Here is a 57671-nt window from a genome sequence, read left to right as displayed (position 1 = left end):
TCGTGCCTTCCTTCGGAATCACGAACTCGACGTTCGCGTGATCCTTGTACTTCGCGCGGTACGCATCGAAGTCGTAATCGAGCAGGATAGGAATCTCACCCGACAGCACGCGCGCGTAGGCCGTCTGCTTCGGCACGATCGGCTGGTTGGCCTTCAGTTTCGCAAACCAGTCGAGTCCCGGCTTGAAGTTGTCGAAGCTGCCGCCGAGCGCCTGATTCACGGCGACGGCGCCTGCATAGCCGACGAATGCGCTCGACGGATCGAGATAGCCGATCATCCCCTTGTACTCGGGCTTCAGCAAGTCGGCCCACGAACGCGGCACGGGCTTGCCTTCGAGCGCGTCCTTGTTGACGAAAAAGCCCAGCGTGCCCGAGTGGATCGCGAACCAGTAGCCTTGCGGGTCCTTCAGGTTCGCGGGAATGTCGTTCCAGTGCGCGGGCTTGTACGGCGCGATCACGCCCTTGTCCTTCGCCTGGAATGCCGACGACACACCCAGATACACGACATCCGCCACGGGGCTTTTCTGCTCGGCCATCAACTGCGCGATCGACTGGCCGGAATTCTTGTTGTCGAACGGTACGTGGACGCCTGTCTTTTGCTGGATGGCGTTGATCTGGCTTGCCCAGTCGGCCCATTCGGGCGGGCAGTTGTAGCAGATCGCGGTTTCTTCGGCGTGCGCGAGTTGCGGCGCAGCCAGCGTCAACACGAACGACGATGCAACCAGCGCGGCGCGCGCGACGCGCAACGCTGCAATACCGATGGAGGAACGGCGGTTCACGACAGGTCTCCCGGAGGTGGAAAAGGGGTGTTTTTAAAGGGGATTACGCAGGCGAGCGGACGATGCGGTTCAACGTTGCGCCCGACGTGTCGGAGATCGCCGCGACCGTCGCGCCTTCGCGCAGCGTGTGCGGCAAGGTCAGCGACAGCGCCGGCGCGTGCAGCGCGTCGTCGAAGCCGGAAGGCTGCGAGCCGTCGACCCGCGCGATCAGCCGCCGCCACGCCGCGCAGCCGATCTCCCGGTTCGGCGCGCAGACGCTCGCGAGCGGCGGCGACAGCAGTTCGCCCATCGCGAGGCCGTCGAAGCCGAGAATCGACATGTCGTCGGGCATTTGCAGGCGGGCGCGGCGTAGGCCGCGCATCACGACCATCGCGAGCAGATCGTTCGAGCAGAAGAGGGCCGTCGGGCGATTCAGGCCCGTCGTCAGATGGTTCAGCACGGCGGGCGCGAGTTCGTCCGCGTTGAAATCGATTTCGAGCGCGGGTGCGGGCGCGAGGCCGGCGTGCTGCATCGCTTGCGTGTAGCCGAGATGGCGCAGCCGCGCGCGGTCCGACGCGGCGAGCGTGCCCGCCAGCATCAGGATGCGGCGATGGCCGTGCGCGATCAGCATGCGCACGCCGTCGTAGGCGGCTTGCCGGTTGTCGACGGACACGGACGGGCGGCGCACGGTGTCGTTGTGCATCAGCACGTACAGCATGCCGTCGCGGTCGAGTTCGTCGAGCAGCGGGTGTGTGTCGGCATCGGCTACCGTCAGGATCAGGCCTTCGACGCGCTGTTCGCGCAGCGTTTCGATCGCGTGGCGTTCGCGGTCGGCGTCGTATTGCGTGGTCATCAGCATCAGCCGGTAGCCTTGCGCGGACGCCAGTTCGTCGATGCCTTGCAGGCATTCGGCGAACACGGGGTTGGCGAGCGTCGGCAGCACCACGCCGATCAGGCGCGAGCGCTCGCCGCGCAACTGGCGGCCGAGCGGGCTCGGGCGGAAGTTGAGGGCGTCGATCGACTGACGCACTTTTTCGAGGGTCACGGGGTTGACCGTGTGCGGCGCGTTGATCGCGCGCGAGACGGTCGCGATCGAAAAGCCCGCGTGCGCGGCGACATCCTTGATCGTGGGCGTCATCGTTGGGTTCCCGTCAGCGTGTGCCGCGCGCCGCGTCGAGGGGCGTGCGTCGTTGTAAACGTTTTCGTGGGGCGGATTATCGGGAACGTTTGTGACGGGTCGATGAATGCGCGCCGGGTCGCGGACGGGCGAAACTGGGGTTCGCGCCGGTTTGGTCAGGCTGCGGCGCGATGGTAGAATCGCGTCCGCCCTGCCGGGGTGATGAAATTGGTAAACATAGCGGACTTAAAGCATTGAGTGCCCAGCCGGAAACGGCCGGTGCAGAACCCTTCAAATTCGGCGAAACCCCTGAACGCGCGCGATTCACACCGTGCAACGAGGCAACGCCGAGCCAAGCCCGTTTTCTTTTCTGCTGATGCGGGACGGAAGGCGCGGAAGGTGTAGAGACTAGACGGAGGGCGCCTAATGCGATGCGGCGTGCAATACGCGCATCGCGATGGCGAAGGCATAGTCCAGCGCACGAACGTTTGCTTTTCAGGTTGAAGCAGACGGCGTCGAAAGACGTAGTGTGACGAAAATCCGCCGCTTAACAGCTTGCCGGTTCGAGTCCGGTCCCCGGCACCAAGGATTCTCACAACGATTCGGGAGCTACTCTTGTCTTTGTTGTGCTTGACTTCAGTTCGAATCCGCCTGCATATCGCGGCAACTTCAAGGTCGCAAATCACTCGACAGGTTAGACGATTACGCTTTCCTACGTGGGTGGAAATAAATGGAGCAACGGTTCGCCGCCAGCCGGATTCATCGTCGGCAACAATACCTACAACTTCACGATCTTGCCTTCCAGTTGATCGGGTTCCGCTCCAACCTGCAGTGAAGCGCGCTGCCTGATAACAGACCGAAACAGGCGGCGCGGTATGGCTGGGAACAGCGAAGAAACAGCGTATGGGCATTTGCGGGCCGCCGCGACCAACCCCGCCGACGAAGGCTGGGAGGACATTCCGACTCAGAAGGATGCGGAACGGCTACTGCGCAGCGTTGATGGGTGCGGCCGCGAGCGTCCAGATGCGGTAGGGGGCATTTCGGGGCCATGACACCAGCAAGCGCGCGAGACGGCGTTGATCCGACCAGCCGCCGCCCCTGAATCACGAAGCAAAGCGTTTGCACATTCATTGGAATGTCCTAAAACCCTTTGATAGGAGTTCAGTCTGAGGCCCGGAGGGCACATGAAAGTCGATCGCCTTGTCGTTCTGTACGAGGAACGGCGCGACCCAACTGGCGAGGCACCGAGTTCTGCGAAGGTGCTGGATGAGCGCCAGAGACTTGCCGGCTCCGTGGCTGTCTCCGAGCAGGCTAAGGCCAAAAGCAAGGCCCCTATACGCTCGTTCGTACTGGGTTTTTCAGGGCTGGGCGAGAAAAACGCGAAGGGTATAGGAAACTCTGTGAGCAAGCAGTTGACGGCAGGCCAGAAAGACTTGGCAAAGCTCCTGCACCCTGACGAAGGGGCGAGTGGGGCCAAGCTCACGTGGGGCGCTTACGTAATCCTGCACGGCTCCGGTGGCGTTTCAACGCAAAATACGTCGCCCGAGGATGTGGCCAACCTCTTGAAGGGAGTTCAGGAGAAGATTGGCAAAAAGGGTTGGCAACTGAAGAAAGTATGCGTAGTGGGTTGCACACTGGGAGCCAAACCAATCGATCCATTGACGTCGCAGCCAGAGAGTTGGGTCCGAATGTGCTGTGACGCGCTGAAAGTTCCGGGCGCGATGGTAGGGGGCTATACGGTTCCTGTGTACATCGCTTATGAGAATCACCCCGCAAGCGAAGACACATTCGGTTCCGCCAGCCTGCCAAGTTTGAAGGAAAAAGCGAACTGGGGTCACAAGCTTATCCAGGAGAAAAAACCGAAAGCCATTAATACTTTTGACGTTCAGGATGTGGCCGTACGACTCACGGACACCTCACGGGTTGCTTACAAGGTCGCGTGGCGGTGGAATGATGAAAAACATAGCTCGGAGCAGGTCGACGTGATGAAGGAGTGGTATCACCAGTAGTTTGTCGCGGCGGCGCTTTGTCCGGAGCCGCTGTGTTCGGCTAAAGCGGGCTTGAGGTGCTCATTCGGTCTTAATCCAATCTGGCAATCGAAATGCCGGTAATCCATCTTGGTAGCGCTCGTACGCCTGCTGGGCCGTTTTCTCAACCCGGCTCCCGCCTATCAGACCTTCATGCTGCGAGTGTTCGATGATTGTCGATATTTGACGCGCGGCGCTACGGATAACCGCATTGCTCTCATTGTCGCTGTCGATATAGCTCAGGTAGTATTTGAGGCTGTCTGCGGGGTTTTCTCGAGGTGGCATGCGATTCTCGCGCATCAGCTTCAAGAATGTTTCGACCGCGCGTTTGCGGCCATAGAAGCGCCATGCGGTGGCTGCGGTCACGTTATCTATCAGCCCATACACTAGTCGGCCGCCAAGCAACACGATAAGTGCGGTATTCAAATCGTGGTCGCTGCCTCTGGTTATCCAGTTGAACCCATACGCCAGGATTGCGTATGGAATGAACGCAACCCCAGAAAACCACAACTTCGACTGCGTTTCGTTCATGACGTTGCCCCGGTGCCGTCTGGCTTTACGCGGATGAGAAAAGTGGGGATTTTAGGCCCGTACACGCGCGTTCGCGCAGGCAGGCTTAGGTTCGCTTTCTCCTGCGGAACCCACGCCAAATCCATCCGACGGCGACCAATAGGGCGCCGACAGATCCACTTACCCAACCCACCGTCGCGACCGCTCTATTGGCGGAGTCCCTCTTTACTGTCGCGATTGCATCGTCGCGGTGCTGTGCCTGGCGCTGGGCAAACTGGTCTCGAGGCTGCTTGGCATCGTCGCACCCAGCACGGAGGAATTCACTAAAAAGGTCCGACGCTCCCGCAGGTGCTGATGGCTGATTCCGGCAGATGTCGTACCCCTCGAGCGCGTTCTTGTAAGCGTCATTGGCCTTCTGTTCGGCATAGCGGACATTGTCCACATAGACCCAACCCGCCAACGCGCTAGCCGCTACAGTCAGTACCACCCATATTCGAGTCCATCCTCCCATCGCGCCCCCCCGTGGCGAATGTGGCTCTTTGTTCGCTTAGTCTGCTTGCGCCATACCGTCGTGTCTAACGCTCTGGCTGGGCGGGCCAGCGTGCGAATGCGAACATCCAAAGCAGAACGAGCCCAACGATGGGCACCATGGAGAGCACGACCCACCAGCCCGAAAATCCAGCCTTGCGAACTGCCGGAATGTAAATCAGGTTGAGCAGAAGCAAGAGGCTAACGATGGACCAATGCCAAATCGATAATCCGCCCATGCTCATGCTCCTTGACGCGGCGCTCGCCACGTACCGAAAGACAGGATGGCTCCGACGATAAATGGGCCGAGTAGGGGGATTATTCCCAGTAGCGAAATTGCGCCGTGAAACCCCGCGCGCGAGCATATTCGCCACAACGGGATGACGACAAGTATCAGGGAAACCAAGGGGGCGAGACCTCTCATCGGAAACCTCTTTGAGTTTGTTGTGCTGGTTCTTCCGTAGCGCTAACAGAAAATAGCACAACCTTCCGACAGTACATAGCTAGCGACATCTAGCCATGACTACCTATGTCCAAAAGCGTTCGATTACGTACAGGGATGCCAAGCCATGTACGAAAAATAGCTTGCAAACATTTCGGACACGGCATCAGCTCAGTACGTGGGTTTCGTACACATCTGAGTCCAAGATGTCACGCGTCTTCGCATACTGCCGGGTGTCCGCCGCCGACCAGTCGACGGAAGATCAGAGAATGGGAATAGGGTGCATAACCCATTTGCCGGCGCGTGGGATCGCGTAAGCCGGGAAGCTTTCCAGATCAGCACGCGTTTAACAGTTCATCGATGCGTTTGACCGAGAAGCGCCAGCTATCTGGAGTCTTTTCGGTTTGCCCCGCTGCGTGCGCGCACGGTCCCCAAGTGTGGTTCTCATGGAGGATTGTGTCACCACGTCCATTAGCGGTGAGCCGAAGCCGAGATCCGACTTCCTGCGGCGTTGCGAGATAGACGCGGGGCATCTCGTTTAGTGGCACGTCCTTGTATTGGACAAAACAAAGTATCGTGCGCGGCGTGTGGCGCGCGCACCAAGCGTTCGCCGCTGCGTGGTAGTCGGCGTCCTTTACCGCTCCGGATATCGTGCTGTGTGTGGGTTACTGGGTGGGTGCATTAATCGTCTCACTGGCGCTGTGGTCGCTTATTGAAACGCCGGCGCGCGATAGGATCAGAAAGTTCGCGTCGAGGCCTTCTTCAGCGGGTGCTGCGATCAATTGATATCACCGGGATAAGAGCGCCCGGTGGCCGGTCGCATCGCGATGACTTCATTGTGGATCTTGCGCAGGGGATTACACGCGAGTGGTCCCGGATTTTCCGAAGTGCTGACCCCGTCTATAGAGTTCGAGCTTTGCGAAGTTCCCAGGACCGCGTGGGTGGTCGCGTGATCGACATAGGCGGTGTGTCGCGGCCAGTGTAAGAGCCCGATAGGCCGCCCGCAGCGCACGGCCATCGCCAGTGCGGGCCCATTCGTCTACAGTATCCCGTTGACATCCAACCCAACGGGAGAAAGCAGCATGCAACTGATCGGCATGATGGATTCGCCGTACGTCCGGCGCGTCGCCATTTCACTCGCGGTGCTCGGCCTGCCGTTCGAGCACGAGAGCGTGTCGGTATTCCGGCACTTCGACACGTTCGCGAAGATCAATCCCGTGGTCAAGGCGCCGACCTTCATCGCCGACGACGGCACGCTGCTGATCGATTCGTCGCTGATCCTCGATTATCTGGACCATCTGAGCCCGCCCGACAGGCGCCTGATACCCGCCGCCCCAGGTGAGCGCCTGAAGGCGCTGAGCCTGATCGGCTTCGCGCTCGCCGCCTGCGAAAAAACGATGCAAAACGTCTACGAGCTGAACCTGCGTCCCGCCGAGCGCCAGCATCAACCGTGGATCGACCGTGTCCAGACGCAACTGTTCGCCGCATACGACCGCCTGGAGACAGCCATCACGGGCCGCGAAGGAAACGGCTGGCTGCTGGGCAACCGTCTGATGCAGCCGGACATCACGCTGGCCGTCACGTGGCGATTCCAGCAGTTCATGCTGCCCGATCTCGTCGATCCCGCACGTTACCCGGCGCTTGCCGAATTCTCGAAGCGTGCCGAAGCATTGCCGGAATTCGTCGCCACGCCGCTCGAATGACCGTTCTTTTACGGCTCGGCAAAGGCCCACACAACCGGCTGCGCCGAGCCCAAAACCATATGGCGCAAGGCGTTGCGGGATTGTTCTGCTCCGTCGACAACTATCTTCGCGATTAGCTCATTTATCCCTAACACTTCGCTCTCTACAATCCACCCATCGAAACTTGTATGCAGATCGACACCGTGCCCGATACGCGGCGTCATTGATGGGAGTAGCCATGAGAGCGATCATCGAACGACAGCTTTATCACCCGGCAGTGGTGCTGCCGATGGTGTCGCTCATCCAGATCATGGTGCAGGTCGACTTCAATCTGAGCCAGGCGGGTTTCGTCGTCGCGACCAACGGTGCGCGCGCCGCGCTGCAGCGTTCGCGCGAACTGATCTGCTCGCTGCATCATTGCGATGCATGATTCGCGCGGCATGATGCGCTGAACGACGTCCGAACGACCCACGCTCCACCACCGGGACTCACCACTTCGAGAAACACACGGCAGGCGTAAGATGACCGACTCGCACACGCGATTCGGGAGATCTGCCATGCCACAGCATTTCGACGCCATCGTGATCGGCACGGGACAGGGCGGCTCGCCGCTCGCCGTGCGTCTTGCGGAAAACGGCCGCAAGACGGCCGTCATCGAACGCGACAAGTTCGGCGGGACCTGTGTGAACGTCGGCTGCACGCCGACCAAGGCGTATGTGGCGAGCGCGCGCACCGCGCATGTCGCGCGCCGCGCGGCCGACTACGGCGTGCATATCGCGGGCGATGTCAGCGTCGATCTGGCGCAGGTAAAGGCGCGCAAGGACAAGATCATTGGCCAGTCGCGCGACGGCGTTGAAAAATGGCTGCGCAATACCGGGAATGTCACCGTCTTCAAAGGCCATGCGCGTTTCACCGGCGCGCATGCGCTCACCGTCACCGATCCCGAAAGCGGCAACGTGCTGGCCGAATTGCAGGCCGACGAAATCTTCATCAACACAGGCACGCGCGCCGTCATTCCGAAGCTCGAAGGACTCGAGCGCATCCGCTATCACACCAACTCGACGCTGCTCGATCTGACTGAATTGCCTGAACATCTGGCCGTCGTCGGCGGCAGTTATATCGCGCTCGAATTCGCGCAGGTGTTCCGCCGCTTCGGCAGCCGCGTGACGGTGATCGTGCGTGGCGAGCGCGTGCTTGCGCGCGAGGACGAAGACTTCGCGCGCAACGTGCAGAAAGTACTCACACGTGAGGGCATCGAATTCCGCTTCGGCGCCGAGCCCTCACTTGTCGAGCCGTTGCACGAAAGCGGCGACGGCGTGCGTGTGTTCTTCGGCGCCGACGCCGCGCCGCTCGAAGCATCGCATCTGCTGTTCGCAACAGGCCGCCGCCCGAATACCGACGATCTCGGTCTCGACGCGGCCGGCGTCAATGTCGATAAGCACGGCACGATTCCCGTCGACGGCCAGTTGCGCACGAACGTGCCCGGCGTGTGGGCGATCGGCGACGCGAACGGGCGCGGCGCGTTCACGCATACGTCTTACGACGACTATCAGATCGTGTCGGCAAATCTGTTCGATGGTGGCAAGCGCAGTGTCGACGACCGGATCATGGCGTACGCCGTGTTCGTCGATCCGCCGCTCGCGCGCGTCGGCATGTCCGAGCACGAGGTGCGCGCGAGCGGCCGCGATGCGCTGATCGCGACGATGCCGATGACGCGCGTCGGCCGCGCGCGCGAGAAGGGCGAGACAGACGGTTTCATGAAAGTGCTCGTCGACAACGCTTCGAAGCAGATACTCGGCGCGACGATCTACGGCGTCGACGGCGACGAAGCGATTCACACGTTCATCGACATCATGACGGCGCGCGCGCCCTACACGACGCTGCAGTTCGCGATGCATATCCACCCGACGATCAGCGAGCTGGTCCCAACGCTGCTCGACGGCCTCGCGCCGCTGAAGTGAGGTAGCCGCACATGCAACTGCAAACCGGCAATCTGTTCAGCGGCGAAGCGAAGCGCGACGGCGAAGAGCGGATCGACATGCTCGTCACGGGACAACGCCTGAACGTGGAGCGCATCGTGTCGATGGGGCATACGAGTCCCGATGGCTTCTGGTACGACGACTCGCGCGCCGAATGGGTCGTGCTGCTGTCGGGCGCGGCCGTGCTCGAGTTCGAGGAAGACGCGACGCTGCAAGATATGCGCCCCGGCGACTATGTGCTGATCGAGCCGCATTGCCGGCATCGGGTTGCGTGGACACATGAAGTCGAACAGACCGTCTGGCTCGCGATCTATCACGAGCCTTGAACGTTGCGTTGAAGCGCGGCGCATTTGACCATCATCGACAGCCCGGCCTGTGATCGCGGATAATCGGCAGCGGCGATAAGCGGTGGCGTAGGGCCTCGCCTGCGTCGATGACAAACCAAATCCGCAACAGGAACCGGGCAGATGGGTAAAGGACGAATCGAAGCCTTCAGCGATGGCGTGATCGCGATCATCATCACGATCATGGTCCTCGAACTCAAAGTGCCGGAGGGCTTCGATCTCGAATCGCTGCGCCCCGTGATCCCCGTCTTTCTTGCCTACGTGCTGAGCTTTCTCTACGTCGGCATCTACTGGAACAACCATCATCACATGTTCCATGCCGTGGAGAAGGTGACGGGCGGCGTGTTGTGGGCGAACCTGCATCTGCTGTTCTGGCTGTCGCTGATGCCCGCCATTACGCACTGGATCGGCGAGAGTCATCTGGCCGCGTGGCCGACCGCGCTATACGGCCTCGATCTCTTCATGTGCGCGATGGCGTACTTCATTCTCGCGCATGTGCTGGTCCGGCATCACGGTCCGGAATCGACGCTGGCGCGCGCGCTCGGCCACGACCGCAAGGGCAAGCTGTCCGTCGTGATCTATCTGTCGGGTGTGGTGTTCGCGTTCATCGCGCCGTGGGTCTCGGTGGCACTCTACACGTTCTGCGCATTCATGTGGCTCGTGCCCGACAGCCGTATCGAACAGCTCGTCAAGGAATAGCCCGATGCTCGCCCTCAAGCTCGCGCTCGTCCCCGGCTTTCTCGCCGCGCTGACGATGGCGGGGCGCGTGTGGGGACCATCGGTAGCGGGATGGCTAGCTGGACTGCCCGTCGTCGCGGGGCCGATCGTGCTACTGCTCGCGCTGGAGCGCGGCACGGCGTTCGCGGCGCAGGCGTCGGCGGCATCGATTGCGGCCATTGCCGCGTCGGAGGCGTTCAACTTCGCGTATGCGTGGACGTGCCGTTTTGCTCGCTGGCCTGTGGCGCTGGTGGCAGGTCTCGTCGCGTGGGCTTTGGTCGCTGCGCTGCTCACGCACTTGCCGGTGAGCCTGGCGTGGTCGCTGGCGGCGGCGTGTGTGACCGTGGCCGTCTCGCAAGCCGGGTTGCCGCGCGTCGAAGGCACGGTGCGGGCGGCGCGCGTCGGTGTCATCGATCTCGCGTTGCGCATGCTCGCGGGTGCATTGCTGACGCTCGCGGTAACGACGCTCTCCGCGTCGATGGGCGCGGCGTGGAGCGGCATGCTGTCTGTCTTTCCACTACTCGGCATCGTGCTCGCGGTGTCAGCGCAACGCGCGCATGGCGCGGGATTCGTCGCGTTGCTGATGCGCGGAATGGTGATCGGGCGCGCGTCGTTCGCGGCGTTCTTCTCGGTTGTCGCGCTGACGTTGCCGACGCTCGGCGTGCTGCCCGCGTTCGCATGCGGCGCGGTCGTGTCGGTGCTCGTGCAGGGCGCGACGAAGCGGCTGGTCGCGATGTCGCGCAAGCCGCGCGCACCGCTGGCCGCGCTCGATTGAGGTTCTTCAGGAACGCATGATGACGAAGCGCCGCCCGCAACCTTCACGCATCGGTCTGATTTCGGACACGCACAATCGCGTGCGTCCCGAGGCGCTGGCGTGGCTCGCGGGATGCGACGCGATCGTTCATGCGGGCGACATCTGCAATCAGGCGGTGCTCGATGCGCTCGCGGCCATCGCGCCGTTGACGGTCGTGCGCGGCAACAACGACACGGGCGCATGGGCCGCGTCGATTCCGGCGCACGCGACGCTCGACGTGCAACAGGTCAAGATCTTCGTCGTTCACGATATCGCCGACGTACCGCGCAATCTGCATGACGAGGGCGTGGGCGTCGTCGTGACAGGGCATTCGCATAAACCGCTGATCGTCGAGCGCGACGGCGTGCTGTTCGTCAATCCGGGCAGCGCAGGACCGCGCCGTTTCAAACTGCCGATCTCAGCGGGCATGCTGACGATCGATGGCGCGTATGTCGATGCCACGCTGCAGACGCTGACGCCATAAAAAAACGGGTCAGCCGAAGCTGACCCGTTCCAGTTCAATACGTTGACGTTGCTTATGCACGCGCCGTCATGGCGGCTGCATATGCTTCATCGAGTTCCTCGGCTTCACGCTCGCCGCGCAGCACGGCATGCGCTTCCGCGCGCGTCGCGACGCACGGACCCGAGCCGAGCAGCGGCTTGCGAGCCGTCTCGCGCAGCGCGAGTACGGAGACGATACCGATGATCGATGCACCCATCAGGTAGTACGCGGGCATCATCAGATTGCCGGTGCGATCGACCAGCCATGCCGCGACCAGCGGCGTCGTGCCACCGAACAGCGACACCGACACGTTGAATCCGATCGCCAGCGCGCCGTAACGGATCTTCGTCGGGAAGAGTGCAGGCAGCGACGATGGCATCACACCCGTGAACGTCGACAGTAGCGCGCCGAGAATCAGCAGGCCGCTAAACACGGGCAGCACCGTGCCCATGCGGATCAGCAGCAGCGCCGGAATCGACAGCACGAACAGACCCACGCAACCGAACAGCATGACGGGCTTACGGCCGATCTTGTCCGACAGGTGTCCTGCGTAGAGCGTCATTGGCATCATCAGCACCATCACGAGCAGCACGAGAAACAGACCGTGCGATTCGTTGAAGTGCAGTGTCGCCGACAGGTAGCTCGGCAGATACGAGAGCGCCATGTAGTCGGTCACATTGAAGATCAGCACGAGGCCAACGCACAGCAGCAACGGCTTCCATTGCTGCGCGAGCAGTTCGACGAATGTCTGCTGCGGACGCGACTTCTCATCCGCTTCACGCGCTTCCGCTTCCTTCTTGAAGGCGGGCGTTTCTTCGAGCTTCATCCGGATATACAGGCCGACAAGACCCAGCGGACCGGCGATGAAGAACGGCACACGCCAACCCCACGACAGCAGCGCTTCCTGCGAGAGCGTCGCAGTCAGCACGGCAACCGTGCCTGCGCCGAGGATATAGCCGACCAGCGTGCCGAATTCGAGGAAGCTACCCGCGAAGCCACGACGGCGATCCGTCGCAAACTCGGCGATGAAAGTGGCCGCGCCACCATACTCGCCGCCCGTCGAGAAGCCCTGCACGAGACGTGCGACGAGCAGCAGCGCGGGCGCGAATATGCCGATCGAACCATAGCTCGGAATCAGGCCGATCGCGAAGGTGCCGACGGCCATCATGATCATCGTCATCGCGAGCACGCGCTGGCGGCCGATGCGGTCGCCGAGCGGCCCGAACACCATGCCGCCGATCGGCCGCACAAGGAACGCGGCGGCGAACGTGCCGAACGTCGCGATCAACTGCGCCGACGGACTGCTCGACGGGAAGAACACTTTGCCGAGCGTGACAGCGATATAGCTGTACACGCCGAAATCGAACCATTCCATTGCGTTACCGAGCGCCATGGCGCCGACGGCACGTTTGAGAAGGGAATTGTCGACGACGGTGATGTCGTCGAGAGTCAGGCTATTGTCTTTGTTCTTATGTCGCCAGAAACCGTTGCTGGAAGCGGTCAAGGTACAAGCTCCTATGACTGCGGCCGAACGCAAAAAGCGCTCCGCCACGGATTGCTGGAAAGTGCAGTTTCGCGAGCGGTCGATGCGAACAGGCGTAACGCCTCGCACGGACCACGCAAAGGCGTACTGCGCAGACGTGCATAAGCACTTTGCGCAGAAAAAGTAACGCCCGTGCATCGCGAAGGTCGTCGCGAAATTGCACTTTGTTAGTTGCTGCTAAACGTTGGTACCCACGTGGCCTTGCAGGGGGGCAGATACCGGAGGACATTCACGCACGCGGTGCGCTCATGCCGCTTGAAAAGGCTTGAAACGAAAAAGGCCGGCGAGGCGTCGCTCTGGATCGCGCCGATCGGACCGACGCGACTTGCAACGAAACAACCGACAAGCCTTCTTGTATAAAAAACAATTCAATCCGAACCTGGCACGCACGGCGGCCAAGGTGCAAACTGAACGCGAATGAAGGGTTAATGCTGTTAGAACGAAGCACATGATAGCACGATAAGCGAGGATCGTGCAAACCGCCTGTCCGGCGCGGGGCGGGTGAGGCCGCGCAATCCGTTGCCTGGCGGGGGATTGCGGGAATTCGGCGGGTGCAGAAAAAGCGGCTCGGGATTAACGGTTTCGTTCAATTTACCGGCCGCAGCGGAGCGACCCGGCGGCCGGAAACAGGCGAAAAAAATCCGCGCACCGGGCGCGGATTCTTCACTACCTGTCGCGAACTGCCGCGACGAAAGCTCAGCTTTCCGAGGGCGGCACGTAGCCCGTTGCCTGATCGGCGCCTTCGCCGAAGAAAAACTTCTCCGTCTGCTTCATCAGATACTGGCGAGCGCGCGGATCGGCCATGTTCAGGCGGTTTTCATTGATCAGCATGGTCTGCTGCTTGAGCCATTGCTGCCATGCTTCCTTCGAAATGCTCTCGTAGATCCGCTTGCCGAGTTCGCCCGGCAGCGGCGGGAAATCGAGACCTTCGGCTTCCTTGCCGAGCTTCGTGCATTGAACCATGCGAGTCATGCTGTGCTTCTCCTGTAATCGATGTGGAACGGCGGCGCGTCGTTATTGTGAGCGCTCAGAGCTGTTTCATCAGCACGAGCGACTTACGCTGCCAGTTGTAGAGGCGGCGGCGGTCTTCGGGCAGGTCGTCGACCGTGACCTTCACGAAGCCGCGCTTGAGGAACCAGTGTTCGGTGCGTGTCGTCAGCACGAAGATACGCGTCAGCCCGCGAGCCCGCGCGCGCTGCTCGATGCGCTTGAGCAGGCGCTCGCCGTCGCCCGAACCTTGCGCTTCCGGCGAGACCGTCAGGCACGCCATCTCGCCGATGCGCTCCGCCGGATACGCATACAGCGCCGCGCAGCCGAACAGCACGCCATCGTGCTCGATCACCGAGAAATGGTCGATGTCGCGCTCGATCTGGTGACGCCCGCGCCGCACCAGCGTGCCGTCGCTTTCGAGCGGCTCGATCAGCGTCAGAATGCCGCCGACGTCGTCTGGTGTCGCTTCGCGCAGGCTTTCGAGGTTCTCGTACGAGATCATCGTGCCCACGCCATCGTGCAGGAACAGTTCGAGCAGCAGGCTGCCGTCGAGCGCGTATGGAATGATGTGCGAACGCGCGACGCCGCCGCGGCACGCGCGAATGGAGTGCTTCAGATAGAAACCGGCATCGCCCGTCACGGCGCCGCCTTCGTGCAGGCGGTACGCGTCGTCCAGCGACAACTCGCGGATCAGCGCGCCTTCTTCGTCGATCAGGCCTTCCGTTTCGGTGAGAAACACGATCTTGTCGGCGCGTAGCGCAATCGCGGCGGCCGACGCGACGTCTTCCATCGACAGATTGAATGCTTCGCCTGTCGGCGAGAAGCCGAGCGGCGAGAGCAGCACGATCTTGCCGCTCGAAAGCGTCTGGCGGATCGACTCGGCATCGATCTTGCGCACCACGCCCGTATGCTGGAAATCGACCCCGTCGAGAATGCCGACGGGCCGCGCCGTCACGAAGTTGCCCGACACCACGCTGATGTGCGCGTGCGCCATCGGCGTGTTCGGCAAGCCCTGACTGATCGCGGCCTCGATGTCGAGACGCACTTCGCCCGCCGCTTCTTTCGCGGATTCGAGCGCGCGCGCATTGGTGATGCGCATGCCGTGCGAAAACTCGGATTCGACGCCGTGCAGGCTCATCTGCTCTTCCACTTGCGGACGCGAGCCGTGTACGAGCACGATCTGGATACCCATCGCCTGCAACAGCGCGATATCGGACACGAGCGCGTTGAGCAGCCCCTGATGCACGACCTCGCCGCCGAACCCGACGACAAAAGTCTTGTTTCGGAACGCGTGGATATACGGCGCAACCGATCGCATCCAGTCGACGAATTGCGCGTGCTGCAGCAGGGCTTCCGAGTCGCTGGACGAAGCCGGCGAGCTGGCGGGCGTGGGGACGAGGTCGGTTTGGGAATTCATGCCCCGGATTATAATGCGCCCCCATGTCGAATGTACCCAAAAGCTCCGCTGGAGCCGATACGAAAAACGCGGCTGACGCTGCCGCGAAAGACGCTGCGAGCCCCGCGCCGCGCGGCCATCAGGACGCGACGCGTGACGCGCGCGGCGACGCCTCGCGTCGTGACGTTTCCGTGAATGTTGCGAATGCGCCGCGTTCGGGCGCTTCGGCGCACGGCGACGCGAACAAACAGCAAGGCGCAAACGCGGCGAAAAGCGGTGCGCGCGAGCAGCGGAACGGCGCGCCGAACCGGCAGCGGGACCAGCAGGGCAAGCGGGGACCGGATCAGGCAGGCGGGGCCGGCCAACAACAAGCGCCGCGTGCTCAAGGCAACCCGCCGCGCGACTCGCAAGGCAAACCGCAACGCAACCCACGCGCCGGCAGCGAGCCGGGCGCCGAGAAGCAGCGCAATGCGCCGCGCGAGCCGGGCGGAGAAAATCAGCGCAACACGCCGCGTGAGCCGCGCAAGCCCGCGCGAGTCGTCGAGCCGAATCCCATTCCGCCCATCACGTTCCCCGAGGCGCTGCCGGTTTCGGGCCGACGCGAGGAAATCGCGCGCGCGATCGCGGGCCACCAGGTCGTGATCGTCAGCGGCGAGACGGGCTCGGGCAAGACGACCCAGTTGCCGAAAATCTGTCTCGCGCTCGGACGCGGGCTCGGCGCGGGCGGCAGCGGCCTGATCGGTCACACGCAGCCGCGCCGGATCGCGGCATCGGCGACGGGCCGGCGCATCGCCGAGGAACTCGGCACGCCGTTCGGCGAAGTGGTCGGCTACAAGGTGCGTTTCACCGACAACCTCGCGCCGGGCGCGTCCGTCAAGTTGATGACGGACGGCATCCTGCTCGCGGAAACGCAGACCGACCCGCTGCTGAAGGCGTACGACACGCTGATCATCGACGAAGCGCACGAGCGCAGCCTGAACATCGATTTTCTGCTCGGCTATCTGAAGGAGATTTTGCCGAAGCGCCCCGATCTGAAGCTGATCGTGACGTCGGCCACCATCGATGCCGATCGCTTCGCGCGTCATTTCGGCTCCGACGAAAAACCCGCGCCCGTGATCGAGGTGAGCGGGCGTCTGTATCCCGTCGAGGTCCGCTATCGTCCCGTCGCGGAAGATTCGCCGGCGGTGAAATCTGCGGAAGGCAATGCGGGCCGGGAGCGTGGCGATCGCCCGAAAACACAACGGGAAACCGACCGCGATCTGATGGACGCGATCGTCGAAGCCGCCGACGAGCTATGCCGCGAAGGCCCCGGCGACGTGCTGGTGTTCCTGCCCGGCGAGCGCGAAATTCGCGACGCGGCCGAAGCGCTTCGCAAACACCATCCGCCGCACACGGAGATTTTGCCGCTGTTCGCGCGGCTGTCGGCGGCTGAACAGGAACGCGTGTTCCGTCCATCGAACGCGCGGCGCATCGTGCTCGCGACCAACGTCGCCGAAACCTCGCTGACGGTGCCGGGCATCCGCTATGTGGTCGACACGGGCCTCGCGCGCGTGAAGCGCTACTCGTACCGCAACAAGGTCGAGCAGTTGCAGGTCGAGTCGATTTCGCAGGCGGCGGCGAACCAGCGAGCAGGGCGTTGCGGGCGTGTCGCCGATGGCATCTGCATTCGTCTTTACGAGGAAACCGATTTTCAGGGGCGCGTGCGCTTCACCGACCCGGAGATTTTGCGGTCGTCGCTCGCTTCCGTCATTCTGCGGATGAAGTCGCTGCATCTGACGGCAATCGAAACCTTCCCGTTCATCGAGCCGCCGCCAGGCCGCGCGATCGCCGACGGCTATCAACTGCTGAACGAACTCGGCGCCGTCGACGACGACAACGCGCTGACGCCGCTCGGCCGCGAACTCGCGCGCCTGCCGCTCGATCCGCGCGTCGGCCGGATGATTCTCGGCGCGCGCGATCAGCAGGCGCTGCGCGAAGTGCTGATCATCGCGAGCGCGCTGTCCGTGCAGGACCCGCGCGACCGCCCCATCGACGCGCAGGAGCAGGCCGACCAGGCGCACCGCAAGTTCGCCGACGAGCGCTCGGAGTTTCTGCAATGGCTGAAAATCTGGGCGTGGTTCGAAGAGGCTGTCGCGCATAAGAAATCGAACCGGCAGCTAACCGACGCGTGCAAGCAGAATTTCCTGTCGCATCTGCGTCTGCGCGAATGGCGCGACGTGCATTCGCAACTGCTGACGGTGGTGCGCGAGCACGGGTGGCGCGTGAACGAAAGCGAAGCGACCTTTGAGCAGATTCACCTCGCGCTCCTGACGGGCCTGCTCGGCAATATCGGTCTGAAGGCCGACGACGAGCCGTACTATCTCGGCGCGCGCAGCATCAAGTTTTATCTGTGGCCCGGCTCGGCGCTCGTGAAGAAGGCGGGCAAATGGGTGATAGCGGCGGAGCTCGTCGAGACGAGCCGGCTGTACGCGCGCTGCATCGCGAAGATCGAGCCGGAGTGGATCGAGCGCGTCGGCGCGCATCTGTTGAAGAAGTCGCTCTCCGAGCCGCACTGGGAAAAGCGAGCGGCGCAGGTGTCGGCGTTCGAGCGCGCGATGCTGTACGGCTTGCCTGTGTATCACCGGCGGCGCGTGAGTTTCGGCAAACAGGACCCGGCGCGCGCGCGCGAACTGTTCATCCGCGGCGCGCTGGTTGAAGGCGAGTTCGACACGAAGCTCGCTTTCTTCGCGCACAACCGCAAGCTGCTCGCCGATATCGAACAGCTTGAGCACAAGTCGCGCCGTCAGGATGTGCTGGTCGATGACGAACTGATCTACGCGTTCTACGATCAGGCCGTGCCGAACGGTATCCATACGGGCGCCGCGTTCGAGCGCTGGTATCGCGATGAAGTGAAGAAGAGCGGGCAGCAGGAAGACAAGCTGCGTCTGCTGTATCTGTCGCGCGACGATCTGATGCGTCACGAAGCGGCCGGCGTCACGACCGACCTGTTCCCGAAGCGGATGACGATGGCGGGTGTCGACATGACGCTGACCTATCACTTCGAGCCGGGCTCGCCGCGCGATGGCGTGACGCTCGCCGTGCCGCTGTACGCGCTGAACCAGGTGGATGCGCGGCGCGTCGAGTGGCTCGTGCCCGGCATGCTGAAAGAAAAGACGCAACTGCTGCTCAAGTCGTTGCCGCAGAAGCTGCGCCGTCACGTCGTGCCATTGCCGGAGTACGCGGCGGGGTTCGTCGAGCGGCATAGTGGGCCTAAATTCGGCGCGGGCGGACTGCTCGAGACGGTGATCGCCGATGTCCGTGAACAGACGCAGGTCGCGACGAAGCAGTCGGACTACAAGCTCGAAACGCTCGCGCCGCACCTGTTCATGAACTTCAAGGTGATCGATGAGCACGGCCGGCAACTCGCGATGGGCCGTAACCTCGCGCAACTGAGGGCGGAGTTGGGCGGTCAGGCGCAGCAGCAGTTTCAGAAAATTGCGTCGAGCGCGGCGGGTGCCGCACTCGCGAATGCAGGCTCGGGCGGTAGCGATGCCGTTGCGCGCGGAGCAATAGGGGGCGCGGCTGGCGGGGTGGCGCGTGGCACGAGTGGTGGTAGTGGCGGTGCGCGTGGCGCCTCAGCCGCGCCACACACGCCCTCTGCAGGTGAAGCGACGGCCGCGCCGGCGACAGCTCTCTACGAAAACCTGACGACGTGGAACTTCGGCAAGCTCCCCGAGCTTCTCGAAATCCGCCGCGGCGGACATACGCTGTTCGGCTATCCGGCACTTGTCGATCGCGGCACGCATTGCGACGTCGAAGTGTTCGATTCGCCGGATGAGGCCGCGCGCATCCATCGCGCGGGCTTGCGGCGGTTGTTCGCGCTGCAGTTGCGCGAGCCGATCAAATACCTCGAAAAGAACCTGCCGGGCCTGCGCGAAATGGCGATGCAGTTCATGCCGCGCGGCACGCAGGAAGAACTGCGCGATCAACTGATCGACACGGCGCTCGACCGCGCGTGCCTCCAAGACCCGCTGCCCGACGACGACGCGAGCTTCCACGCGCGCAAGGACGAAGGCCGCAGCCGGCTGACGTTGCTCGCGCAAGAGATTGCCCGCCTCGGCGGACAGATTCTTGGCGAGTATTCGGCCGTTGTGAAGAAACTCGCGCAGGCGAAACCGTTCGCCGCTGCTTTTGCCGACATGCAGAACCAGTTGGACGCGCTGATCGGCAAACGCTTTATCGTCGATACGCCGTACGCTCAGTTGACGCATTTCCCGCGCTATCTGAAGGGCATCGCGCTGCGCATCGACAAACTGAAAGCGGACTCGGCACGCGACGCGCGCCAGTTCGCCGAGCTTCAGCCGCTCGCGCAGAACTACCAGCGAGCGCTCGCGCAGCGCGGCGGCGTGCCGGATGCCCGGCTTGCCGAGTTCCGCTGGTTGCTGGAGGAACTGCGTGTGTCGCTATTCGCGCAGGAACTGCGCACGCCGATGCCTGTTTCCGTCAAGCGTCTCTACAAGGTGTGGGAGTCGATGCAGCGGTGACCGATTCGGGCGCGCTTCGTCGGGCGCGCCCGGTTTTGCCGCTATCAGCAATACATCGCAATCCGCAGATGCGGCGAGACCCCGCGCGCTCGGCGCGTCGCACGCGGAACTCATACCCTGTGATTCTTTCGCTGCTGTACGCGAGTCACGCAGCGCGTTACCAGTGCATGCCGGCCCCGATGGACCCGCCCAGTTCGCCACGCGTGCTCGCCGTACCCTGCAGCTTGTAGGCCCATTTGCCCGTGTCCGAGAGTTTCGACACACCGAGCGCCATCGCCGACTGGCCGCCATACGTGCCGGCCGCCATCGCGACCATCCCGCGCCCCGGCAGTACGGCTTGCGGCAGGCCCGCCATCGCGATCGCCGCCGCCGCGCCGCCATAGCCGTCTTTACGCGCCGATCGGACCTGGTCGTCGGTATAGGCTTTCGCCTGGCCGACCGCGCCGCTCACACCCTGATTCAGCTGGTTCACGTTGACGGCATCCGTGCTCTGAACGCCTGCCGCGACGTTCGTGATCTGCCGTTCCTGTCCCGCCGCGCCGACGGACACCGTGTTCGCGCGATCTGCGACCGAGCCTTGGCCAAGCGCCACCGAATTGTCCGCGCTTGCGTTCGAGCTGGCGCCCAGCGCGACCGCATTGGTGCCGCTCGCCTGCGCATTCGCGCCCGCTGCGATCGTGTGCGCACCGCTTGCCTGCGCCGGTTCGGTGGCGGGCGAGCCCTCCGCGGTGAACATCGGATTCGACGTGTTGACCGTGACATTGGCGACAGCGTCTCCCAGCAGCGTGGAAAGCTGGCCGAGGTTCACGGCGTCATGGGCATCGACGGCATCCGCGACGTTGTGGATCTGTGTGCCGCCGTTGGCAGGATCACCTTGCAGCGTGATGCTGTCATGGTTGATCGAGCCGTCGGGGTTACGGTCGTACATCACGGCGCCGTCGATTCTGCTCGCCACCGCCTTCAATTGCGCGACGTTCACGGCGTCCTGGTCGACGCGGCCCGCCGCCACGCCGCTGATCGTGCGATTGCCGACGTTGACCTCGCCAACAGAGGTCTGCGGCGCGTCCAGCCCGAACGCGGTATAGCCCGTTTGCGCGCCGTACAGCGTCACAGAGCCGAAACCGAGCGCCACGCTGTTGCTGAATGTCGCCATCGAATTGGCGCCCAGCGCAAGCGACCGGGCGGCGTTTGCCTGCGCGGTGTCGCCCAGCGAGGTGGCCGATGTTGCCATCGCACGCGAATGCGCGCCGATAGCCGTGGCGTTGTTGACGCTCGCCGTCGACGTGTCTCCGACGGCCGTCGCATCCACGCCGGCAAACGACGTGTCGCCAAGCGCCACGCCAGTGGCGTCCACGGTGCTTGCGCCGTTGCCCATCGTGACGGCCGCGTTGGCGTCAACCGTCGCGGACAGCCACAAGAAACTCGCAAACGCGAACAGCGCGATGATCGAAGTGCGTGTCGAACGCGGTGCATTGCGGCCGTTCAACATCGCGCGACGGATTGCAGTTGATTCTTGCGCCATCTTATTCATTATTTTCATGCCTCAAACTCCGGTAAGACTGGACAGCAAATACTCGGAAACGCCGGACAAGACAAAGCATCGAAACTGGCAAAACCCGCTTTCGTCACTGGGAAAGATGTTTGTCGCAGCGCGGACTGATTCAGTCAGCGCTGGCCGGCGCGCTTCCTCATGCTGGCAAACGTCGAAGCGGGTGTTGCGTTCACGAATTCTTGAGGTGCGGAGTTTGATTCGATATGAGGTAATTCTTAATTAATAACGTTCGGAAATTTCGCTCTTAAATAGTGGAATTGTGCGCTGGATAATCGCCGAATAATCTCGATTGATAATGGGGTCATTTAGTGCCGTCTGATTCGCAAATGCCATAATCGTATCGATTCGGTACAAAAAATCGTGCGGTCTGGACAGCGGGCGCAGCCGCTCGCAATGCCTTGCGCACCCTGCGGCACCGCGCCGCAACGCCAGCCTTTTCCCCGATCGAGGTCAACCGAAGAGTCACGCAAACGTTCTACAATGGCGATTACCCCCTGATGTGAGTTTTCATGCGCAAAATTTCCCTTCCCGGCCTGACCAGCACGTTTGCGGCAGGCGCGGCGCTCGTCGCGGCAGCAAGCTTTTTTTCCCCGCCAGTTCTCGCCAACAACGTGATCGTGCTCAATTCCGGCGAAGCCACGCTGAGCCTGATTGACGAGGCGACGCGCCAGGTGATCGACACGGTGCCGACCGGCAAGGAACCGCATCACCTGATGCCGACGCCGGACAATTCGTCGCTGATCGTCGCGAATTCGGTGTCGAACAATCTGATGTTCGTCGATCCGAAAACGGGTAAGCCGCAGCGCTGGGTCGAGAACATCGAAGACCCGTATCAGATCGGTTTCTCGCCGGATCGCAAATGGCTCGTGACGACGGGCCTGCGCCTCGACCGTCTCGACATTTATCACTACGACGGCCACAACATGACGCTCGCGAGCCGCTTGCCGCTCGCCGTGATGCCGAGCCACATGGCGTTCACGAACGACAGCAAGACGGTGTTCGTCACGCTGCAGGTGTCGGGTGAACTCGCCGCCGTGGATCTCGCCACGCAGACGGTCAAGTGGAAGATGAAAGTCGGCAAGGTGCCGGCCGGCCTGTGGATGACGCCGGGCGAGAAATACCTGTTGATCGGCATGACGGGTGCGGACTATGTCGCCGTCGTCGACTGGCGCAACCAGAAGATCGTGAAGACGATCACGACGGGTAAGGGCGCGCACAACTTCCGCTCGCTCGCGGACGGCAAGCATGTGGCTGTGTCGAACCGTGTGGCCAGCACGATCAGCATCCTCGACGAGGACACGCTCACCAACGTCGGCGACATCACGGGACTGATGCCGGGACCGGACGACATGGAACTTTCCGCCGACAAACGCTATCTGTGGGTAACGTTCCGTTTTGCGAAGCATGTCGGCGTCATCGACCTGACCACGCACAAGCTGATCCAGACGATCGCCGTTGGCCGTTCGCCGCACGGCATCTATTTCTTCAACCGCGCGCCCGTCACCGCGCCGAACGGGGCCTGATAACGCAGATGGCGCGCCTCGCCGGCGCGCCGTGAATTGCGCATTGAACCGCGCAGTGAAGCCACATCAGGAAGCCGCGCAGTGAAGCAGAACCGCGACGCATAAAGAGCACCATGTTCCACCTGATCGCCTCCAGTCTCGATAGCTTCGTTTCTTCCGTCCAGACGCTGCTGTACGTCGACGTCGTGCAGCCGCTGCTGTTCCATTTCAACCTGATGGACTACGACGAGGACACGTACGACAGCCTGTACTGGGTGATCGTCGGCGTGCTGGAAGTGCTCGCCATGTATGCGCTGCTGCGTCCGCTCGAAGCGCTGCGGCCCGTCGAGCAGTGGAAGGACCGCAAGGCGGTGCGTGTCGACGTGCTCTACACGTGGATCGCGAAGCTCGGCATTCTCAATCTGTTTTTCTTCTTCGCGCTGCAGCCGTTTTTCGATTCGGTGCAGGGCTGGCTGCGCCTGCAGGGCATCGCAAATATCGAACTCGACAATCTGTGGCCGGGCGTCACGACGCAGCCTTTCGTCACGTTCGTCATGTATCTGCTGGTGCTCGATTTCGCGGGCTACTGGTATCACCGCGGGCAGCACAGGATCGGCGTCTGGTGGGAGTTGCACGCGGTGCATCACAGCCAGCAGCAGATGTCGCTGTGGGCCGACGACCGCAACCATCTGCTCGACGATCTGCTGCAGGCGTGTTTCTTCGCCGTGATCGCGCTGTTCATCGGCGTGCCGCCGTCGCAGTTCGTCGTGCTCGTCGCGATTACGAATCTCGCGCAGAGCGTGCAGCACGCGAACATCCGTCTGCATTTCGGCTGGCTCGGCGAGCGCCTGCTCGTCAGTCCGACCTTCCATCGCCGTCATCACGCAATCGGCTATGGCCACGAAGGTCTCAAGTACGGCTGCAATTTCGGCGTGCTTTTCCCGTGGTGGGACATGCTGTTCGGCAGCGCGTCGTGGAGCCGCGAAATGGAGCCGACGGGCATTCGCGATCAGCTCAGCGGCCGTCATTACGGCGAGGGCTTCTGGGCGCAGCACTGGCTCGCGTTCGTGCGCATTGGGCAGCGCATCGCCGGCAAGAAGCAGCGGGGCGCGGCGTAAGCGCGTTGTCGTTTTCGTTTTCGTTGTTGTTTCACTTTCGACGCATCTTTCGGCCGGGCGCGCGTTTCTGACGATCACCGGCCGCGCAGCAACGCTCGCGCACTCGCTCGCATACCCATTCATCAGTGTCCGCTTTCACTTTCGACGCTGACACCCGACGTGGTTTATCCTGTCCACGTTTCCTTCCTTTTCCTGCATTCCCATCAAGTCATTGACTACGCATGAATGATCTCTTGCGCTCGTTCGGGCGCGCGCTTTCTTCCGTGTTGCATCCGCGCATGCTGTGGCTGACGTTCATGCCGTTTGCGGCAGCCACGATCGTCTGGGGCGTGGCACTGTGGTTTTCCTGGCAGACCCTGATCGGTGCGACGCGTAACTGGCTCGAAAGCTGGCCGCTCACGACGACGCTCTACGGGCTATTCGACTGGCTCGGTTTTTCGTCGCTTCATGCGGCCGTGGCGCCTTTCATCGTGATTGCCGTCGCGATTCCGCTGATCGTCGTCACGGTGCTGCTGCTGATCGCGACGCTGTCGATGCCCGCCGTGATCAAGCATCTGTCGAAGCGGCAGTTCGCCGCGCTGGAAATGCGGCACGGCGGCACGTTCGCCGGCAGCCTCGTGCATTCCATATGGACGACGCTCGTGTGCCTGCTGGTGCTCGTGATCACGCTGCCGCTGTGGCTGATTCCGCCTTTCTTCGCGCTGATCCCGCCGCTGCTGTGGGGCTGGCTCACTTACCGCGTGATGACGTACGACGCGCTGTCGTTGCACGCCAGCAGCGAAGAGCGGCGTGCGCTGGTGCGCCAACATCGCCTGCCGCTGTTGCTGATCGGCGTGGCGAGCGGCCTGCTCGGCTCGCTGCCAACATTGATCTGGGCGTCGTCCGTGTGGCTGATCGTGCTGTTCCCTGTGATGACTGCCGTGACCATCTGGATCTATGCTTTTATCCTCGTATTCACGGCGCTGTGGTTCGGCTACTACTGCCTGCGCGCGCTGCAGCGGATGCGTGCCGGCGAGCATGGCGGGAACGGTCACCACGGTCCCCATGGCGCGCGCGGCACAGCGCCTGTCTTCTACTGATACAAGAGGCTTCAATGGCATTTGGCGTCATCATCATCGGCGATGAAATCCTGTCCGGCAGACGCGTCGACAAGCATCTGCCGAAAGTCATCCAGCTTCTGAGCGCGCGCGGCCTGTCGCTGTCATGGGCCGAATATATCGGCGACGATCCGGAGCGCATCACGGCGACCTTGCGGCGCACGTTCGCGTCGGGCGATATCGTGTTCTCGACGGGCGGCATCGGCGCAACGCCCGACGATCACACGCGCCAATGCGCCGCCGCCGCGCTCTCCGTGCCGCTCGAATTGCATCCCGAGGCAAAGGCGCTGATCCAGGAGCGTATCCGCGACACGCATCCCGCCAGTTCGTCCGCGCCAGTCGATTTCAACTCGCCGGACAACCTGCATCGTCTGAACATGGGCACGTATCCGCGCGGCGCGTCGATCATTCCGAACGGGTACAACAAGATTCCTGGTTTTTCTGTCGGTGATCATCATTTCGTGCCGGGCTTTCCGGTGATGGCCTGGCCGATGATCGAATGGGTGCTGGATACGAAGTACCAGCATCTGCATCATTCGACGCCGCATGCGGAAAAGTCCCTGCTCGTCTTCGAGTTGCCCGAGTCGACGCTGACGCCGCTGATGGAAAAGATCGAGCATGACTTTCCGGGCGTGCGCGTGTTCAGCCTGCCGAGCGTTGGCGATGCGGAGCGCGGCGGCATCTATGCGCGCCGGCATATCGATCTGGGCGTGAAGGGCGAGCCGGAAGCCGTCGCGGCCGCGTTCGTGAAACTGCGCGAAGGCGTACATCTGCTCGGCGGCGATATCGTCGAGCCGGAAGTGGCGGCACACACACAGCCGCGCAACTGAGCGCGGCAGAGAGGGGCGTGCAACGCGTCCCCGTCCTACGAGCATCATCCGCATGTCACATCGTGCGCGGACGATCGCAAAAGAAAACGGCGCACGGTGTTCAACGTGCGCCGTGTGCGCAAGAAGCGACGGTTGCGCTTCTTATGTCTGCGTGAGATCCGTCAAGCGCCAATCCACGGCAGTCCGCGGAAACACCAGCCCGACACCGTCTTCCGATGCCCCTGGCCATCCTTGTCGCCTTCGAAGCCTTCCAGCAGATCCAGCGCCTTCGTGAAGCCGGCCTGCGTCGCGGCGATGGCCGCCAGCTTCGAGCGCGCCGCGCTGCGGCACAGGAGCAGCACGGGCGTGTCGGGCGTCGCGACCTGACGCAGCTGATCGATGAATTCGGCATTCGGCACGCCGCCCGGATAGCGCGTCCATTCGACATGCGCATACTGGCCGTCGCCGACGACGGGGCGGCCGACCCAATCCAGTTCGGCGCGCGTGCGCACATCGACGAGACGGGTGCGCGGGTCGAGTTGCAGAAGCTCGAATGCCTCGGCAGGCGTGACGGCGCCCGCGTAGGGGAGCTGATTGTCGACACGGCGCTTTTCAGCCTGGCTGTACAACTGTTCGAGCGTACTCATGACAGCAAATCTCCTTGGGGCCAAAAAACCATTCTAGCAAGCTGTCGAAGCTGCGCACGCCGCGCCGCCACGCACAGCCCGAAATCCGAAGACAGGCGGGCGCGCCCGCTTATGGTGCAAAATGACCGTCATGCACCAAAACGGAATGTTAAGCGGATGCAGACTAGGAGCATGCACGATAGTGGTGCGGATGCATCGCGTTGCCTCGGACGATTCCCGCAAACGGTGTCTGCAAATTCCCTGCGAAGGCGCGTCGGCATTGGGGCTGCAACGACGTGGCGCACACGGAACACAAACATGGCACAGAAGCTGCTTTATTGGTGCCGATCAGATTGGCCCGATGCCAGCATCATATTTCCCTGTCCGTCGGTATCGAGGGGTGGACGCATCGAGGCTGGTCAGCTAGATTGGGCGGCGGCTGAACCCGCCGAATTCGTTAATCAGGAGATTGGTTATGAGTAAATCCGTGGCCGACGTCATCCAACTCGTCAAGGACGAGGACGTCAAGTTTGTCGACTTCCGTTTCACCGACACGCGCGGCAAGGAGCAACACGTTTCGGTGCCGGTGTCGGCATTCGACGAAGACAAGTTTGAAAGCGGCCATGCGTTTGACGGTTCCTCGATTGCTGGCTGGAAGGGCATCGAAGCGTCGGACATGCTGCTCGTGCCGGACGCCGACACCGCCTTCATCGACCCGTTCTACGAAGAGTCGACCCTCGTGCTGACCTGCGACGTCGTCGAACCGGCGGACGGCAAGGGCTACGAACGCGATCCGCGCTCGCTCGCAAAGCGCGCCGAAGCGTACCTGAAGAGCACGGGTCTGGGCGACACGGCTTTCTTCGGTCCGGAACCCGAATTCTTCATTTTCGACTCGGTCCAGTGGAGCGCCGACCAGTCGGGCTGCTTCGTCAAGATCGGTTCGGAAGAAGCACCGTGGTCGTCGGGCAAGGAATTCGAAGGCGGCAACACGGGTCACCGTCCGGGCACGAAGGGCGGCTACTTCCCGGTCGCTCCTGTCGACACGTTCCAGGACATCCGCTCGGAAATGTGTCTGCTGCTCGAACAGATCGGCATCCCCGTTGAAGTTCACCACCACGAAGTGGCAGGCCAAGGCCAGAACGAAATCGGCACGAAGTTCTCGACGCTGGTTCAACGCGCTGACTGGACGCAACAGCTGAAGTACATCGTTCACAACGTCGCGCACACGTACGGCAAGACGGCGACGTTCATGCCGAAGCCTATCGTCGGCGACAACGGTTCGGGCATGCACGTTCACCAGTCGATCTGGAAGGACGGCCAGAACATGTTCGCGGGCAACGGCTACGCTGGCCTGTCGGAATTCGCGCTGTTCTACATCGGCGGCATCATCAAGCACGCTCGCGCGCTGAACGCGATCACGAACCCGGGTACGAACTCGTACAAGCGTCTCGTGCCGCACTTCGAAGCGCCTGTGAAGCTGGCTTACTCGGCACGCAACCGTTCGGCATCGATCCGTATTCCGCACGTTGCAAACCCGAAGGGCCGCCGTATCGAAACGCGCTTCCCGGATCCGCTCGCGAACCCGTACCTGTGCTTCTCGGCACTGATGATGGCAGGTCTGGACGGCGTGCAGAACAAGATCCACCCGGGCGAAGCTGCCGACAAGAACCTGTACGACTTGCCGCCGGAAGAGGATGCAAAGATCCCGACCGTGTGTGCCGGCCTCGATCAGGCGCTGGAAGCACTCGACGCAGACCGTGAGTTCCTGACGCGCGGTGGCGTGTTCACCGACGGCATGATCGACGCTTACCTGGAACTGAAGGAAAGCGAGCTGCAACGCGTGCGCATGACGACGCACCCGGTCGAGTTCGAACTGTACTACTCGCTGTAATCGCTGTAGGTGGCGCTGCGCTTCGTTCGCGAGATGCGGCGAAGCGTACGCCCCGACGCTGCGATCGGTCACGAAGGGACGGCGGCGCCGTCCCTTTTTCGTTGGATCGAAAGCTGTGACGTTTTTGTTGCGGAACGGCTGCTGCAGCGTGTTGTTGATGTATTGAACCGCGTGCGATGAAGCCCGCCTCACCATCTCCTGTCGACGGAGGTTCGCGCTTTGGCGCTGGCTGCCGTCCCATGCAAGGCTATCGAGACCCGACTGCAAGATGGTATTGAAGAACCTGATCAAGGCCAGAAAAGGGCACACCGACGCATTGTCGGATGATGCGCAACTCGTCGAATCCGGTTTGCTGCCGGGCTTCGAGGCGCTGCCCACCGTTCTGCTCGTGCTCGACAAGCGGACGCTGCGTGTCGCGTTCGCGAATCCGTCGGCCGAGTCGATGCTCGAAATGTCGCGCCGGCAGCTCACGCAAATGGCCTGGCCCGACATCTTCACGAACGGCGAAGAACTGACGGCGACCATCGCCGCGATCGCCGCTCACCGTTTTCACGCCACGCATCTGGATGCCGTGCTCGAACGCGCCGGCCACGAGCCGCTGCACGTGCATGCGATCGTCGGCTTCCTGGAGAGCGCGCAGGACTACGTGCTGCTCGAGCTGTTCGAGAACGAGCGTCATTTGAGGTCGGATCGCGAAGAGCGCATTCACGATCTGACGGCCGTCAACAAGCAGCTGATCCGCAATCTCGCGCATGAGATCAAGAACCCGCTCGGCGGCATTCGCGGCGCGGCACAACTGCTCGAATTCGAACTTGGTGCGCGCGAGCGGGACGAGCTGCGCGAGTACACGCAGGTCGTCATCAAGGAATCGGACCGGCTGCAAACGCTTGTCGACCGCCTGCTCGAACCGCATCGTCATCCGCATATCGTCGGTGACGTGAATATTCATGAAGTATGCGAGCGCGTGCGCGCGGTGATTCTCGCGGAGTTTCCGCGCGGTCTCACGATCGAGCGCGACTACGACGTCAGCGTGCCCGATCTGCGCGGCGACAAGGAGCAACTGATCCAGGCGCTGCTGAACATCGTGCGCAATGCGGCTGAAGCACTGCGCGAACGCATCTCGCAAGGCGATGCGCGGATCGAGTTGCGTACCCGCGTGGCGCGCAAGGTGACGATCGCGAAACGTCTTTGCAAGCTGGCACTGGACTTGCATATCGTCGATAACGGGCCCGGCATTCCCGAAGACATACGCGACCGCATCTTCTATCCGCTCGTATCGGGCAGGGAAGACGGCAGCGGTCTTGGCCTGACGCTCGCGCAGACCTTCGTGCAACAGCATGAAGGGATGATCGAAGTGGAGAGCCGTCCGGGTCACACCGAGTTTCAGATTCTGCTGCCGCTCGACAGCTGATGCTCGACTGGTTACACCACACGCAAGACAAGACTTCTGACGGACCTATATGAAGCCGATCTGGATAGTAGACGACGATCAATCGATCCGTTGGGTGCTCGAAAAAGCACTCGCACGCGAGAACTTCGCGACGCGGAGCTTCGCGAATGTGCGCGAAGCCGCGGGCGCACTGGAACACGACAGCCCGCAGGTGCTCGTCTCCGACATCAGGATGCCTGGCGGCTCCGGGCTCGAACTGCTGCAGACCGTGCGCGACCGCGTGCCCGGCTTGCCCGTCATCATCATGACGGCGTTCTCGGATCTCGATAGCGCCGTGGCCGCGTTTCAGGGCGGCGCGTTCGAATACCTCGCCAAGCCGTTCGACGTCGACAAGGCCGTCGAACTGATTCGCCGCGCCGTCGACGAAAGCATGCGCGGCGAGCAGACATGGGACGACCGTGTTGCCGAAGCGCCCGAGATGCTCGGTCAGGCGCCCGCGATGCAAGACATGTTCCGCGCGATCGGCCGCCTGTCGCATTCGGCCGCGACCGTGCTCATTACGGGCGAATCAGGCACCGGTAAGGAACTTGTAGCCCGCGCCTTGCACCGACATAGCCCACGCGCGAACGGTCCGTTCATCGCACTGAACACGGCGGCGATTCCGAAAGATCTGCTGGAATCCGAACTGTTTGGTCATGAGCGCGGGGCGTTCACGGGCGCGCAGGCGATGCGCCAGGGCCGCTTTGAGCAGGCTGAGAACGGCACGCTGTTTCTCGATGAAATCGGCGATATGCCGTTCGACTTGCAGACGCGACTGTTGCGTGTGCTGTCGGATGGGCAGTTCTATCGCGTGGGCGGACATAATCCGCTGCGCGCAAATGTGCGCGTGATCGCCGCGACGCACCAGAATCTCGAATCGCGTGTGCGGCAAGGGCTGTTCCGCGAGGACTTGTATCACCGGCTCAACGTGATCCGTCTGCGCTTGCCGGCGCTGCGTGAACGTAGTGAGGACATTCCGCTGCTGACGCGCCACTTCCTGCAGAAGAGTGCGCGCGATCTCGGCGTCGAGCCGAAGCGCGTGTCGGAAGAGGCGCTTGCGTATATGACGTCGCTGCCGTTTCCTGGCAACGTGCGTCAGCTAGAAAATCTTGCGAACTGGCTGACCGTGATGGCGCCTGCGCAGACGATCGAGATCAAGGACCTGCCGCCCGATCTCGTATCGACGCAGCAGGCCGGGGCTGAATTCGCGACGTCCGCGGGATCGCTGCCGATCGACGGCGCAGTGGGCAACGGTGGCGTCACAAACGGCGTGGCGCCGAGCACGGGTGTACCCGTTGCGGCCGGCGGCGTGGTGATTCCGTCGCCTGTTGCCGCGTGGGAAAGTGGGCTGCGTACGGAAGTCGCGAAGCTCCTGCGCGAGAATGCCGCTGATGTAATGGACGAGCTGTCGCGCCGTTTCGAAGCGGCCGTGATCCGCGAAGCGCTCGACTTCACGCGCGGGCGCAAGGTCGAAGCGGCCGAGCGGCTCGGTATCGGGCGCAATACGATCACGCGCAAGATTCAGGAGCTGAATCTCGAACCGTAAGCGTTGACGCCTTTGGGTGTGATGCGAGTGGTGCTGCGTTTGCACGCGGCAAAATGAAGCGGCTCGACGGCGCGGTGCGCCATCGAGCCGCTTCTTCTTTTTGCGAGCGCGCTTGTGCTGAGGCGGCGAGTTACTCGGTGAGCGCGACGACGGGCGCGTGATCCGATGGCTGATCCCACTTGCGTGGCGTCTTGTCGACGTCGCAATGCGTGCAGCTTGCGGCAAGCGGCTTCGACAGCAGGATATGGTCGATGCGCAAGCCCGCGTTGCGGCGGAACGCGAGCATCCGGTAATCCCACCACGTGAAGGTCTTCTCGGGCTGATCGAAGAGCCGGAACGAATCGACGAGACCCAGTTCGACGAGGCGGTTGAACTGCGCGCGCTCTTCCGGCGACACGAGGTTCTGTCCTTCCCACGCTTTCGGATCATGCACGTCGCGGTCTTCGGGCGCGATGTTGTAGTCGCCGAGCAGCGCGAGCTTTGGATGCTGCGCGAGTTCGCTCGCGATCCAGTCGTGCAGCGCGTCGAGCCAGCGCAGCTTGTAGGCGAACTTGTCGGTGCCGGGCGCCTGGCCGTTCGGGAAGTAGGCGCAGATCACGCGCACGCCTTCGATGGTGGCCGCGATCACGCGCTGCTGCGGGTCCTCGAAGCCGGGTATGTTGCGCATGACGCTGGCTTCGTCGACGCTCATGCCGTCGCGCACGAGAATGCCGACGCCGTTATACGTCTTCTGACCGGCGAACCAGCTGCGATAACCCTTTTCCTCGAGCTCGGCGCGCGGAAATTTTTCGTCGGGCAGTTTCAGTTCCTGAAGACACAGCACGTCGGTCTGGCTGAGTTCGAGCCAGTCGATCACATGCTGCTGACGAACCTTCAGGGAGTTCACATTCCACGTGGCTAATTTCATCGCTCGTTCTCGTTGTATCAGGTGCTGGATGGAATCTTACCGCGATCGGGCAGCGCCGCTCAGTACGGCAACATGCATAGGCAAAAACGCAAAAACCCGCAACGCTTTGGGCGATGCGGGCTTTGAATGCGTAACACTGCTTGTACTGCTTGAGGCCGTGTGGAGCAGGACACGATGCCTTTGAAACTGGTTGCGGGGACAGGATTTGAACCTGTGACCTTCGGGTTATGAGCCCGACGAGCTGCCAGACTGCTCCACCCCGCGTCAGAGAGGCGAATTGTACGGACACCTTCGTCATGCGTCAAACATTTGATCGAAGTTTTTTCATCTTCTTCTGCTACGTGCTGGTGGCGTAGTGTTTCATCTCGTCTTTCATCTCAACCACGATCGGCTTCGATCGCCCAGTCGACAGCCTTTTGCGCATGCAGCGCAGTCGTATCGAACACAGGCAGAGCGGAGTCTTCTTGCCTGATCAGCAGCGTGATCTCGGTGCAGCCGAGAATGACGGCCTGCGCGCCGCGAGCCTTCAGGTCTTCGATCACGTTTTGATAGATCGCTCGCGATGACGGCTCGATGATCCCGTGACACAACTCGTCGTAGATGATCCGATGGACCTGCGCGCGGCCTTCGTGATCGGGGATCAGCGTATCGAGGCCGAAGCGCTCGCGCAGGCGTCCCGCGTAGAAGGTCTGCTCCATCGTATAGCGCGTGCCCAGCAAGCCGACTCGCTCGATGCCCGCCGCGCGCAGCGCTTCGCCCGTTGGATCGGCGATATGCAGAAAGGGCACCGCGATCGACGCTTCAATGGCTTCATGCACGCGATGCATGGTGTTCGTCGCGAGCAGCACGATGTCGGCGCCACCGCGCTCCAGTTGTCGCGCGGCATCCGCCATCTGCACGCCGAGCGCGTGCCAGTCGCCCGCGCGCTGGTTGGCTTCGACGGGCGCGAAGTCGACGGTCACCATCAGGCTGCGCGCATTGTGATGGCCGCCGAGACGCGCCTTCGCATAGCGGTTCAGCAGCCGGTAATACTCGGCCGAGGATTCCCAACTCATCCCGCCGATCACGCCTATCGTTTTCATTCCGCTTCCGTGTCTGTGATGCCGATGCGGTTGAGTATAGGCTGCGGGTTGTAGCGGCGAGCGGTACGGATCGCGCACGGCCAGCCAGTACGGTACGGTCTTTTGTCCTATGCCATCAGGATGCTCCCCACGCATTCCTTCCGCCGATAGAATCGTAGTCATGCAAAGGAGCCGCCCATGGATCTGATTATCCGCAATGCCGTGTTGCCACGCAGTGCCACGAAACAGAATGGCCCCGTCGATATAGGCATCGAAGGCGGGCGCATCGTCGCCGTCGAGCCGAACCTGGCTGCCAGTACACGTGAAGAGATCGATGCACAAGGCGCGCTCGTCACGCCGCCATTCATCGACGCGCATTTCCACATGGACGCGACGCTGTCGTATGGCTTGCCGCGCGTGAACGCGTCGGGCACCTTGCTCGAAGGCATCGCGCTGTGGGGCGAGCTGAAGCCGCATCTGACGCAGGAAGCGCTCGTCGAGCGCGCGCTGCAGTATTGCGACTGGGCTGTCGCGCGTGGTCTGCTCGCCATCCGCACGCATGTCGATGTGTGCGACGAGCGCCTGCTGGCTGTCGAAGCACTGCTCGAAGTGAAGCGCCGCGTCGCGCCTTATATGGACCTGCAACTGGTCGCGTTTCCGCAAGACGGGCTGCTGCGCAGTGCGGGTGCGTTCGACAACCTCAAGCGCGCGATTGCGATGGGTGTCGATGTGGTCGGCGGCATTCCGCATTTCGAACGGACGATGGCGGACGGCGCAGAGTCCGTGCGTCTGCTATGCGAGTTCGCGGCAGAGAAAGGCTTGCGTGTCGACATGCATTGCGACGAATCGGACGATCCGCTGTCGCGGCACATCGAAACGCTTGCGGCGCAGACGCATCGGCTCGGGCTGCATGGCCGCGTGACGGGCTCGCATCTGACGTCGATGCATTCGATGGACAACTACTATGTCAGCAAGCTGCTGCCGCTGATGCGTGAGTCAGGTGTGGCGGCCATCGCGAATCCGCTGATCAACATCACGCTGCAAGGGCGTTCAGATACCTACCCGAAGCGGCGCGGCATGACACGCGTGCCGGAGATGCTCGCGGCCGGCATCAACGTCGCGTTTGGTCACGATTGCGTGATGGACCCGTGGTATAGCCTCGGCTCCGGCGACATGCTCGAAGTTGCGCACATGGGTCTGCATGTCGCGCAGATGACGGGTGTCGATGCGATGCATGCGTGCTTTGATGCCGTTACGGTGAACGCGGCGCGAATTCTTGGGCTCGAACGTTATGGGATTGAGCCGGGATGCGATGCGAATCTCGTCGTGCTCGACGCGCGTGATGCTGTTGAAGCGATACGGTTGCGCGCGGCGCGGCTGGTGGTTGTGAGCCGAGGGAAAGTGGTGAGCCGCGCTCCGGCGGCACGCGCGGTGTTGTCGCTGGACGGGCGGCCTACGGAAGTGGACTTCAAGCTGCATCGCGGGTGAATGGGGTTCAGGGAGGATTTGGTTTTCTTGCGTTTGCGCTGGCATCCGGGTTACGGTGGTTGTTGCACATGCGGTTTGGTTTGCTGGTGATTGCGCTGGCATCCGCGCTACGGTGTTTGCTGTTCACGCGTCGCCCCTGTGCGGGGCGGCACCTACTTTTCTTTGCCGCCGCAAAGAAAAGTAGGCAAAAGAAAGCGGCTAACACCGCCAGCCCGTGTTCTTACCCACGGGCCCCCAACGTCCCCACGCTTCACATGACAGTGCCCTGGTCGGCGCTCGTTGCCAACGCTTCGAATGAACGCCTCACCCACTTCAAATACCCGCACACGTGCTAGCGGCAGCGAATGGTATGTGCCGCCCAGGTGGCAAACTGTGTGTAGGTTGTCGTGACGTATAGCCTGGCGCTCTTACAGGGTGGCGCGTGCGCTACCGGTCCGAAGTGTGGCGTGTGGAGCACAAGGGCCTACACACAGTTTGCCACCTGGGTGGCGGTGGACTATCTGGCAAGGCATGCTGAAACGCGGGCGCGCGAAGCGGGTGATGCGCACAGCAAGAGCGCTGGCAACGGTCTTGAATCGAGAAGTTGCCGCGAGAAGTAAGGGACCGGTTGGGGTCCCTCAGGCGGGAAGAAATGTTGGCGGTGTGAGCCGCTTTCTTTTGCCTACTTTTCTTTGCGGCGGCAAAGAAAAGTAGGTGCCGCCCCGCACAGGGGCGACGCCTGAAGCACGCTAACGAATCGCGGATGCCACCGCAAAGGCAGCCACACCGAACGGCGACGCCTGAAGCACGCTAACGAATCGCGGATGCCACCGCAAATGCAAACACACCGAACCGCGACGCGTGAAGCGCGCTAACAAATCGCGGATGCCATCGAAAGAGCCACAAAAAAAGCGGGCCCGGCAACCCGAACCCGCCCTTTAAGTTAACTCTGCATACACCGCGGAGCGGCAAACCAAATGCCATACAAACCCGCGCTCCGCCGCATCAAAACCACTCAATGCACCGCACCCGGCACCGCATCCGGCGCCATGCCGTTATGCCGCAACAGCGCGTCAATATTCGGCTCGCGGCCGCGGAACGCCTTGAACGATTCCATCGCGGGACGGCTGCCGCCCACTTCGAGAATCTCCTTGCGGTAGCGCGTACCCGTTGCCGCATCGAGCACGCTGCCTTTGCCCGCTTGCGCGGCTTCTTCGAACGCGGCGTAAGCATCGGCAGACAACACTTCGGCCCACTTGTAGCTGTAGTAGCCCGCCGCGTAGCCGCCCGCGAAAATGTGGCTGAACGTATTCGGCCAGCGCGAGAACGACGCTTGCGGAATCACGTGGAAGCGTTCGTTGATCTCACGCGCCAGGTCATTCGCGCTCTTTGCTCCCGACGTGTCGAAGTCGACGTGCAGCTTCATGTCGAACATCGAGAACACGATCTGCCGCAGCGTGCCCAGACCGCTCTGGAAATTCTTCGCGGCGAGCATCTTGTCGAACAGGTCGCGCGGCAGCGGCTTGGCCGTATCGACGTGCGACGTCATGTCGCTCAGCACGTCCCACTCCCAGCAGAAGTTTTCCATGAACTGCGACGGCAGTTCGACGGCATCCCATTCGACACCGTTGATACCCGACACGCCAAGCTCATCGACGCGCGTCAGCATGTGATGCAGGCCGTGACCGAACTCGTGGAACAGCGTGATCACTTCATCGTGCGTGAAGCACGCGGGCTTGCCGCCGACGGGCGCCGAGAAGTTGCACGTCAGATACGCGACGGGCGTCTGCACCGCGCCGTTGACGGGCTTGCGGCGCGAGCGGGCGTCGTCCATCCACGCGCCGCCGCGCTTGCCCTCGCGTGCGTACAGGTCGAGATAGAACTGCGCAACGAGGCCGCCGTCCTGATTCTCGACGCGGAAGAAGCGCACGTCCGGGTGCCACGTCGCGGCTTCGTCCCGGCGGATCTTCACGCCGAACAGCGTCTCCGTGACCTTGAACAGGCCCTTGAGCACCGTGTCTTCCGGGAAATACTGCTTCACTTCGTTCTCGGAGAACGAATAGCGCTTCTCACGCAGGCGTTCGGCAGCAAACGCGACATCCCACGGCTGGAGTTCGGCGAGACCCAGTTCGCTCGCAGCGAACTCGCGCAGTTCCTTCCAGTCGTGCTCGGCGTGCGGACGCGCGCGCGTCGCGAGGTCTTCGAGGAACGCCATCACCTGTTCCGGCGACTCGGCCATCTTCGGCGCGAGCGACACCTCGGCGAAGTTCTTGAATCCGAGCATGTGCGCTTCTTCTTCGCGCAGCTTCAGCGCGTCAGCGACGATTCCCGTGTTGTCCCAGTCGGTATTGCCCTTGCCGTATTGCGGCCCGAGTTCCGACGCACGCGTGACATAGGCGCGATACATCGTCTCGCGCATCGCGCGGTTCTCCGAATACTGCATGACGGGGAAGTACGACGGGAAATGCAGCGTGAACTTCCAGCCGCTCTTGCCCTCGCGCTCGGCCGCTTCGCGCGCGCCTTCGATCACGTCTTCGGGCAAGCCCGCCAGTTCGTCCTTGCTTTCGGCGATGAACGCATACGCATTCGTTGCGTCGAGCACATGATCCGAGAATGCTTTCGACAGCGCGGCCTGGCGTTCCTGCAATTCCGCGAAACGCGGCTTCTGATCTTCAGGCAGTTCGGCGCCCGACAGTCTGAAGTCACGCAGCGAGTTGTTCAGAATCTTCTTGCGTTCGCCCGTCAGTGATTCGAAATCATCGGCGGCGGCAATGGTCTTGTACTTCTCGTACAGCGCCAGATTCTGTCCAACGCTCGACCAGAACTCGGTGACGCGCGGCAGGTTCTCGCCATACACGGCGCGCAGCTCGGGCGTATCGGCGACGGCGTTCAGGTGGCCGATCACACCCCAGGCGCGCGACAGCGGCTCCGTCGCGCGTTCGACGGGTTCGACGACGTCGGCCCACGAGGCCGGCGTCGACGGCTCGGCCGCGCGGTCGACAGCGGCGCTCGCATTCGCGAGCAGCACATCGAGGGCAGGCGTCACATGTTCGGGGCGGATCTCGCCAAAGCGCGGCAGATCGGAGAAATCGAGGAGCGGATTGTCGGATGTCGATTGAGAAGTGGACATGATGCTTCCTGTCTGACGCGGTAAATGAACGCCCGGATGATGCGCTTCCGGGCCTGAAACGTAAGCGGCGCGCATGACGCGCGCAACACGCGACGCGTGCGCGCGGGTCGCCCGGCGCCTTACAAGAACCATATTGGGGCGCCGTTCGCCGTTTCCAACTGATTTCAGCTGATATCAGCCAATCTCCAGCCGGTTGCAGCACAAATTATCAGAACTGCCGCTCACGCGCAGTGGTAGCGGGCTCAGACGTATTTGTACCAGAACGAGAGGGTGGGCAAGCGCACGGTCGCGGCGCGCGTTCTCGCGCATCGTTGAGACGTCCGCACGCAGACGGCATGCGCGCGGTTTCCGTTTCCTTCGGTGGCCGTTCACGCCCGCGTGCCGGCCCGCCAGCATCAGGTGGTCCTCGCGATGACTCCGCATCCCCAGACACTGTCGGGCGCACTTGCGCGCGACGCGAACAACTTCGATCTCGTGCGGTTGATCGCCGCGTGTGCTGTCGTCTATTGCAATGCGTTCGTCATCCAGCAGACGGATGCCGGCGATGGCATCACGGCGGCGCTCGGTTTCGGCGGCGCGGGCTATCTCGGCGTGTATGCGTTCTTTCTGATGAGCGGGCTGCTGGTGAGCGCGAGCTTCGAGCGGCAGCGCTCGGTGCCGCGCTTCGTCGCGCAGCGGCTCGCGCGTTTGCTGCCCGCCGTGGTCGGCGCGTCGCTGGTGGCGATCTTCGTCGTCGGGCCGATTTTCACGACGCTCGCGCTGCACGACTATTTCACGTCGGGCGCCACATGGCGAAACCTCGACTATTTCTCGACGCTCGTGATGAAGCGCGGCTGGACATTGCCGGGTGTGTTCGAGCACAACCGTTTCGTGCGCGACATCTGCGCGCCGTTGTGGACGCTGCCGCTGCAGGTGTATTGCTATGTGCTCGTGTTGTTCATGGGCATGTTCGGCTTGCTGTCGACGCGCTGGCGCAGCGTGATCGCCGTATTGATCGCGGCGGCCGTGTTTACGGTGCGTGTGCGTCTGCCCGATCTGCAGATCGGCTGGCGCGATTTCTCGGGCAACGCGGGCGGTTATGCGTTCTTCCCCGAGCCGTTTTTCTTTCTCGGCATGCTGCTGTACGGATGGCGCGAGCGCATCAACCTCAGCGGTCTGACCGCGTGCGGTCTGCTGCTGGTGTTTCTCGTGTTTCGCGACACGGCGGGCGCGCAGGCGCTGTTCTATATCGCGTTCGTCTACGGGCTGCTGTGGATGAGCGTGACGCCGATGCTGCGTGGCTGGGTGCCCCGTCACGACTACTCGTACGCGATGTATCTCTACGGCTTTATGGTTCAGCAATGCGTAGCGGCGCTCGCGCCGCGCATGCCGCCGATGCTATCGATCGTCGTCAGCGCGCCGTTCATTTTTGCGCTGGCGGCGTTCTCGTCGCGCTGGGTCGAGCGGCCGGTGATGAGCTGGTGTCGCGGGCGCATCGCGCGCATTGAAGCGCGTCAGCAAGAACGCAGGAACGCGCCCGAAGCAGCACCGATGCGCGCGGCCGACCTCGCGGTCCGCTGGCCGCCGCTTTGATGACTGGATGATCCTTGGTCCGTCCGCGATCTGCGGATGACGCGCGCCCGGTTCGTCGTGACAAGCCGGGCGGCCGTTGATGACGCGCCCTGAAGCGCGTCGAGTCGATTGCTCAGGCGTTGCCTGCGGCGCGCTCTGCCGCTTCGATCGTATTGACGAGCAGCATCGTGATCGTCATCGGGCCGACGCCGCCCGGCACGGGCGTGATATGGCCGGCCACTTCCTTGACGTTCGCGAAGTCGACGTCGCCGCACAGCTTGCCGTTCTCGTCGCGATTCATGCCGACGTCGATCACCGTTGCGCCCGGCTTCACCATGTCGGCCGTCAGCGTGTTGCGCAGGCCTGTCGCGACCACGACAACATCCGCGTCGCGCGTGAACGCGGTGATGTTGCGCGTCTTGCTGTGGCAGATCGTGACCGTCGCGTTCGCTTCGAGCAGCAGCAGCGCCATCGGCTTGCCGACGATATTCGAGCGGCCGATCACGACGGCATTCGCGCCCTTCAGCTCGATGCCGTACGCCTCGAACATCTTCATCACGCCATACGGTGTGCATGGGCGGAACAGCGGCTTGCCCGTCATCAGCGCGCCGGCGTTCGCGACGTGAAAGCCGTCCACATCTTTCTCGGGGGCGATCGCCTCGATCACCTTGTGGCTGTCGATGTGCTTCGGCAGCGGCAGCTGCACGAGAATGCCGTGGATTTTCGGATCGCGGTTGAGCGCGTCGATGCGCGCAAGCAGATCGGCTTCCGTCATCGTCGCGGGATAGCGGTCATACGACGAGAACAGGCCGTTGTCCTCGCACGCTTTCACCTTGTTGCGGACATAGACTTCGCTCGCCGGATTGTCGCCGACGAGCACGACGGCGAGACCCGGCTGGTGTCCACGGGCGGTGAGGGCGGCGGCGCGCGTGGCGACGTCGGCGCGCAAGGTCTTGGAAAGGGCGGTGCCGTCGATCAGTTTGGCTGTCATGGTCGGTCGAGAATGGGCGTTTCGGAATGCGGGCGGGGCAGGCAGGCGCGGGGCGTGTGATCACGTTGCCGCGCATGCCGCGCGTCGTGCTGCTGCGCATGCGCTCGCGGCGCTCGCTCAAGGCGGACACCGCGAATCGCACGGATGGCGCTCGAAGGCTGGAACGGGTCGCATGCCGGAAAGCGCACGGCGCGAAAACCGCGCCGCAGCGAAGTTCGACATTATACCGTTGAGGCAACGCAACTGATGACCAAGGGTGATGCCGAACGAAACCCGGCAACGGCGGCGCCGCCGAGGTGACGGACGCCGCCGCAAACCACTCAGCGCAGGTTCAGCGCGCGCTCAAGGCTGCGTCGCTTGCCAGGAGGAGTCGGGATTGAAGGTCGTGATCGTGGATGCGACACGCGGCGTCTGCGGCCCGAGATTCTTCTCGTAGACCTGGCCGTTCTGGTTGACGATAAAGCTCATCACACCCGTCTTGCCGTATTCGGCCGGCCACGCGACCAGGCCGAAGCCCTTCGACAGCACGCCGTCCTGCACGTAGTTCTGCGCGCCGCCGTCGGCTTTCGCGCCTTGCGACGTGAGAATGCGGTAGTGATAACCGTAGTACGCCTCGCCCGGCGCAATCTGATGCGGCATCGTCGCGGCGAGCGGCCCAAGCGGGCTTTCCGGCTGGCCGGCTGTCGTCGGCCAGTACAGACCGTCCTGCTTGCCGGGCGAGCTGATGAACTTCTGCGCGTAGTGCTGCATCTGCTTGCGGTAGTCGTTTTGCGCGTCGACATACGCAAGCGACGTCAGAACCGCCGCGCGTTCGTTGCGGCCAATGCGGCGCGTGAGCATTTCATCCGTGGCGGCGGGCGTGTTGAACTGCCAGCCGCGCGCCGTCTGCACGATGGGAATGGGCAGCGTCCAGCCGTCGTCGCCGACGGCGAGATGCACGCTCTTGCGGCCCGCGTGGGGCGCCGGGTCGTCGACGATCCGATGGCCTTTCGCCCATTGCCCGAGGAACGCGTAGATGTCGTCCTCGCCGATATTGGTGGTCGGGATGTAGCGCCCGTAGTTTTTGCCGAGCACCTTTTCCATCGCGGGGTGATCGCTGGTCGCGAGCGCGTTCGCGAACGCACTGGCGGCGTCGTCGGGCGTCGGGTAGACGGCCTGCGCGGCGGCGGGCTGCGCCGCCGCGAACATCGCCACGGCGGCGAGCGCGGCGAGCGCGTGTGAAAGCGCTGGGTGCGACGCGAACCGGCCCACCAGATGCGAGGCGCGCGGCATGCTGCGGGTGCTGCCGATGGCTGCGCGAATCGAATGACGGGTTGATACGCGGATTGATTTGCCGGTCATGACTGACTCCTGTCGACCAGAGCTGGCGCGCGAGCGGCCGGTTCTGGTCCGATCCAAGATGGTTGCTGTCGATCGTTCGTCTAGCGGCGATGGAATCCACCGCCACCGCCGCCACGCTGGAAGCCTCCACCGCCTCCGCCCCCGCCGCCATGCTGGAAACCTCCGCCGCCTCCGCCTCCGCCGCCATGCTGGAAGCCTCCACCGCCGCCACCTCCACCGCCGGCGCGGCCGCCTCCCGCCTGCCCGCCATTGAACTGCTGTCCGCCGCCGCCCGAGCCGAGCCGGTTGTTCGCGCCGCCGTTGTTCGCCAGCGACTGGCGGCTCGCCTGACCGCGCTGCAACTCCTGCCGCGAACCTGCGGCGTCGCCCGAGCCGCGCAATGCGTTGTCGCGGTTCAGGTTTTGCGCGCTATTGCGGACATTGCCCGCATTGGCGCCGCCCTGATGGATGTTCTGCACCCGCTGGCTCGCGTTGCCGCTCAGGTTCTGGCCAGTGCGGTTCTGCAGCGTCTGCTCCGCCTGCGCACGCGACGCGTCGCGCCCGCGAAACTGGTCGCGCTGCGCAGCGAGGTTGCTGTTGTTCAGATTGGCGTTGTTGCGATTGAAGTTCGCGTTATTGCGGTTGAAGTTAGCGTTATTGCGATTGATGCTCTCGTTGCGGTTCCAGTTTGCGGTGGACGTATTCGAGTTGATCCGGTTGTTGACGTTGATGTTGTTGTAGCGGTTGACGTTGATGTTGACGTCATGATTGTTCCAGTTGAACCCGCCCCATAGCGAATTGGCGACGGCCACACCCGCGCCGAACGCCAGCCCTGTCATGAAGCCCGACGCGATCGCGTAGCCGGGAGGCGGCGGCATATAGACGGGCGGATAGGCCGGGTAGGGCCACGTGCCGTAGACGACGGTCGGGTTATAGGTCGGCACGTAGACCACCTGCGGATTGGCGGGCACGATCTGGATCGTGCTCTGCTCGACGATCACCTTTTGCTGCTCGCTCGATTTCAGATTGCCTGACGACTGTGCCTGCTTGCGCAAGCGCTGCACCGAGTCCATCACATCGTTCGGCTGCGCGAGGAACGCGTTGCCGATCTGCGTGACCCAGTCGGGCTTCGAGTCCATCGTCGCGAGCACCTGCGGAAACGCGACCAGCGATTGCACGCTCGGGTCCCACGGTTCCGATGCGACGGCCTTCACGGCGTCGTCGCCCTTGTACTGCGAGTTCGCCTTCGACCACGCGGCGGCCGCCGTCACGTCCTGCGGGAACGTCGACGCCATCAGCACCTGCGCGAGCAGCGCATCGGGGTAGAGCGCGATGGGCGCTGTCAGCGAATCGAGTTGCTGGTTCGAGACTTTCGCGGGCGTTTGCGCGACGGCGACAGTGGGCGCGACGAAGCCCGCGGCGAGCGGCATGCCTGCCAGCGCCGCGCAGACGAGCCACGCGCGCGGCCTGTAGGGTCCGTAACCTTTCACGATGAGAACCTCCTTGCTGCGTTGTGAGCGCAACGGCTGCCGGGTGAGGCCGGCGTGCCGCCACGCGGTCTTGTGGCAATGGAGCGACAAGCGGACGACGGTGTAGGGCGACTGATAATGGAAGTGGACGGGGCGCGCAAGGGCAATCTGAGGCCTGCGGAAATGTCCGCGGCGAGGGCTTTGCATGCGACGCGCATCGTGGCCAGCGATGCACGCGTCGCGCCCGCACTGCACGTTTCGGGCATGGGTCGCTTTTTCGGTTGATCTGGTATGTAAATTAGAAAGCGGAGCCGCGACTGTCAATGCGCGATATCAAACTCGAACGCGGACGCTCGAACCGGGCGCACTCGCGATGCGAGACGGCCTGATCGAACGCAATGCGAATCTGTTGGGATCGCTAATGAAATGGGAGCGATGCGCGCGACGAAGAATCGTGCGGAAGAGGAGGGGAAATCCGGCGCTAGAAACAGCGCCGTGCGACGGCCCCGGTGGGCGTCAACGTTGCTTCATGCGCCTGCGCAACGAAGCGCAGGCAAAGATCGCGGCCATCGTGCGATGACAACCGCGACGCGTACTACTGCGGTATTACTGCGCCTGTTGAGGCTTGTTAGACAACGCGAGACGCAGCAGATCGGCGACCGTATTCACGTTGAGCTTTTCCATGATGTTCGCGCGGTGCGCTTCGACCGTCTTGATGCTGATGCCGAGGTCGTCGGCGATCTGCTTGTTCAGGCGGCCCGCGATGATGCGCTCGAGCACCTGATGCTCGCGCGCCGTGAGCTTGCCGAGACGCTCGGCGGCGGCGCGCTGCTGCTGCACGCTGCTGCTTTCGCTGCGGGCCTTGTCGAGCATGCGCTCGACCAGCTTGCGCAGCTCGGCTTCGTCGAACGGTTTTTCGATGAAGTCCATCGCGCCTTTCTTCATCGTCGAGACGGCCATCGGCACGTCGCCGTGACCCGTCACGAAGATGATCGGGAGCAGCGTGTTGTCGGCGATCAGGCGTTCCTGCAGTTCGAGCCCGCTCATGCCCGACATCCGCACGTCGAGAATCAGGCACGCGATCTGGCCGGGATGCTGATGTGGCTGCCATGCGTCGATGAACTGCTCGGCGCTGGAGAAGCACTGAACGCGGTAACCGTTCGCCTCCAGCAGCCAGCGCAGCGAATCTCGCACCGCTTCATCGTCGTCGACGACAAACACGGTTTCCTGTGTGGTAACTGGGGTGTTCATAGCTCTCCCGTAACGGTTTGTGGTGTCGGCGCCTCTGACCCGCCGTTGCTCGGGCCGTCAGGCTCTCCAATAGGCAGACTGCAATGGAAAGTGGCGCCCGTGACGTGGCCGTCGGATTCGACGTTGTTGACCACCCACAGGCGTCCGCGATGCGATTCGATGATCGAACGGCAAATGTTCAGCCCCATGCCCATGCCATCGGACTTGGTGCTGTAAAACGGTTCGAAGAGACGTTCGGCCGTGGCTTCGTCGACGCCTGGACCCTGGTCGACGACACTGAGGCATACGAAGCCGGAATCGAGCTTGACGACGAGGCGAATGACGGGATCGACGGCATTGGGCCGCGCGTCGTACATCGCTTCCGCCGCGTTCTTCAGCAGGTTCACGAGCACCTGCTCGATCAGCACCGGATCGACGTAGATGACGGGCAGACGCTGGCGCATGTCCGTCACGATGCGGATGCGGCGCTTGCGTACTTCGATCTCGGCAAGGCCAACGGCATCGGCGACGATGTCGGCGACGCGGGTGGCCTGGCGTTTCGGTTCGCTGCGTTTCACGAATTCGCGGATCCGCTTGATGATCATGCCGGCCCGCACAGCCTGTTGCGCCGTCTTTTCGAGAACTGGTAACAGGTTGTCGGGAGTTGTCCGACCAGATTTAACCAGCGCTACGGCTCCAGAGCAATAGTTATTGATGGCCGCGAGAGGCTGGTTTAATTCGTGGGCGAGCGACGAGGCCATTTCGCCCATCGTCATCAGGCGGCTGGTGTGCTGGAGTTTCTCGTCCTGCTGGCGCGCGAGTTCCTGCGCCTGCTTGCGCGTGGTGATGTCGGTCGCGATCTGCATCTGCGCGAGATGGCCGTCAACCCACTGAATGTACTGGCGGCGCACTTCGAACCATTTCTGGATGCCCTGCACGTAGACTTCCTGCGCGTCGGCGGAGCCTTCCGTGAGCGCCGCGGCGGGCAGGCCGGCGAAGGCGTCGACCATGTCGATCGAATCGGACGAGGCCGCCGAATTGTCGAAGCCGCCACCACCCGCCAGTTCGAGGTGGCCGTCCGGGCGGATGCCGAACAGGTGCCGGTAATAACGGTTCGCGAACAGCAGTTCGGCTTCGTCGGCGGCGAGCACGGACACGGCGGCGTCGAGGCTTTCGAGCACGGTCGTGAAGCGCTCGTGCGCGGCGGCGAGTTCTTCGCGCGCGCGTTTCGGTTCGGTGATGTCCGTCATCGACGACATCCAGCCCGTCTGCCGTCCCGAGCTGTCGATCAGCGGCGACACATAGAGACGCGCGTGGAACAGCGAGCCGTCCTTGCGGCGCACGCGCAGTTCGAACCCGGAAGAGGGCGCCTTGCCGCGCAAGGTCATGTCGAGCTGGCGCTGCATCTCCGGATACGAATCGCGCGGCCAGTAAGGGAACGGCGCATTCTTGCTGACGAGATCGCTTTCATCCCAGCCCGTCATCCGGCAGAACGCGGGGTTCACGTGCGTGATGCGGCCGTGCATGTCGAGCACGCGCATGCCGATCAGCACGGAGTTTTCCATCGCGCGGCGGAAGAACGCCTCGGCATAGAGTGCCTGCTGCGCCTCGAAGCGTTGGCGCGTGTGCTTCCACAGGCTCCACAAGCTCCACAGCACGAAACACGACAGACCTGCGACCAGCCACACGAGCGTGTTGTTCGTGAAGTTGGTCATCTGCGGGTACGCGTACACGCGCACCGACACGCCCTGGCCGGGCGGATCGAGCGGCAAGTCGTAGTACGCGTCGCGCGGCAGGCGCGGGCGTGTCGACGTGGTGGCGAGCTCGCGGTTGTTGATGTCGATGATCGAGATCTTGTACTTTGCCGACAGCTCGGGCGGGATGTCGCGCTTCAGTATCCCTTCGACAGAGAACACGGCCGCGACCGTGCCGAGAAAGTCGCGGTCGCGATAAACGGGGGTTTGCAGCGTGATATAGCCGTTGCCGACGTCGTCATACATCAGCGGCGAGTAGACCTGGCGGCGCGTGTTCTTCGCTTCCGTGAAGGCGGCCTTGACGGCCTCGTCCATCTGCTGGTCGTTGGGCTTGGCGAGACGCTGGCCCAGCACGGGCAGCGCGTTGTTCGGCCAGCGCGGCTGCTGCGCGCTGGTGTACCAGTTCATGTAGAGGATCTCGGGATGCCCCTGCATGATGTCGGCCGTCGACACCTGGAAAGAATGCGGGTCGGCGCGGCCGGAAACTAGATCGCGCGCGAGCGCCTGGAGCTGTTCCTGCGCGCCCGTCATGGACAGGCGGATCTGCTGCTGCGCCCACGCGACGTTGCGGTAGAGCGTGTCTTCCTGCTGCTGCTGCTCGCGCCGGTTCAGGCTCCACAGGATCAGGCTCATGACCACGAGGAACACGAGGATGGACAGCAGCGGCGTCAGCAAATAGGAATTCGACCACCACGGTCCGTGGTGCCAGCGGGACGGCGACGAATCCGCCGACGTTCCGGCAGAGCGCGCCGAGCGTGCGAAAAGCCGATCGGTCAACATGGCTGGCATTGTAGCGCAGCGCCTGACATGCAAATGACGCAAAAAAGAGGTGAAAGTCACGCAATTCGGCGCAAACTAGCCGACGTACTTGCTGATGGGCAGTCAAACCAGGGTGCGTCGCAACAATTTTCCGCATTATGAGAAACTCTCTCGTAATCTGAAAATTTCCTTGCGCAGGCGTTGTGGGCCTTATTACAATCGGCCGGAAGCTGCCGCGGCCGATGTGCGTCCTCGACGTTTGTCCGCGTCGCCTGTTCACAGAGCGTTCCCATATCCAGGAGACGAGCATGTCCGCTGTACCTGACGAAGTCCTGAAATACGTCGCCAACGCCAAAGACGACCACGATCCGCAAGAAACAGCCGAATGGCTCGAAGCGCTAGATGGCGTGATTTCTGCTGTTGGACCCGACCGCGCTCACTACCTCATCGAAAAGCAGATCGAATTTGCCCGCGTGCATGGCGAGCATCTGCCTTTCTCCGCTAACACCCCGTACATCAACACGATCCCTGTCGCGAATCAGGCGAAGATTCCTGGCGACCAGGACGTCGAGCACCGCATCCGTTCGTACACGCGCTGGAACGCGATGGCGATGGTGCTGCGCGCCGGCAAGGAAACCAACGTCGGCGGCCACATCGCATCGTTCGCATCGGCGGCGACGCTATATGACGTCGGCTTCAACCACTTCTGGCATGCGCCGTCGAAAGAGCATGGCGGCGACCTCGTGTTCGTGCAGGGTCACTCGTCGCCGGGCGTCTACTCGCGCGCGTTCCTGCTCGGCCGCCTGACCGACAAGCAACTCGACAACTTCCGCCAGGAAGTGGGCGGCGAGGGCATCTCGTCGTATCCGCACCCGTGGCTGATGCCGGACTTCTGGCAATTCCCGACGGTGTCGATGGGTCTCGGCCCGATCATGGCGATTTATCAGGCGCGCTTCATGAAGTACCTGCAGGCGCGCGGCATCGCGAAGACCGACGGCCGCAAGGTATGGGCGTTCCTCGGCGACGGCGAAACGGATGAGCCGGAATCGCTCGGCGCGATCGGCATGGCCGGCCGCGAGCGTCTGGACAACCTCGTGTTCGTCATCAACTGCAACCTGCAGCGCCTGGACGGTCCGGTGCGCGGCAACGGCAAGATCATCCAGGAACTCGAAAGCGAATTCCGCGGCGCGGGCTGGAACGTCATCAAGGTGATCTGGGGCAGCCGCTGGGATGCCCTGTTTGCACGCGACAAGACGGGCGCGCTGATGCGCCGGATGATGGAAGTCGTCGACGGCGAATATCAGACGTACAAGTCGGAATCGGGCGCGTTCGTTCGCGAGCACTTCTTCAACACGCCGGAACTGAAGGCGCTGGTCTCCGACTGGTCCGACGACGACGTGTGGAACCTGAACCGCGGCGGCCACGATCCGCACAAGATCTACGCAGCGTTCAAGGAAGCGACGCAGTCCAAGGGTCAGCCGACCGTGATCCTCGCGAAGACGATCAAGGGCTATGGCATGGGCGAAGCCGGCCAGGCGATGAACATCACCCACCAGCAGAAGAAGATGCAGGTGGAGTCGCTCAAGCAGTTCCGCGACCAGTTCCGTCTGCCCATCTCGGACGACGAAATCACGCACGTGCCGTATCTGACTTTCGAGGAAGGCTCGAAGGAACTCGAATACATGCGCGCCCGCCGTCAGGAACTCGGCGGCTATCTGCCGGCGCGCCGCCAGAAGGCGGAATCGCTGCCCGTCCCGGGGCTCGACGCGTTCGAACCGCTGCTCAAGGGCACGGGCGAAGGCCGTGAGATTTCGACGACGATGGCGTTCGTCCGTATCCTCAACATCGTGTTGAAGGACAAGGCGATCGGCAAGCGCGTCGTGCCTATCGTGCCGGATGAATCGCGCACCTTCGGCATGGAAGGTCTGTTCCGCCAGATCGGTATCTGGAATCAGGACGGGCAGAAGTATGTGCCGGAAGATTCCGACCAGCTGATGTTCTACAAGGAATCGACGACGGGCCAGATCCTGCAGGAAGGCATCAACGAAGCAGGCGGCATGTCGGACTGGATCGCAGCGGCGACGTCGTACTCGACGCACGGCGAGATCATGATTCCGTTCTACATCTTCTACTCGATGTTCGGCATGCAGCGCATCGGCGATCTGGTGTGGGCCGCGGGCGACATGCGTTCGCGCGGCTTCCTGCTGGGTGGCACGGCGGGCCGCACGACGCTGAACGGCGAAGGCCTGCAGCACGAAGACGGCCACTCGCTGCTGTGGGCGGCATCGGTGCCGAACTGCATCAGCTATGACCCGACGTTCGGCTACGAACTCGCCGTCATCATGCAGGACGGTCTGCGCCGCATGGTGCAGGAGCAGGAAGACGTGTTCTATTACGTCACGGTGATGAACGAGAACTACGAGCACCCGGCGATCCCGCAGGGCGAGCACGTGGCGAAGGACATCATCAAGGGCATGTACGCGTTCCGCAAGGGCGCGGCCAATGCGAAGGCGCCGCGCGTGCAGCTGATGGGCGCGGGCACGATCTTCAACGAAGTGATCGCCGCCGCCGACCTGCTGAAGAACGACTGGGGCGTCGAGTCGGATCTGTGGAGCGTGCCGAGCTTCACGGAACTGGCCCGCGAAGGTCACGAAGTGCAGCGTCAGAACCTGCTGAACCCGCTCGGCGAGAAGAAGCTCTCGCACGTCGAGACGCTGCTGAAGGACGCGAAGGGTCCGGTGATCGCATCGACGGACTATGTGCGTGCGCTGGTCGACCAGATTCGTGCGTTCGTGCCGCAACGTTTCGTCGTGCTGGGTACGGACGGCTTCGGCCGCTCGGATACGCGCGAAAAGCTGCGTCACTTCTTCGAAGTCGACCGCTACTGGACCACGGTCGCTGCGCTGAGCGCGCTGGCCGATGAGGGTACGATTGAGCGCAAGGTCGTGGCCGACGCGCTGAAGAAGTACAACCTCGATCCGTCCAAACCCAACCCGATGACCGTCTAAGGCATCGACCCGCGAGCCCCAATGCGCACCTCTCCGCCCGAAGCGGGCGGAGAGGTGCGCGCGGCCCTGGAGACAGAAAACAATGAGCCAAGCGATCGAAGTCAAGGTGCCGGACATCGGCGATTACAAGGACATCCCTGTAATCGAGGTGCTGGTGAAGGCGGGTGATACCGTCGAGAAAGAGCAGTCCCTCGTCACGCTGGAATCCGACAAGGCGACGATGGATGTGCCGAGCCCCGCGTCGGGCACGGTCAAGGAAGTGAAGGTCAAGCTTGGCGACACGGTGTCGGAAGGCACGTTGATCGTGCTGCTCGATGGCGTTGGCGGCGCGGCTGCCGCGAAGCCCGCGCAAGGCAATGGCGCGGCTGCGCCTGCTGCGGCGCCGGCACCCGCTCCTGCGCCTGCTCCCGCACCTGCTGCCAAGGGCGGCGGCGTGCAGGAAGTCAAGGTGCCGGACATCGGCGACTACAAAGATGTGCCCGTGATCGAAGTCGGCGTCAAGGTTGGCGATCGCGTCGAGAAGGAACAGTCGCTCGTCACGCTCGAATCGGACAAGGCGACGATGGACGTGCCGAGCCCGGCGGCTGGCATCGTCAAGGAAATCAAGGTCAAGGTCGGCGACAACGTGTCGGAAGGCACGCTGATCGTGCTGCTCGAAGGCGACAGCGGCGGCGCCGCTGCGCCCGCGCCGGCACCTGCTGCCGCGAAGCACGAAGAAAAGCCGTCGGACGCGCCCGCTGCGCCGACGCCGGCTCCCGCGCAGCCGTCCGCGCTCGCGCAGGCGCCTGTCATTCCCGCAGGCGAAGGCGGCGCGTATCGCGTGAGCCATGCGTCGCCGTCGGTGCGCAAGTTCGCGCGTGAACTGGGCGTCGACGTGTCGCGCGTGGCAGGCACGGGTCCGAAGGGCCGCATCACGCAGGATGACGTCACCGCGTTCGTCAAGGGCGTGATGACGGGCCAGCGCAGCGCGCCTGCTGCAGCCGCAGCACCCGCTGGCGCAGGTGGCGGCGAGCTTGGTCTGCTGCCGTGGCCGAAGATCGACTTCACGAAGTTCGGCCCGATCGATCCGAAGCCGCTGTCGCGCATCAAGAAGATCTCCGGCGCGAACCTGCATCGCAACTGGGTCATGATCCCGCACGTCACGAACAACGACGAAGCGGATATCACCGAACTCGAAGAGTTGCGCGTCAAGCTGAACAAGGAAAACGAGAAGTCGGGCGTCAAGTTCACGATGCTCGCGTTCGTGATCAAGGCCGTCGTCGCGGCGCTGAAGAAGTTCCCGACGTTCAATACGAGCCTCGATGGCGATAACCTCGTGTACAAGCAGTACTACAACGTGGGTTTTGCTGCCGATACGCCGAACGGTCTCGTCGTGCCCGTGATCCGCGACGCGGACAAGAAGGGTCTCGTCGACATCGCGAAGGAAATGGCCGAGCTGTCGAAGCTCGCGCGCGAAGGCAAGCTCAAGCCCGACCAGATGCAAGGCGGCTGCTTCTCGATCTCGTCGCTGGGCGGGATTGGCGGGACGAACTTCACGCCGATCATCAATGCGCCTGAAGTCGCGATTCTTGGGTTGTCGCGTGGCGCGATGAAGCCGGTGTGGGACGGCAAGCAGTTCGTGCCGCGTCTCATGCTGCCGATGTCGCTGTCGTATGACCATCGGGTGATCGACGGGGCTGAAGCGGCGCGCTTCAATGCGTATCTTGGGTCGATTCTTGCCGATTTCCGGCGTGTGATTCTTTGATTGTTGGGCGGTTGTCGCGCGGCGAGGTGTGAGCTTTTTGTGGTTGCTCATGCCTTGTCGTTGAACCTGCTTTGTCGTCTCGCTTCACGCGTCGCCCCTGTGCGGGGCGGCACCTACTTTTCTTTGTCTTGCAAAGAAAAGTAGGCAAAAGAAAGCCGCGTCCTTGGCGGACGGCATTTAGTCTGCGTTTGGCGTTGCGGGTTTTTCGAGGCGAAGGTTCATTGCGACTCATCGTTCAACACGGTCAATAAGAGAAGGGGACACTATGAGTCTCGTCGAAGTGAAGGTGCCGGACATCGGCGATTTCAAGGACGTCGATGTCATCGAAGTCAATATCAAGCCGGGCGATACCATCGAAAAAGAGCAGTCGCTGCTGACGCTCGAAACCGATAAGGCCTCCATGGAAGTGCCGAGCGAAGCCGCCGGCACGGTCAAGGAAGTCCGCGTGAAGGCGGGCGACAAGGTCTCGCAAGGCACCGTCATCGCCACCGTGGAAACGTCGGGCGAAGCGAAGGCCGCTAAAGAACCTGAGAAAGCTGCGCCTGCAACCGCGCCCGCTGCCGCACCGGCGGCAAGCGGCGGCAGCGTGCAGGAAATCAAAGTGCCGGATATCGGCGACTATAAAGATGTGCCCGTGATCGAGGTCGCGGTGAAGGTCGGCGATCGCGTCGAGAAGGAGCAGTCGCTCGTCACGCTCGAATCCGACAAGGCGACTATGGACGTGCCGAGCCCAGCCGCCGGCATCGTCAAGGAACTGAAGGTCAAGGTCGGCGATAACGTCTCCGAAGGCAGCGTGCTGCTGTTGCTCGAAGGCGAGGGCGCGGCGGCTGCGCCCGCTCCGAAAGCTGCGCCTGCTCCCGCACCCGCTGCTGCAGCGGCACCCGCGCCGCAAGCTGGCAGCTATTCGGGTTCGGCCGATATCGAGTGCGACATGCTCGTGCTTGGCGCCGGGCCTGGTGGTTATTCGGCCGCATTCCGTTCGGCTGACCTTGGCATGAAGACGGTGCTGGTCGAACGCTATGCGACGCTCGGTGGCGTTTGTTTGAACGTCGGTTGTATTCCGTCGAAGGCGCTGCTGCATACGGCACTTGTGATCGACGAAGCGGCTGCGCTCGGCTCGCACGGCATCTCGTTCGGCAAGCCGCAGATCGATCTCGACAAGCTGCGCGACTTCAAGTCGGGTGTCGTCAAGAAGCTGACGGGCGGTCTCGCGGGCATGGCGAAGGCGCGCAAGGTCGAAGTCGTGACGGGCGTCGGCACGTTCGTCGATCCGCATCACATGGAAGTGCAGGGCGAAAGCGGCAAAAAGGTCGTCAAGTTCAAGCAGGCGATCATCGCGGCCGGTTCGCAGGCCGTGAAGCTGCCGTTCATTCCGGAAGATCCGCGCGTGGTTGATTCGACGGGCGCGCTGGAACTGCGGCAGATTCCGAAGCGCATGCTCGTGATCGGCGGCGGCATTATCGGCCTCGAAATGGCGACGGTGTACGCGACGCTCGGCGCGCAGATCGATGTGGTCGAAATGCTCGACGGTCTGATGGCGGGCGCGGACCGCGATCTCGTGAAGGTCTGGGAGAAGTTCAACAGCAAGCGTTTCACCAACGTGATGCTGAAGACCAAGACGACGGGCGCGGAGGCGAAGCCGGATGGCATCTATGTGACCTTCGAAGGCGAGAAGGCGCCCGCCGAGCCGCAACGCTACGATCTCGTGCTGGTTGCCGTGGGCCGCAGCCCGAACGGCAAGAAGATCGGTGCGGACAAGGCGGGCGTGGCTGTGACGGATCGCGGCTTCATCGAAGTCGACAAGCAGATGCGGACTAACGTGCCGCACATTTTCGCGATCGGCGATGTCGTCGGTCAGCCGATGCTCGCTCACAAGGCCGTGCATGAAGGCCACGTCGCGGCGGAAGCGGCGCATGGCGAGAAGGCGTACTTCGACGCGCTGCAGATTCCGTCGGTGGCTTACACCGATCCGGAAGTGGCATGGGCGGGCAAGACGGAAGACCAGTGCAAGGCCGAAGGCATCAAGTACGGCAAGGCGGTGTTCCCGTGGGCCGCTTCAGGGCGTGCGATCGCGAATGGTCGTGATGAGGGCTTTACGAAGCTGATCTTCGATGAGGAGACGCATCGCGTGATTGGTGGCGGGATTGTCGGGCTGAATGCGGGCGACCTGATCAGCGAAGTGTGTCTTGCGGTTGAGATGGGCGCTGACGCGACGGATATCGGCAAGACTATCCATCCGCATCCGACGCTTGGTGAGTCTGTTGGTATGGCTGCCGAGCTGTATGAAGGTGTTTGTACGGATCTGCCGCCGCAGAAGAAGAAGTAATTTTTTGGGGCGGCGGTTGTGCTGCTTTCCAGATGATGATGGCGTGCCTCTTTTGGCGAAGGGGTGCGCCGTTTTTTTTGGTTTGCTTGGGGTTGCGCGCTGGCATCCGCGTTACGGTGTTTGCTGTTCAAGCGTCGCCCCGCACAGGGGCGACGCTTGAAGCGCGAAGGCAAAGCGCGGATGCCAGCGAAAAGCAAAGCAAACCAGACCAAACCGCCCGCCGCGCAGGCAAAAAAAATCCCGGCCTAGACCGGGTAAACGATACGCTGTTTAACGTATCGGAGCGTCTGGCCGCATGGCCACTGAAGTCTCGACCATGCGGCGCCGTTCATACCGCCAGTCACTTCGACAGTGTATCTCGCGGCTGCGCGCCGGTAGATGATGGGGCATCCATCAACGCGCAGGTGAAGCCCGATCCGTTGAAGCCGTTACATCGTTATCAGACAGCAGCCTTCTTGGCCGAAGCTGCCGTGCGCGAAGCTTGAGCAGCAGCTTGCGAAGCGGCCTTCGATGCAGCCGTAGCAGCCGCATTGAAGTTGCTTTCAGCGATTTCGACAGCTTGCTTCGTTGCCTTGTGAACCGTTTCGTACGTCGTGTTCGCGGCCGTGATGGCCGACTTGATCACGGCGACAGCCGTTTCCGAACCAGCCGGTGCGTTCTTCGCGACGTTCTCGACGAGCGCCTGCACCTTCTTGTTCTGCTCTTCGTATTGCGCTTCAGCAACGCGTGCGAATTCAGCTTGCGTGGCCGATGCGATTTCGTACAGGTGACGGCCGTACGACAGAACCTTCTCTGCCACCGGCTGCGTCAGGCTGGCTTGCAGCGCGAGCAGTTCTTGCGCGTCCTTCACCGACAGCGCGCGTTGTGCGTTTTCCTGGCCTTCAGCGATCGTCGACTTGACGACTTGAATGTTCAGCTCGACCAGCTTTTCGACGCCTTCGAATGCTTTCGAAGTCAGGCCGAACAGCGTTTCGAGGTTGGCCTTCTGTGCTGCGGCGAATTGCTCAGGGGTCAGCAGAGTCATGTTTTACGCTCCTGGAATACCGGCCCGTCTGGCGCGGACCGCGTTGGGTTAACTGCAGAACAAATTAGGAATCGCTGGTCCGCTGTTAATTGTGCGTCGCAGCAATGGTTCCCATTTTAGGACGACGCCGATAGATGTCAAGGACTATTTTGTGCAACGCACAACGCATAGAAATTACTAATAAAACAACACGTTATGTAGCGTTTATGACATTGTGGTGAAGCGCATGCACATTAGGGTTTGCACCGATATGGTGCGACGGAAAAAGTGATCTCTTAAGCCAGACAAGGGTTTGGAACACGCCGACGGCGTATTTCCGAGCAAAAAGGTAAAATTCTCAGGTAAACCGAAAACCGTAGCGGAACGTTAAATCGCCATCCCGGTCGAATGCGCGGCCTGCTGCTTCGCAGTAGTCGCTTAAGAGTCGGCCGGCGCGGCGTCCTGCATGTGTGCTTCGGTGTGGCAGGCATCGTGCTCTGGACGCTTGCTGCTGGATCGTATTGCTATCCGTACGCGACCGTACTTCCCCCGATCAAGTTTGGTTCGAATATGCCGATATGCTGAACGAGTGAGAGTCTCTTTCAGCGACATGGGCGAGGGCGGCTTGCCGGCGCGTCATTGGTATTTTCGATGGTGCATCTGCAACTTATTGCCTTTTCTCAATCGAGCCTGACAACTCGGTTTAAGGACTGTCGATAAGTGCTTAATATTGCTAATTTTTAACTGTTTTACTACACTGGCGAAAACTCTCTCGCCGCTCCAACCAGAACACCAATGAAAACCGACATGTTTTCGTCACTGAAAGTGATGCACGGCGCGGCGCTCAGCACCGCTCTGTCGGTGGCTGCCTCGGTGGTCATCGCAGCGGCTTTTGCCGCGCCGGTGGACGCATTTGCCGCTTCCGCCACGGCCACGGCGCCTGCCAAGTCCGCGAAAGCCGGCAAGAAGCCTTCGAAGAAGGCCGCCGCCGAGCAAGTCTCCAGCAAGTCGTCGAAGGCCGCCAAGGACGTCAAGGCCGCCGCGAAGGACGACGACGACCAGCCCCGTACCGTTTCGAAGAAGCGCCGCGTCTCCTATACGGTGAACGGCCGCCATCACTCGGTCGTGCGACGCGTCGCATTCGAGCCGCGTCAGCCGTCCGTCGGCACGGCGTTCGGCTTGCACGAAACGCCTGACGCGCTGATGCTGCGTTCGAGCGTCGCGTACGTGGTCGACCAGAACACGTCTGAGTCGCTGTTCGACAAGAACTCGCGCGCCGTCGTGCCCATCGCGTCGATCACCAAGCTGATGACGGCGATGGTGGTGCTCGATTCGAAGGCGGCGATGACCGAGCAGGTCGAAGTCACGGACGAAGATCGCGACTACGAGAAGAACACGGGCTCGCGCCTGTCCGTCGGCTCGGTGCTCTCGCGTGAAGACATGCTGCACATCGCGCTGATGGCGTCGGAAAACCGCGCGGCGGCAGCGCTGTCGCGTTACTTCCCGGGCGGTCGTCCCGCGTTCATGGCCGCGATGAACGCGAAGGCGAAGTCGCTCGGCATGACCGACACGCACTTCGAGAACCCGACGGGTCTGACGAGCCAGAACGTATCGAGCGCGCGCGACCTCGTGAAAATGGTCAACGCCGCGTATCAGTATCCGATGATCCGCAGGTTCTCGACCGATCGCAGCTACGAGGTGTACACGGGCAAGCGCACGATTGCGTACAACAGCACGAACGCGCTGGTGCGCAACCCGACATGGGATATCGGCCTGCAGAAGACGGGCTTCATCAACGAAGCCGGCGAGTGCCTCGTGATGCAGGCAACGATCCACGATCGTCCGATGATCATGGTGCTGCTCGATTCGTCGGGCAAGTACTCGCGTTTCGCCGATGCGCAGCGTCTGCGCACGTGGCTCGACAACGGCGGCGAACAGCGCATCACGAGTGCGGACGCCAACGGCGCCGGGACCTGAGCGAAAGTTTTACCCAACAAAAAGCCCCGCATTGCGGGGCTTTTTTTATTCACGCGTGTGAGTGCGTCACACCGTATGTGCCGAAGCGCTCGCGTGCTGGACTTGCGGGTGATAGCCGAGTGATTCGGAAATCACCAGCGCAGTCTTGCTCAACTGGCCGAGCCACGAGTCCTGCAGACGGTCGGCAGGCGCGGAGAGCGACAGACCTGCGACGAGCTTGCCCGTATCGTCATAAATGCCGGCTGCGATGCAGCGTACGCCGAGCTCCAGTTCTTCATTGTCGCGCGCGCATGCCTGCTGACGCACGTGCGACAGTTCACGTTCCAGCTTGGTGAGATCGGTGATGCTGTTTTGCGTGTGGCCGGACAGGCCCGTCCGCGTCGCGTAAGCCCGCACGCGGGTCGATTCGTCGGCGGCGAGAAACAGCTTGCCGACGGAAGTCAGATGCAGCGGCGCGCGGCCGCCAATCGCGCGCACCACCTGCATGCCCGAGCGTTCTGAATAGGCGCGCTCGATATAGACGATCTCGTCGCCCTGACGCACCGACAGGTTGA

General features: G+C 62.5%; 42 protein-coding genes and 1 tRNA gene (2 of these 43 only partly in view). 24 read left to right on the top strand and 19 right to left on the bottom strand.

Features of this window, described 5'->3' with window-relative positions; all coding sequences use genetic code 11:
• A protein-coding gene (locus BLT65_RS01715; RefSeq protein ID WP_091774284.1) for an ABC transporter substrate-binding protein crosses the window boundary here: on the bottom strand, positions 1 to 778 show its 5' portion. The gene continues 269 nt to the left of window position 1, outside the view; the window shows 778 of its 1047 coding nt (coding positions 1-778); it begins with the start codon at positions 776 to 778; its stop codon lies off the left edge, out of view.
• Between the two features lie 43 nt (positions 779 to 821).
• Entirely contained in the window at positions 822 to 1895 is a 1074-nt protein-coding gene (locus tag BLT65_RS01710) for a LacI family DNA-binding transcriptional regulator (protein WP_091774282.1), read from the bottom strand.
• Between the two features lie 1163 nt (positions 1896 to 3058).
• Here BLT65_RS01710 and BLT65_RS01700 point away from each other — a divergent pair.
• Positions 3059 to 3883: a hypothetical protein gene (locus tag BLT65_RS01700; RefSeq protein ID WP_091774280.1), complete on the top strand. Its 825-nt coding sequence runs from the start codon at positions 3059 to 3061 to the stop codon at positions 3881 to 3883.
• Between the two features lie 60 nt (positions 3884 to 3943).
• Here BLT65_RS01700 and BLT65_RS01695 read toward each other — a convergent pair whose 3' ends face one another.
• Entirely contained in the window at positions 3944 to 4432 is a 489-nt protein-coding gene (locus BLT65_RS01695) for a hypothetical protein (RefSeq protein WP_091774278.1), read from the bottom strand.
• A 2031-nt stretch (positions 4433 to 6463) separates the two neighbouring features.
• On the opposite strand from BLT65_RS01695, the gene BLT65_RS01675 reads away from it, so the two are divergent.
• From BLT65_RS01675 to BLT65_RS01640, 7 genes are all read left to right on the top strand, one after another.
• A complete protein-coding gene (locus BLT65_RS01675) occupies positions 6464 to 7084 on the top strand; it encodes a glutathione S-transferase (RefSeq protein ID WP_091774270.1) in 621 nt (206 codons plus the stop codon).
• Positions 7085 to 7301: 217 nt separating this feature from the next.
• On the top strand, positions 7302 to 7493 hold the full coding sequence (locus BLT65_RS01665) for a hypothetical protein (protein ID WP_007585578.1): 192 nt from the start codon (positions 7302 to 7304) through the stop codon (positions 7491 to 7493).
• Positions 7494 to 7620: 127 nt separating this feature from the next.
• On the top strand, positions 7621 to 9024 hold the full coding sequence (locus BLT65_RS01660) for an FAD-containing oxidoreductase (protein ID WP_091774267.1): 1404 nt from the start codon (positions 7621 to 7623) through the stop codon (positions 9022 to 9024).
• Positions 9025 to 9035: 11 nt separating this feature from the next.
• The gene (locus BLT65_RS01655) at positions 9036 to 9368 is read left to right on the top strand and encodes a cupin domain-containing protein (RefSeq protein ID WP_042314625.1); all 333 of its coding nucleotides are present in this window, start codon (positions 9036 to 9038) and stop codon (positions 9366 to 9368) included.
• A gap of 141 nt (positions 9369 to 9509) precedes the next feature.
• Positions 9510 to 10085: a TMEM175 family protein gene (locus BLT65_RS01650; protein ID WP_091774265.1), complete on the top strand. Its 576-nt coding sequence runs from the start codon at positions 9510 to 9512 to the stop codon at positions 10083 to 10085.
• 4 nt (positions 10086 to 10089) lie between these two features.
• Positions 10090 to 10878, top strand: a complete 789-nt coding sequence (locus BLT65_RS01645; protein WP_091774262.1) for a hypothetical protein — start codon at positions 10090 to 10092, stop codon at positions 10876 to 10878.
• Between the two features lie 16 nt (positions 10879 to 10894).
• Positions 10895 to 11380, top strand: coding sequence for a metallophosphoesterase family protein (locus tag BLT65_RS01640; RefSeq protein ID WP_091774260.1), 486 nt, complete (start codon positions 10895 to 10897; stop codon positions 11378 to 11380).
• Positions 11381 to 11432: 52 nt separating this feature from the next.
• On the opposite strand, the gene proP is transcribed toward BLT65_RS01640, so the two are convergent.
• The 3 genes from proP to argA form a co-directional block, all read right to left on the bottom strand.
• Positions 11433 to 12902, bottom strand: coding sequence for a glycine betaine/L-proline transporter ProP (gene proP / locus BLT65_RS01635; protein ID WP_091774258.1), 1470 nt, complete (start codon positions 12900 to 12902; stop codon positions 11433 to 11435).
• 735 nt (positions 12903 to 13637) lie between these two features.
• The gene (locus BLT65_RS01630; protein WP_042314629.1) at positions 13638 to 13913 is read right to left on the bottom strand and encodes an oxidative damage protection protein; all 276 of its coding nucleotides are present in this window, start codon (positions 13911 to 13913) and stop codon (positions 13638 to 13640) included.
• 55 nt (positions 13914 to 13968) lie between these two features.
• The gene (gene argA, locus BLT65_RS01625) at positions 13969 to 15348 is read right to left on the bottom strand and encodes an amino-acid N-acetyltransferase (protein WP_042314631.1); all 1380 of its coding nucleotides are present in this window, start codon (positions 15346 to 15348) and stop codon (positions 13969 to 13971) included.
• 23 nt (positions 15349 to 15371) lie between these two features.
• On the opposite strand from argA, the gene hrpA reads away from it, so the two are divergent.
• Positions 15372 to 19850, top strand: coding sequence for an ATP-dependent RNA helicase HrpA (hrpA, locus tag BLT65_RS01620; protein WP_091774256.1), 4479 nt, complete (start codon positions 15372 to 15374; stop codon positions 19848 to 19850).
• Between the two features lie 157 nt (positions 19851 to 20007).
• Here hrpA and BLT65_RS01615 read toward each other — a convergent pair whose 3' ends face one another.
• A complete protein-coding gene (locus tag BLT65_RS01615) occupies positions 20008 to 21390 on the bottom strand; it encodes a YadA family autotransporter adhesin (RefSeq protein WP_091774254.1) in 1383 nt (460 codons plus the stop codon).
• 521 nt (positions 21391 to 21911) lie between these two features.
• On the opposite strand from BLT65_RS01615, the gene BLT65_RS01610 reads away from it, so the two are divergent.
• From BLT65_RS01610 to BLT65_RS01595, 4 genes are all read left to right on the top strand, one after another.
• Positions 21912 to 22925: a YVTN family beta-propeller repeat protein gene (locus tag BLT65_RS01610; protein ID WP_091774252.1), complete on the top strand. Its 1014-nt coding sequence runs from the start codon at positions 21912 to 21914 to the stop codon at positions 22923 to 22925.
• 113 nt (positions 22926 to 23038) lie between these two features.
• Positions 23039 to 24022, top strand: a complete 984-nt coding sequence (locus BLT65_RS01605; RefSeq protein ID WP_042314635.1) for a sterol desaturase family protein — start codon at positions 23039 to 23041, stop codon at positions 24020 to 24022.
• A 221-nt stretch (positions 24023 to 24243) separates the two neighbouring features.
• The gene (locus BLT65_RS01600) at positions 24244 to 25101 is read left to right on the top strand and encodes an EI24 domain-containing protein (protein ID WP_091774250.1); all 858 of its coding nucleotides are present in this window, start codon (positions 24244 to 24246) and stop codon (positions 25099 to 25101) included.
• A gap of 14 nt (positions 25102 to 25115) precedes the next feature.
• The gene (locus BLT65_RS01595; RefSeq protein WP_091774248.1) at positions 25116 to 25949 is read left to right on the top strand and encodes a competence/damage-inducible protein A; all 834 of its coding nucleotides are present in this window, start codon (positions 25116 to 25118) and stop codon (positions 25947 to 25949) included.
• A gap of 161 nt (positions 25950 to 26110) precedes the next feature.
• On the opposite strand, the gene BLT65_RS01590 is transcribed toward BLT65_RS01595, so the two are convergent.
• On the bottom strand, positions 26111 to 26575 hold the full coding sequence (locus tag BLT65_RS01590) for a rhodanese-like domain-containing protein (protein ID WP_035990574.1): 465 nt from the start codon (positions 26573 to 26575) through the stop codon (positions 26111 to 26113).
• Positions 26576 to 26872: 297 nt separating this feature from the next.
• Between BLT65_RS01590 and BLT65_RS47085 the strand changes: the two genes are divergently transcribed.
• The 4 genes from BLT65_RS47085 to ntrC all read left to right on the top strand — a co-directional run bounded on the left by BLT65_RS47085 (position 26873) and on the right by ntrC (position 31420).
• Positions 26873 to 27037: a hypothetical protein gene (locus BLT65_RS47085; protein ID WP_156132393.1), complete on the top strand. Its 165-nt coding sequence runs from the start codon at positions 26873 to 26875 to the stop codon at positions 27035 to 27037.
• Entirely contained in the window at positions 27030 to 28445 is a 1416-nt protein-coding gene (glnA, locus tag BLT65_RS01585; RefSeq protein WP_042314638.1) for a type I glutamate--ammonia ligase, read from the top strand. Before BLT65_RS47085 ends, glnA begins: the two co-directional genes overlap by 8 nt.
• Before the next feature lie 268 nt (positions 28446 to 28713).
• Positions 28714 to 29856 (top strand): nitrogen regulation protein NR(II), encoded by a 1143-nt coding sequence (glnL, locus tag BLT65_RS01580; protein ID WP_007584029.1) that lies wholly within the window; start codon positions 28714 to 28716, stop codon positions 29854 to 29856.
• 49 nt (positions 29857 to 29905) lie between these two features.
• Positions 29906 to 31420 (top strand): nitrogen regulation protein NR(I), encoded by a 1515-nt coding sequence (gene ntrC / locus BLT65_RS01575; protein ID WP_091774246.1) that lies wholly within the window; start codon positions 29906 to 29908, stop codon positions 31418 to 31420.
• A gap of 130 nt (positions 31421 to 31550) precedes the next feature.
• Here ntrC and xth read toward each other — a convergent pair whose 3' ends face one another.
• The 3 genes from xth to BLT65_RS01560 form a co-directional block, all read right to left on the bottom strand.
• Entirely contained in the window at positions 31551 to 32327 is a 777-nt protein-coding gene (gene xth / locus BLT65_RS01570; protein ID WP_091774244.1) for an exodeoxyribonuclease III, read from the bottom strand.
• Positions 32328 to 32514: 187 nt separating this feature from the next.
• A tRNA-Met gene (locus BLT65_RS01565) sits at positions 32515 to 32591 on the bottom strand.
• A gap of 113 nt (positions 32592 to 32704) precedes the next feature.
• Positions 32705 to 33409: an aspartate/glutamate racemase family protein gene (locus tag BLT65_RS01560; protein WP_091774242.1), complete on the bottom strand. Its 705-nt coding sequence runs from the start codon at positions 33407 to 33409 to the stop codon at positions 32705 to 32707.
• A gap of 177 nt (positions 33410 to 33586) precedes the next feature.
• Between BLT65_RS01560 and BLT65_RS01555 the strand changes: the two genes are divergently transcribed.
• Complete coding sequence (locus BLT65_RS01555; RefSeq protein WP_091774240.1) at positions 33587 to 34876, top strand: amidohydrolase family protein; 1290 nt, start codon at positions 33587 to 33589, stop codon at positions 34874 to 34876.
• A 994-nt stretch (positions 34877 to 35870) separates the two neighbouring features.
• Here the strand turns inward: BLT65_RS01555 and BLT65_RS01550 are convergent.
• The gene (locus BLT65_RS01550) at positions 35871 to 37985 is read right to left on the bottom strand and encodes a M3 family metallopeptidase (RefSeq protein WP_091774885.1); all 2115 of its coding nucleotides are present in this window, start codon (positions 37983 to 37985) and stop codon (positions 35871 to 35873) included.
• 411 nt (positions 37986 to 38396) lie between these two features.
• Between BLT65_RS01550 and BLT65_RS01545 the strand changes: the two genes are divergently transcribed.
• Positions 38397 to 39557, top strand: a complete 1161-nt coding sequence (locus BLT65_RS01545; RefSeq protein WP_091774882.1) for an acyltransferase family protein — start codon at positions 38397 to 38399, stop codon at positions 39555 to 39557.
• Positions 39558 to 39669: 112 nt separating this feature from the next.
• Here BLT65_RS01545 and folD read toward each other — a convergent pair whose 3' ends face one another.
• The 5 genes from folD to fixL form a co-directional block, all read right to left on the bottom strand.
• Positions 39670 to 40527, bottom strand: a complete 858-nt coding sequence (gene folD / locus BLT65_RS01540; protein WP_091774238.1) for a bifunctional methylenetetrahydrofolate dehydrogenase/methenyltetrahydrofolate cyclohydrolase FolD — start codon at positions 40525 to 40527, stop codon at positions 39670 to 39672.
• Positions 40528 to 40869: 342 nt separating this feature from the next.
• Positions 40870 to 41799, bottom strand: a complete 930-nt coding sequence (locus tag BLT65_RS01530) for a DUF2950 domain-containing protein (protein WP_425273095.1) — start codon at positions 41797 to 41799, stop codon at positions 40870 to 40872.
• A 149-nt stretch (positions 41800 to 41948) separates the two neighbouring features.
• A complete protein-coding gene (locus tag BLT65_RS01525) occupies positions 41949 to 43277 on the bottom strand; it encodes a DUF3300 domain-containing protein (RefSeq protein ID WP_091774878.1) in 1329 nt (442 codons plus the stop codon).
• 645 nt (positions 43278 to 43922) lie between these two features.
• Positions 43923 to 44567 carry an oxygen response regulator transcription factor FixJ gene (fixJ, locus tag BLT65_RS01520; RefSeq protein WP_007586834.1) on the bottom strand — a complete coding sequence of 215 codons (645 nt, stop codon included), beginning with the start codon at positions 44565 to 44567 and terminating at the stop codon, positions 43923 to 43925.
• Complete coding sequence (gene fixL / locus BLT65_RS01515; protein WP_042314649.1) at positions 44564 to 47080, bottom strand: oxygen sensor histidine kinase FixL; 2517 nt, start codon at positions 47078 to 47080, stop codon at positions 44564 to 44566. Before fixL ends, fixJ begins: the two co-directional genes overlap by 4 nt.
• Before the next feature lie 287 nt (positions 47081 to 47367).
• Here fixL and aceE point away from each other — a divergent pair, with 287 nt between their 5' ends.
• The 4 genes from aceE (at position 47368) to BLT65_RS46285 (ending at position 54622) form a co-directional block, all read left to right on the top strand.
• A complete protein-coding gene (gene aceE / locus BLT65_RS01510; protein WP_091774232.1) occupies positions 47368 to 50067 on the top strand; it encodes a pyruvate dehydrogenase (acetyl-transferring), homodimeric type in 2700 nt (899 codons plus the stop codon).
• Positions 50068 to 50149: 82 nt separating this feature from the next.
• Complete coding sequence (gene aceF / locus BLT65_RS01505; RefSeq protein WP_091774230.1) at positions 50150 to 51811, top strand: dihydrolipoyllysine-residue acetyltransferase; 1662 nt, start codon at positions 50150 to 50152, stop codon at positions 51809 to 51811.
• A 220-nt stretch (positions 51812 to 52031) separates the two neighbouring features.
• Positions 52032 to 54137, top strand: coding sequence for a dihydrolipoyl dehydrogenase (lpdA, locus tag BLT65_RS01500; protein ID WP_482811873.1), 2106 nt, complete (start codon positions 52032 to 52034; stop codon positions 54135 to 54137).
• A complete protein-coding gene (locus BLT65_RS46285; protein WP_143036465.1) occupies positions 54104 to 54622 on the top strand; it encodes a hypothetical protein in 519 nt (172 codons plus the stop codon). Before lpdA ends, BLT65_RS46285 begins: the two co-directional genes overlap by 34 nt.
• Here the strand turns inward: BLT65_RS46285 and BLT65_RS01495 are convergent.
• Positions 54577 to 55161, bottom strand: a complete 585-nt coding sequence (locus tag BLT65_RS01495) for a phasin family protein (RefSeq protein WP_007586828.1) — start codon at positions 55159 to 55161, stop codon at positions 54577 to 54579. The genes BLT65_RS46285 and BLT65_RS01495 overlap by 46 nt on opposite strands.
• A 774-nt stretch (positions 55162 to 55935) precedes the next feature.
• On the opposite strand from BLT65_RS01495, the gene pbpG reads away from it, so the two are divergent.
• Positions 55936 to 57117 (top strand): D-alanyl-D-alanine endopeptidase, encoded by a 1182-nt coding sequence (gene pbpG / locus BLT65_RS01490; protein WP_091774225.1) that lies wholly within the window; start codon positions 55936 to 55938, stop codon positions 57115 to 57117.
• A 66-nt stretch (positions 57118 to 57183) separates the two neighbouring features.
• Here pbpG and BLT65_RS01485 read toward each other — a convergent pair whose 3' ends face one another.
• On the bottom strand, positions 57184 to 57671 hold the 3' portion of the coding sequence (locus tag BLT65_RS01485) for an IclR family transcriptional regulator (RefSeq protein ID WP_007586824.1). Its footprint extends 319 nt past the window's final position; the window shows 488 of its 807 coding nt (coding positions 320-807); its start codon lies off the right edge, out of view — the gene reads right to left on this strand; it ends in the stop codon at positions 57184 to 57186.

The sequence above is a fragment of the Paraburkholderia steynii genome, from assembly GCF_900100565.1.
In the GTDB taxonomy this organism is placed as follows: Bacteria; Pseudomonadota; Gammaproteobacteria; order Burkholderiales; family Burkholderiaceae; genus Paraburkholderia; species Paraburkholderia terrae.
The sequence above is the reverse complement of the archived record's forward strand: the minus strand, read 5'-3'. Positions and strand labels throughout refer to the sequence as shown.

Excerpts from the sequence above, each read along its gene's own strand:
- BLT65_RS01710 (WP_091774282.1), bottom strand. The coding sequence starts at position 1,895 with ATGACGCCCACGATCAAGGATGTCGCCGCGCACGCGGGCTTTTCGATC.
- BLT65_RS01700 (WP_091774280.1), top strand. The coding sequence starts at position 3,059 with ATGAAAGTCGATCGCCTTGTCGTTCTGTACGAGGAACGGCGCGACCCA.
- BLT65_RS01695 (WP_091774278.1), bottom strand. The coding sequence starts at position 4,432 with ATGAACGAAACGCAGTCGAAGTTGTGGTTTTCTGGGGTTGCGTTCATT.
- BLT65_RS01675 (WP_091774270.1), top strand. The coding sequence starts at position 6,464 with ATGCAACTGATCGGCATGATGGATTCGCCGTACGTCCGGCGCGTCGCC.
- BLT65_RS01665 (WP_007585578.1), top strand. The coding sequence starts at position 7,302 with ATGAGAGCGATCATCGAACGACAGCTTTATCACCCGGCAGTGGTGCTG.
- BLT65_RS01660 (WP_091774267.1), top strand. The coding sequence starts at position 7,621 with ATGCCACAGCATTTCGACGCCATCGTGATCGGCACGGGACAGGGCGGC.
- BLT65_RS01655 (WP_042314625.1), top strand. The coding sequence starts at position 9,036 with ATGCAACTGCAAACCGGCAATCTGTTCAGCGGCGAAGCGAAGCGCGAC.
- BLT65_RS01650 (WP_091774265.1), top strand. The coding sequence starts at position 9,510 with ATGGGTAAAGGACGAATCGAAGCCTTCAGCGATGGCGTGATCGCGATC.
- BLT65_RS01645 (WP_091774262.1), top strand. The coding sequence starts at position 10,090 with ATGCTCGCCCTCAAGCTCGCGCTCGTCCCCGGCTTTCTCGCCGCGCTG.
- BLT65_RS01640 (WP_091774260.1), top strand. The coding sequence starts at position 10,895 with ATGATGACGAAGCGCCGCCCGCAACCTTCACGCATCGGTCTGATTTCG.
- BLT65_RS01630 (WP_042314629.1), bottom strand. The coding sequence starts at position 13,913 with ATGACTCGCATGGTTCAATGCACGAAGCTCGGCAAGGAAGCCGAAGGT.
- argA (WP_042314631.1), bottom strand. The coding sequence starts at position 15,348 with ATGAATTCCCAAACCGACCTCGTCCCCACGCCCGCCAGCTCGCCGGCT.
- hrpA (WP_091774256.1), top strand. The coding sequence starts at position 15,372 with ATGTCGAATGTACCCAAAAGCTCCGCTGGAGCCGATACGAAAAACGCG.
- BLT65_RS01615 (WP_091774254.1), bottom strand. The coding sequence starts at position 21,390 with ATGAAAATAATGAATAAGATGGCGCAAGAATCAACTGCAATCCGTCGC.
- BLT65_RS01610 (WP_091774252.1), top strand. The coding sequence starts at position 21,912 with ATGCGCAAAATTTCCCTTCCCGGCCTGACCAGCACGTTTGCGGCAGGC.
- BLT65_RS01605 (WP_042314635.1), top strand. The coding sequence starts at position 23,039 with ATGTTCCACCTGATCGCCTCCAGTCTCGATAGCTTCGTTTCTTCCGTC.
- BLT65_RS01600 (WP_091774250.1), top strand. The coding sequence starts at position 24,244 with ATGAATGATCTCTTGCGCTCGTTCGGGCGCGCGCTTTCTTCCGTGTTG.
- BLT65_RS01595 (WP_091774248.1), top strand. The coding sequence starts at position 25,116 with ATGGCATTTGGCGTCATCATCATCGGCGATGAAATCCTGTCCGGCAGA.
- BLT65_RS01590 (WP_035990574.1), bottom strand. The coding sequence starts at position 26,575 with ATGAGTACGCTCGAACAGTTGTACAGCCAGGCTGAAAAGCGCCGTGTC.
- BLT65_RS47085 (WP_156132393.1), top strand. The coding sequence starts at position 26,873 with ATGGCACAGAAGCTGCTTTATTGGTGCCGATCAGATTGGCCCGATGCC.
- glnA (WP_042314638.1), top strand. The coding sequence starts at position 27,030 with ATGAGTAAATCCGTGGCCGACGTCATCCAACTCGTCAAGGACGAGGAC.
- glnL (WP_007584029.1), top strand. The coding sequence starts at position 28,714 with ATGGTATTGAAGAACCTGATCAAGGCCAGAAAAGGGCACACCGACGCA.
- ntrC (WP_091774246.1), top strand. The coding sequence starts at position 29,906 with ATGAAGCCGATCTGGATAGTAGACGACGATCAATCGATCCGTTGGGTG.
- xth (WP_091774244.1), bottom strand. The coding sequence starts at position 32,327 with ATGAAATTAGCCACGTGGAATGTGAACTCCCTGAAGGTTCGTCAGCAG.
- BLT65_RS01560 (WP_091774242.1), bottom strand. The coding sequence starts at position 33,409 with ATGAAAACGATAGGCGTGATCGGCGGGATGAGTTGGGAATCCTCGGCC.
- BLT65_RS01555 (WP_091774240.1), top strand. The coding sequence starts at position 33,587 with ATGGATCTGATTATCCGCAATGCCGTGTTGCCACGCAGTGCCACGAAA.
- BLT65_RS01550 (WP_091774885.1), bottom strand. The coding sequence starts at position 37,985 with ATGTCCACTTCTCAATCGACATCCGACAATCCGCTCCTCGATTTCTCC.
- BLT65_RS01545 (WP_091774882.1), top strand. The coding sequence starts at position 38,397 with ATGACTCCGCATCCCCAGACACTGTCGGGCGCACTTGCGCGCGACGCG.
- folD (WP_091774238.1), bottom strand. The coding sequence starts at position 40,527 with ATGACAGCCAAACTGATCGACGGCACCGCCCTTTCCAAGACCTTGCGC.
- BLT65_RS01530 (WP_425273095.1), bottom strand. The coding sequence starts at position 41,799 with ATGCCGCGCGCCTCGCATCTGGTGGGCCGGTTCGCGTCGCACCCAGCG.
- BLT65_RS01525 (WP_091774878.1), bottom strand. The coding sequence starts at position 43,277 with ATGCCGCTCGCCGCGGGCTTCGTCGCGCCCACTGTCGCCGTCGCGCAA.
- fixJ (WP_007586834.1), bottom strand. The coding sequence starts at position 44,567 with ATGAACACCCCAGTTACCACACAGGAAACCGTGTTTGTCGTCGACGAC.
- fixL (WP_042314649.1), bottom strand. The coding sequence starts at position 47,080 with ATGTTGACCGATCGGCTTTTCGCACGCTCGGCGCGCTCTGCCGGAACG.
- aceE (WP_091774232.1), top strand. The coding sequence starts at position 47,368 with ATGTCCGCTGTACCTGACGAAGTCCTGAAATACGTCGCCAACGCCAAA.
- aceF (WP_091774230.1), top strand. The coding sequence starts at position 50,150 with ATGAGCCAAGCGATCGAAGTCAAGGTGCCGGACATCGGCGATTACAAG.
- BLT65_RS01495 (WP_007586828.1), bottom strand. The coding sequence starts at position 55,161 with ATGACTCTGCTGACCCCTGAGCAATTCGCCGCAGCACAGAAGGCCAAC.
- pbpG (WP_091774225.1), top strand. The coding sequence starts at position 55,936 with ATGAAAACCGACATGTTTTCGTCACTGAAAGTGATGCACGGCGCGGCG.